This is a genomic window from Shewanella colwelliana ATCC 39565 (genome assembly GCF_000518705.1).
GTDB lineage: Bacteria > Pseudomonadota > Gammaproteobacteria > Enterobacterales > Shewanellaceae > Shewanella > Shewanella colwelliana.
Window position 1 is genome coordinate 1 of sequence record NZ_JAEC01000022.1, and the last position, 57,671, is coordinate 57,671.

44 protein-coding genes and 1 tRNA gene (1 of these 45 running past the window's edge) are annotated in these 57,671 nt (G+C 45.9%); 28 read left to right on the plus strand and 17 right to left on the minus strand.

The window, feature by feature from the left end; translation table 11 throughout:
* Nucleotides 1–607: 607 nt before the first annotated feature.
* Nucleotides 608–1,009 (minus strand): VOC family protein, encoded by a 402-nt coding sequence (locus L876_RS0110585; protein ID WP_028763791.1) that lies wholly within the window; start codon nt 1,007–1,009, stop codon nt 608–610.
* Nucleotides 1,010–1,199: 190 nt separating this feature from the next.
* Here L876_RS0110585 and L876_RS0110590 point away from each other — a divergent pair, with 190 nt between their 5' ends.
* Entirely contained in the window at nt 1,200–1,460 is a 261-nt protein-coding gene (locus L876_RS0110590) for a DUF5062 family protein (protein WP_028763792.1), read from the plus strand.
* Nucleotides 1,461–1,641: 181 nt separating this feature from the next.
* Entirely contained in the window at nt 1,642–4,224 is a 2,583-nt protein-coding gene (locus L876_RS0110595; protein ID WP_028763793.1) for a cation-translocating P-type ATPase, read from the plus strand.
* On the opposite strand, the gene L876_RS0110600 is transcribed toward L876_RS0110595, so the two are convergent.
* Nucleotides 4,190–5,062 (minus strand): universal stress protein, encoded by an 873-nt coding sequence (locus tag L876_RS0110600; RefSeq protein WP_028763794.1) that lies wholly within the window; start codon nt 5,060–5,062, stop codon nt 4,190–4,192. The genes L876_RS0110595 and L876_RS0110600 overlap by 35 nt on opposite strands.
* 122 nt (nt 5,063–5,184) lie before the next feature.
* Here L876_RS0110600 and L876_RS0110605 point away from each other — a divergent pair, with 122 nt between their 5' ends.
* Nucleotides 5,185–6,396, plus strand: coding sequence for a cation:proton antiporter (locus L876_RS0110605; RefSeq protein WP_028763795.1), 1,212 nt, complete (start codon nt 5,185–5,187; stop codon nt 6,394–6,396).
* A 6-nt stretch (nt 6,397–6,402) separates the two neighbouring features.
* Here L876_RS0110605 and L876_RS0110610 read toward each other — a convergent pair whose 3' ends face one another.
* From L876_RS0110610 to L876_RS0110625, 4 genes are all read right to left on the minus strand, one after another.
* Nucleotides 6,403–8,019: a sensor domain-containing diguanylate cyclase gene (locus tag L876_RS0110610; protein ID WP_028763796.1), complete on the minus strand. Its 1,617-nt coding sequence runs from the start codon at nt 8,017–8,019 to the stop codon at nt 6,403–6,405.
* A complete protein-coding gene (locus L876_RS0110615; RefSeq protein WP_248674573.1) occupies nt 8,006–8,362 on the minus strand; it encodes a type 2 periplasmic-binding domain-containing protein in 357 nt (118 codons plus the stop codon). Before L876_RS0110615 ends, L876_RS0110610 begins: the two co-directional genes overlap by 14 nt.
* Nucleotides 8,363–8,439: 77 nt before the next feature.
* Entirely contained in the window at nt 8,440–9,666 is a 1,227-nt protein-coding gene (locus tag L876_RS21555; RefSeq protein ID WP_051413079.1) for a porin, read from the minus strand.
* A 248-nt stretch (nt 9,667–9,914) separates the two neighbouring features.
* Nucleotides 9,915–14,465, minus strand: coding sequence for an ATP-binding protein (locus tag L876_RS0110625; RefSeq protein WP_028763798.1), 4,551 nt, complete (start codon nt 14,463–14,465; stop codon nt 9,915–9,917).
* 121 nt (nt 14,466–14,586) lie between these two features.
* Here L876_RS0110625 and L876_RS0110630 point away from each other — a divergent pair, with 121 nt between their 5' ends.
* Complete coding sequence (locus L876_RS0110630) at nt 14,587–15,498, plus strand: LysR family transcriptional regulator (RefSeq protein ID WP_028763799.1); 912 nt, start codon at nt 14,587–14,589, stop codon at nt 15,496–15,498.
* 186 nt (nt 15,499–15,684) lie between these two features.
* Here L876_RS0110630 and blaOXA read toward each other — a convergent pair whose 3' ends face one another.
* A complete protein-coding gene (blaOXA, locus tag L876_RS0110640; protein WP_028763800.1) occupies nt 15,685–16,470 on the minus strand; it encodes a class D beta-lactamase in 786 nt (261 codons plus the stop codon).
* A 250-nt stretch (nt 16,471–16,720) separates the two neighbouring features.
* Between blaOXA and L876_RS0110645 the strand changes: the two genes are divergently transcribed.
* From L876_RS0110645 to L876_RS0110690, 10 genes are all read left to right on the plus strand, one after another.
* Complete coding sequence (locus L876_RS0110645) at nt 16,721–17,872, plus strand: hypothetical protein (RefSeq protein WP_028763801.1); 1,152 nt, start codon at nt 16,721–16,723, stop codon at nt 17,870–17,872.
* Nucleotides 17,873–17,927: 55 nt separating this feature from the next.
* Nucleotides 17,928–18,491, plus strand: coding sequence for a SprT family zinc-dependent metalloprotease (locus tag L876_RS0110650; RefSeq protein ID WP_028763802.1), 564 nt, complete (start codon nt 17,928–17,930; stop codon nt 18,489–18,491).
* A 263-nt stretch (nt 18,492–18,754) separates the two neighbouring features.
* Entirely contained in the window at nt 18,755–19,459 is a 705-nt protein-coding gene (locus L876_RS21560) for an endonuclease (RefSeq protein WP_051413083.1), read from the plus strand.
* A 3-nt stretch (nt 19,460–19,462) separates the two neighbouring features.
* Nucleotides 19,463–20,194 carry a 16S rRNA (uracil(1498)-N(3))-methyltransferase gene (gene rsmE, locus L876_RS0110660; protein WP_028763803.1) on the plus strand — a complete coding sequence of 244 codons (732 nt, stop codon included), beginning with the start codon at nt 19,463–19,465 and terminating at the stop codon, nt 20,192–20,194.
* A 41-nt stretch (nt 20,195–20,235) separates the two neighbouring features.
* Entirely contained in the window at nt 20,236–21,183 is a 948-nt protein-coding gene (gshB, locus tag L876_RS0110665) for a glutathione synthase (protein WP_028763804.1), read from the plus strand.
* Between the two features lie 12 nt (nt 21,184–21,195).
* Complete coding sequence (locus L876_RS21565) at nt 21,196–22,578, plus strand: alkaline phosphatase (protein WP_037428448.1); 1,383 nt, start codon at nt 21,196–21,198, stop codon at nt 22,576–22,578.
* 140 nt (nt 22,579–22,718) lie between these two features.
* Entirely contained in the window at nt 22,719–23,741 is a 1,023-nt protein-coding gene (locus L876_RS0110675) for a methyltransferase (RefSeq protein ID WP_028763805.1), read from the plus strand.
* Between the two features lie 192 nt (nt 23,742–23,933).
* Nucleotides 23,934–25,604 carry a flagellar assembly protein A gene (locus L876_RS0110680; RefSeq protein ID WP_028763806.1) on the plus strand — a complete coding sequence of 557 codons (1,671 nt, stop codon included), beginning with the start codon at nt 23,934–23,936 and terminating at the stop codon, nt 25,602–25,604.
* 121 nt (nt 25,605–25,725) lie between these two features.
* The gene (locus L876_RS0110685; protein ID WP_028763807.1) at nt 25,726–26,844 is read left to right on the plus strand and encodes a site-2 protease family protein; all 1,119 of its coding nucleotides are present in this window, start codon (nt 25,726–25,728) and stop codon (nt 26,842–26,844) included.
* Nucleotides 26,845–26,972: 128 nt separating this feature from the next.
* A complete protein-coding gene (locus L876_RS0110690) occupies nt 26,973–27,935 on the plus strand; it encodes a LysR family transcriptional regulator (RefSeq protein ID WP_028763808.1) in 963 nt (320 codons plus the stop codon).
* Between the two features lie 262 nt (nt 27,936–28,197).
* Here L876_RS0110690 and L876_RS0110695 read toward each other — a convergent pair whose 3' ends face one another.
* From L876_RS0110695 to nrfD, 3 genes are read right to left on the minus strand one after another with little or no spacing between them, the layout of a single operon-like run.
* The gene (locus L876_RS0110695) at nt 28,198–31,278 is read right to left on the minus strand and encodes a molybdopterin-dependent oxidoreductase (protein ID WP_028763809.1); all 3,081 of its coding nucleotides are present in this window, start codon (nt 31,276–31,278) and stop codon (nt 28,198–28,200) included.
* Nucleotides 31,279–31,282: 4 nt separating this feature from the next.
* The gene (dsrO, locus tag L876_RS0110700) at nt 31,283–31,999 is read right to left on the minus strand and encodes a sulfate reduction electron transfer complex DsrMKJOP subunit DsrO (RefSeq protein ID WP_028763810.1); all 717 of its coding nucleotides are present in this window, start codon (nt 31,997–31,999) and stop codon (nt 31,283–31,285) included.
* Between the two features lie 9 nt (nt 32,000–32,008).
* Nucleotides 32,009–32,905, minus strand: coding sequence for an NrfD/PsrC family molybdoenzyme membrane anchor subunit (nrfD, locus tag L876_RS0110705; RefSeq protein WP_028763811.1), 897 nt, complete (start codon nt 32,903–32,905; stop codon nt 32,009–32,011).
* A 559-nt stretch (nt 32,906–33,464) separates the two neighbouring features.
* Between nrfD and L876_RS0110710 the strand changes: the two genes are divergently transcribed.
* A complete protein-coding gene (locus L876_RS0110710) occupies nt 33,465–34,142 on the plus strand; it encodes a TorF family putative porin (protein ID WP_028763812.1) in 678 nt (225 codons plus the stop codon).
* A gap of 231 nt (nt 34,143–34,373) precedes the next feature.
* Here L876_RS0110710 and L876_RS0110715 read toward each other — a convergent pair.
* A tRNA-Leu gene (locus L876_RS0110715) sits at nt 34,374–34,458 on the minus strand.
* Nucleotides 34,459–34,773: 315 nt separating this feature from the next.
* Between L876_RS0110715 and L876_RS22480 the strand changes: the two genes are divergently transcribed.
* Nucleotides 34,774–34,902: a DUF3149 domain-containing protein gene (locus tag L876_RS22480; RefSeq protein ID WP_081730679.1), complete on the plus strand. Its 129-nt coding sequence runs from the start codon at nt 34,774–34,776 to the stop codon at nt 34,900–34,902.
* A gap of 86 nt (nt 34,903–34,988) precedes the next feature.
* Here the strand turns inward: L876_RS22480 and L876_RS0110730 are convergent, their stop codons facing one another.
* Nucleotides 34,989–35,600, minus strand: coding sequence for a superinfection exclusion B family protein (locus L876_RS0110730; protein WP_028763813.1), 612 nt, complete (start codon nt 35,598–35,600; stop codon nt 34,989–34,991).
* A gap of 222 nt (nt 35,601–35,822) precedes the next feature.
* Between L876_RS0110730 and L876_RS21570 the strand changes: the two genes are divergently transcribed.
* The gene (locus tag L876_RS21570; RefSeq protein WP_051413080.1) at nt 35,823–37,466 is read left to right on the plus strand and encodes a sensor histidine kinase; all 1,644 of its coding nucleotides are present in this window, start codon (nt 35,823–35,825) and stop codon (nt 37,464–37,466) included.
* A gap of 105 nt (nt 37,467–37,571) precedes the next feature.
* On the opposite strand, the gene pepT is transcribed toward L876_RS21570, so the two are convergent.
* Both pepT and tcdA read right to left on the minus strand, forming a co-directional pair.
* Nucleotides 37,572–38,807: a peptidase T gene (gene pepT / locus L876_RS0110740; protein ID WP_028763814.1), complete on the minus strand. Its 1,236-nt coding sequence runs from the start codon at nt 38,805–38,807 to the stop codon at nt 37,572–37,574.
* A 129-nt stretch (nt 38,808–38,936) separates the two neighbouring features.
* Nucleotides 38,937–39,749 carry a tRNA cyclic N6-threonylcarbamoyladenosine(37) synthase TcdA gene (gene tcdA / locus L876_RS0110745; protein WP_028763815.1) on the minus strand — a complete coding sequence of 271 codons (813 nt, stop codon included), beginning with the start codon at nt 39,747–39,749 and terminating at the stop codon, nt 38,937–38,939.
* 381 nt (nt 39,750–40,130) lie between these two features.
* On the opposite strand from tcdA, the gene L876_RS0110755 reads away from it, so the two are divergent.
* Together L876_RS0110755 and L876_RS0110760 are read left to right on the plus strand one after the other, a co-directional pair.
* Nucleotides 40,131–41,189 carry a porin gene (locus L876_RS0110755; RefSeq protein ID WP_028763817.1) on the plus strand — a complete coding sequence of 353 codons (1,059 nt, stop codon included), beginning with the start codon at nt 40,131–40,133 and terminating at the stop codon, nt 41,187–41,189.
* A gap of 485 nt (nt 41,190–41,674) precedes the next feature.
* Nucleotides 41,675–42,691 carry a porin gene (locus L876_RS0110760; protein ID WP_028763818.1) on the plus strand — a complete coding sequence of 339 codons (1,017 nt, stop codon included), beginning with the start codon at nt 41,675–41,677 and terminating at the stop codon, nt 42,689–42,691.
* Between the two features lie 86 nt (nt 42,692–42,777).
* On the opposite strand, the gene L876_RS0110765 is transcribed toward L876_RS0110760, so the two are convergent.
* Both L876_RS0110765 and L876_RS0110770 read right to left on the minus strand, forming a co-directional pair.
* A complete protein-coding gene (locus L876_RS0110765) occupies nt 42,778–43,437 on the minus strand; it encodes a thiopurine S-methyltransferase (protein WP_028763819.1) in 660 nt (219 codons plus the stop codon).
* A 98-nt stretch (nt 43,438–43,535) separates the two neighbouring features.
* The gene (locus tag L876_RS0110770) at nt 43,536–43,880 is read right to left on the minus strand and encodes a hypothetical protein (RefSeq protein WP_028763820.1); all 345 of its coding nucleotides are present in this window, start codon (nt 43,878–43,880) and stop codon (nt 43,536–43,538) included.
* A 216-nt stretch (nt 43,881–44,096) separates the two neighbouring features.
* Here L876_RS0110770 and L876_RS0110775 point away from each other — a divergent pair, with 216 nt between their 5' ends.
* Entirely contained in the window at nt 44,097–45,917 is a 1,821-nt protein-coding gene (locus L876_RS0110775) for a protein kinase domain-containing protein (RefSeq protein ID WP_028763821.1), read from the plus strand.
* Between the two features lie 4 nt (nt 45,918–45,921).
* On the opposite strand, the gene L876_RS0110780 is transcribed toward L876_RS0110775, so the two are convergent.
* A complete protein-coding gene (locus L876_RS0110780) occupies nt 45,922–46,473 on the minus strand; it encodes an FxsA family protein (RefSeq protein ID WP_028763822.1) in 552 nt (183 codons plus the stop codon).
* Between the two features lie 272 nt (nt 46,474–46,745).
* On the opposite strand from L876_RS0110780, the gene cutA reads away from it, so the two are divergent.
* From cutA to galK, 8 genes are all read left to right on the plus strand, one after another.
* Nucleotides 46,746–47,069: a divalent-cation tolerance protein CutA gene (cutA, locus tag L876_RS0110785; protein WP_028763823.1), complete on the plus strand. Its 324-nt coding sequence runs from the start codon at nt 46,746–46,748 to the stop codon at nt 47,067–47,069.
* Complete coding sequence (locus L876_RS0110790) at nt 47,066–48,871, plus strand: protein-disulfide reductase DsbD (protein ID WP_028763824.1); 1,806 nt, start codon at nt 47,066–47,068, stop codon at nt 48,869–48,871. The genes cutA and L876_RS0110790 overlap by 4 nt, the downstream gene beginning before the upstream one ends.
* 167 nt (nt 48,872–49,038) lie before the next feature.
* Entirely contained in the window at nt 49,039–50,661 is a 1,623-nt protein-coding gene (locus tag L876_RS0110795) for a cation:proton antiporter family protein (protein WP_028763825.1), read from the plus strand.
* 108 nt (nt 50,662–50,769) lie between these two features.
* Nucleotides 50,770–51,759 carry a TolB family protein gene (locus L876_RS0110800; RefSeq protein ID WP_028763826.1) on the plus strand — a complete coding sequence of 330 codons (990 nt, stop codon included), beginning with the start codon at nt 50,770–50,772 and terminating at the stop codon, nt 51,757–51,759.
* Nucleotides 51,760–54,927, plus strand: a complete 3,168-nt coding sequence (locus L876_RS0110805; RefSeq protein WP_037428453.1) for a glycoside hydrolase family 2 TIM barrel-domain containing protein — start codon at nt 51,760–51,762, stop codon at nt 54,925–54,927. It abuts the gene before it with no gap.
* Between the two features lie 79 nt (nt 54,928–55,006).
* Complete coding sequence (locus L876_RS0110810) at nt 55,007–56,434, plus strand: solute:sodium symporter family transporter (RefSeq protein ID WP_028763828.1); 1,428 nt, start codon at nt 55,007–55,009, stop codon at nt 56,432–56,434.
* A 3-nt stretch (nt 56,435–56,437) separates the two neighbouring features.
* Nucleotides 56,438–57,481 (plus strand): UDP-glucose--hexose-1-phosphate uridylyltransferase, encoded by a 1,044-nt coding sequence (locus tag L876_RS0110815; protein ID WP_028763829.1) that lies wholly within the window; start codon nt 56,438–56,440, stop codon nt 57,479–57,481.
* A gap of 135 nt (nt 57,482–57,616) precedes the next feature.
* A protein-coding gene (gene galK / locus L876_RS0110820; RefSeq protein WP_028763830.1) for a galactokinase crosses the window boundary here: on the plus strand, nt 57,617–57,671 show its beginning. The gene runs 1,112 nt beyond the window's last position; the window shows 55 of its 1,167 coding nt (coding positions 1–55); its start codon is at nt 57,617–57,619; the stop codon falls past the right edge of the window.

The following is a 57,671-nucleotide window of genomic DNA, read 5'->3' on the forward strand; positions in this document are numbered from 1 at the left end:
GGATTCACAACGATATCCCTATCTAAAAGCCAGTTCGACAATCCCTGTCTCTCGTTCGCAAGCATATGGCTGTTGCCAAGCTCTCCGTGTAGCAGCAGTATCTGCACATTCCTCGCCGGACAGGCGATTAGTTAAAGTGAGGATACAAATTTCAAAGACACTCTACCAACACTAATTCAGCCAAATGTTAAACCACAAAAAAATGCCAACACCTTCATTCGAAGGCCAGCTTATTTTTGTCCAAAAACGATTTAACTTTTGATTGTCAGATTGATACCCGAAAGTCTAAATCGGAGAGATAGAAAACTCGGTGTAGATGCGGCTGCGGACGTTGATGGCAGGGATGCCATCGTCGAGCCTCCACGGATGGATTCACGGCGTGTAGCAGCAGTATCTACACATAAGCGAGCCGCAGGCTTTTAACTACAATGAAGGTTCGACTTTAAACACAAATCCCAATTCCAACACAGCCAAATGTTAAACCACAAAAAATGCCAACACCTTCATTCGAAGGCCATTGATAAACCATGAAGCTATGGTTCACAAAACACTGACCAATACCCACTAAACCGAAGGCCAAATGCTGAAAGTGGCCCTTTCGATAGCGTTAATTCGAAAACTTGAGTTCGATGACATTCCCTTCGGGATCGTTAATGTAGAGTGAGCGGCCGAAACCTTGGGCGCCATAACGCTTGGCGAATCCCTCAGTGGCAATACCGAACTCAGCGAGGTAATCCAGTAGTGCCTGTTCATCTATAGGGTTAATCAGCAGGCATACATGGTCGACGTTACGTCCATCTTGCACGGGAGCTTTACCACCTAAACGGCCCAGCGCGCTATCGCAAGGCACAATATCAATCAGTGCATTGCCAGCTCGAAGCTGAGTAAGGCCTTCATTCTTTAACTCACGCTCAGTGGGGCATCCGAGCACCTGCTGGTAAAAATGCAGCATGGCATCTAGCTTAGTGGTGCGAAACACCACATGGTCGAGCCCTTGAACCTGAATCATCATTCCTCCACTAATACCGCCATTAATACCGCCATTAATACCGCAAAATCATAGTTTAATGCTGTAATAATAGCCGATTGACAATCAGTTAACGCCTAAATCTAACATCTTGTTCAATATTGGTAATTTGTGATTTTTTATTACCTCTATTTAAGGTAGTTTAATGCAATCAGCTTTGATGGAGTCAGTTATGAAACAAGGCAAGCACGACGCACAACTGTTAAAACTCGCCATGGAAATTGGTGTGGGCTATGCAAAAAAACGTGGGTTTGATGATTTTGATAAAGGGATCTCCCCTAAAGATAAAGTCGAGTGTATCTACCGATTATTAGTACAAGATAAACTTATCCAGCCATTAGCCACTGACAAAGAAGATGGCCCTAATATGAAGCATAAGCTGATACTGTGGATCAGCCGCCAGCTCCCCGACGATCACCCGCTGCTCAATTAATATGACCTAGTTAAGAAATCAGTGCGTAGCGACATTGCAATGGGCACTGATTTCATGGCATATCAGCGCCCGCTAAAGCAAGATGTTGATCTCTATCAAGATACTCATTAATTCCCTGCAGACACCCGCCAAATAAGCTATAGATCAGGTATCACTCACCTACTTGTCATTAGGATCCAACGTGGCACTGCATGGACTAACGAGTCAGCAGGCACACACTCTGTTACAGCAACATGGCGAGAACTGCCTGCCTAAACCGCCAAAATTAAGCTTCTTCCGCCTTTTTGTCAGCCAATTCAAAAGTGCGTTTATCTATGTGCTTTTGGTGGCATTTGTCGCCTGCTTATTACTGAGCCAGTTTATCAATGCCATCTTTATCTTTGCCGTGCTTCTCCTTAATGCGCTTATCGGCACGGTGCAGGAGTATTCGGCGCAACAGGCGGCGGATTCATTGAGCAAAATGGTGCCACAGCTAAGCCGCGTGATACGAGATGGTCATCCTATTACCCTAGATAGCACCCAACTTGTGCCTGGCGATTGGGTCCTATTAAGCAATGGTGATCGCATTGGTGCCGATATTCGCTTAGAAAGTGTTAATCAATTTAAGGTCGATGAATCGGCACTAACCGGCGAATCCCTACCTATCATTAAGACCGACCAGGCCTTTGCTGGTACCTTGGTCACTCATGGCCGCGCCGAGGGCATAGTTATCGCCACCGGTGAGCACACCCAAATTGGTCAAATTGCCGAAATGGTGCATCATGGCAGCGATACTAAACCACCACTGATGCAACGTATTGAGCGATTTACGCTGATCATCGCCCTTGCCACCTTACTGATTATAGCGCTGATTTTTGGGTTAACCTTAATTCGCGGTGCTGACTTATCACAGATATTTCTCCTCGGGGTTGCGCTAGCGGTCTCAGCAATCCCCGAAGGCTTACCCGCTGCCATTACCGTTGCATTAGCGATTGGCATGAAGCGGATGTCAAAGGCCAACGTGATTGTGCGAAAACTGGTGGCCGTTGAGTCCTTAGGCTCGTGTACTTATATCGCCTCAGACAAAACTGGCACACTGACGGTCAATGAGATGACCATAGGCCATATCTGGTTACTGAACGGCGATAAGTATCATGTCGCAGGTACTGGCCTATCACCCGATGGCTTAGTCCATAAGCATGGTCATGGCGTGCCAGTCTCATCGGCTCAAGCCCCGGAGTTATATCAACTTGGTTTAACGGGTATTCTCGCTAATGAAGCCCACCTTGCCTTTGATCAAGATGCTGTTCATGCCGACGGCGATGGCGTTGATTTGGCATTTTTAACCTTAGGTTACAAGCTCAATCTACCAATGGATGCGACAGCCCTGCCCCCCCAAGAGCAACTGTTTGCCTATGAATCAGAAAATCAATTCAGTGCCAGTATCAATCAGATAGACAAGCAACAGGTGGTCTCCGTTAAAGGGGCTGTCGAGAAACTCTTACCTATGTGCGTACTTAACGAGGAGCAAAAGGCACAGATCCATCAAGAAACCCATTGGATGGCGCAGCACGGCTATCGGGTACTGGCATTGGCTAGCGGCTCACTCAATCACCCAGATTGCCCGTTCCAACATCTCACCTTCCTTGGACTTGTGGCGATGAGCGACCCGCTTAGGGAAGATGCTATAGCGGCCGTTAGGCTATGTCAGAAAGCCAAAATTAAGGTAGCGATGATCACTGGTGATCACCCCATCACCGCCTTGGCGTTATCTCAACAACTTAAACTGGTTGGCGAGCATGATAACGTGGTAACAGGTGATCAACTGAGCCAAGCGCAGCAACAAGGTGTAGCTGAGTTTGACAAACTCGTGGCGGCCCACCGCGTTTTTGCTCGGGTACAACCTAAGCAGAAGATGGAGATCACTCAATCGCTTATTCGCCAAGGGGAGTTTGTTGCCATGACTGGTGACGGCGTTAACGATGCCCCGGCACTCAAACACGCCCACGTGGGGATTGCCATGGGCTTAAAGGGGACAGATGTTGCCAGAGAGAGCGCAGAGTTAGTACTCACTGACGATAACTTTAGCTCAATCGTCAAAGGGATCATCGAAGGACGTATTGTGTATAACAATATCCGCAAAGTGATCTATCTATTGATCAGTACCGGCGCTGCCGAGTTGCTGTTGTTTATTCTTAGTGTCTTGTTTGCCCTGCCAATTCCGCTGTTTCCACTGCAAATTTTATGGCTAAACTTGGTCACAAATGGTGTACAAGATGTAGCGTTAGCATTTGAACCGGGCGAAGGCCACGAAATAGAGCAGCCACCACGTAAACCCAGTGAGCCAATTTTCGATCGCTTAATGTTAGAGCGTGTACTCATGAGTGCATTATGGATGGGTATGGTTGCTTTTGGACTGTTCGCACTTGCCCTAAATATGGGTGCAACTGAAGAGGCGGCACGTAACTTAACCTTGATGCTAATGGTACTGTTTGAAAACGTGCACGCCCTCAATAGTCGCTCAGAGCGTAACTCTTTACTCGCTATGCCGTGGCTGAGCAATCCGCTACTGCTTTTAGGTATTGTGATTGCCCAAAGCATTCATATTGGGGCCAGTTACATACCTGGGCTCAACAGTACGTTAGGAATTAGCCCCATTAGCCTAACCCATTGGCTCATGCTGCTCGCCACCGCCTTAACCCTGTTTGTGGTCGACGAGCTGCATAAGCGCCATTGGCGTCAACAGCACGTTACTGAGTCAACAGCTGATCGTCAGCAGGAATAACCAGCACATTGCTGCGAATTCGACTCAGCATGGCTTCGGCGGTATTGCCGATCACATAGCCAAGCATGCCACGACGCTGCATTGCGCCAATCACCACATAGTTGGCTTTGAGGCGACAGGAGAGCTCATAGAGGCAGAGGTCAGGCTCACCGGCAAGGATATGCAGTTGATCTTGAGGCAAACCGATTTCAGCCAACTCCTGCTGATAACGCTGGTACGCATCTTTAATGAGCGTACGAGTGTCGACCAAATCCATGTCCCTGAGTATTTTGGGCACACGGATAATATAAGCCAGGTGCAAGGTACAGTTTGTGGCTTGAGCTAACTGCTTGGCCTGAGAAATAACACATTGATTAAGTTGTTTTTTAAGCGGTCTATCACTGCCTAAATCAACCGCCATCAAAATTGTATTCGCCCGTGCAATAGGGTTGTTACTCAGTAAAAGTAACGGAATTTTCACATGACGAATTAGGTACCAATCCATAGGAAGATAATGATCAGGGTGATGTAATGCCTTTACCATCAAATCAAAGCCGTGACGAATTGAGTGGTGGCAGGCATGTTCAAAAAGATCTTTGCTCCACACATCGTGAACTGGCACATCGTCAAGGTTAAGTTGTTCAAGGTGTTGGTTAATCGCAGTTCGGCGTTGCTGCATCAGCGCCAACTTCGCCACCGCTGCAAGACGAGGATTATAATGCTCTTTACCACTAAAGGATTCGTAGCTGTAGGCAAATACTTCAGGGTGCTTTTCAAGCGCTTTGGCCAGAGTGACGCCAGCCTTTATGGCATCGGCTTGCTGCTCATCTTTTTGCGAAATAATAAAGACCTTATCCATGGTGCTCTCCTGTCGCTAAATGATACTTTGAGCTTAGTCACACTGTGGTTTTTATGCCTTGATCTCGGTCATCAAAATGATCAAGATCACATTTATACGACTCACTACGGTCGGGGGCTATTATGGCCATAGACCATTTTGTGCTTTCTTTATGTTTAATTTTACTCTTTGGGCGACTACTCGGGGAGATATTTAACCGACTTAACCTTCCCTCGGTCGTTGGAGAGATCCTAGCGGGTATCATTATTGGCCCAACACTGTTTAACTGGGTCTCGCCACATGAAACATTAGCCGTCATGGCTGAGTTTGGCGTGATTTTACTGCTATTTTCGATTGGCTGTGAAACCTCAGTTAAGCGACTTTATCAGGCAGGAAAAAGTGCTTTTGGTGTCGCCATTTTAGGCATCGTTTTACCCGCCTTTACGCTTGGTATCTTAGCGGTGGTATTGCTCAAACAACCGCTGTTTACCGCTATCTATTTTGGCAGTGCGTTAACGGCGACCAGTATCGGTATTTCAGTGCGCGTCTTAGCGCAAGCTAATCAATCACAAACCCACGAAGGTAATATTATTCTCGGTGCTGCCGTTATCGACGATATCGCAGGCGTTATTCTATTAAGTATACTGTTTAACTTTTCAGCGTCGGGCGAGTTGGGGCTGGTCGCCACCACCTTGCTGATCATTAAAGTCGTTGGTTTTCTGCTGCTGTCTCCCCCCATCGCACGGGGTCTGCTATATCTGTTTAGAGCCCTTAGACCCAAGGGGAACCAAACTGGTTACGAAGCCATTATTACCATTATTCTCATCAGTCTATTTGCTTGGCTTGCTCACGCCCTTGATGCACCAGCGCTGCTGGGTGGGTTTGCCGTGGGTCTGGCCCTCAGCCGTCAATTTGTTTCACCATTAAGTCGATACCTGAAAAATCCTTTCCCCTTTACCCACCAAATGGAAAAAGCTTCAAAACCTTTAGTCGATGTATTTGCGCCCATCTTCTTTGTTTATGTCGGGATCAGTTTAAATCTCAGTTTGATCGACTTCTCAGGTAACGGTATCTTGATATTATTACTGCTTGCTGTGATTGCGATTGCCACCAAACTGGCAGCGGGATTGGCGGTAACAGGGGCTTGGGGAGCTAAAGCCGTGGTTGGCAGTGCCATGGTACCTAGGGGCGAGGTAGGCCTTGTCTTTGCGGAGATGGGGTTACAAATGGAGGTAATATCTCCGAAGCTATTTAGTGAGCTAGTGTTAATCATTGCCCTTACCACGCTGGCTGGACCTATGCTATTGAAGTGGGCACTATCAATACAAAATCGCGGCACAAAGCCACACTCCTAATGCTGATTACAATAGCTTAATGGGTTGCACTGCGAAGCCATTTTTCCCTTGCTTTTTAGCTTGATACATCGCCTTATCCGCTTCATTTATCACCTCCATGAGATCCTGACCATGATGAGGAAATACCCCAACGCCCACGCTGGCGCCAATGCATGCAATATTACCATCCAGTAGTTCAATCGGCCGATGCAAGGCCTCTACCACTTGGGTCGCGAGCTTCTCTATCGCTATAAACACTTTTTCATCGTAGTAGTCATTGTCGAAATAACACCCCACAACAAACTCATCGCCGCCCCAACGCACACAGATGTCGCCATGACGAAATGTGGCTATAATCCGTCGCCCCACTTCAACCAACACCAGATCGCCTGCATCATGCCCAAACTTATCATTCACGGGTTTGAAGTCATCCAAGTCGATAACCATCACCACCACTATTTTTCGCCGTACTCTCGCTTTATCGAGTTGCTGATTTAATAAGCGCTGTCCCGCTCGGCGATTTTTAAGGTGAGTTAATACGTCATGATCCGCCTCAAACCGGGTGTCACGCTCGCGCTGGGTGCGCTCTGTTACGTCATACATCAACACTTCAATAATCAAACCCTTATTGTTGTCATTTTCGATAACTTTAGAAAACAAGCAGTGCAACCACACATCTACGGGCTTTACCTCGCGGCTTAATTTGAGGTCCAACGCGATCGTCGTCAATGCGGTATCCGAGCGCATATCCTCAAGGAATGAGGCTAAGCCTTGATCATCTTGAAACCAGAGGGTCAATGCCTTGCCAATACAGGCATCGGCCTCCATCACTTGGCTCAACATTCTTTGACAGGCTGGATTAGCCGTAAGCAGCTCATTATTTTCATTAATTAGGCAGATGCCAGCACTCGCCTTTTCAAAGATCATTCGAAAGCGTTTCTCTAGTTGCTCTGTTTTCTTTCTCATGGATCGCTCAGCTTCAATCGAGCTATGTAATGAGGAGATAAGCGAGTTGATCCCCTTCACTAAACTGCCTATTTCATCGGTTTCGTGGTTGGTCAGCATGGCTAGTTTTGAGTCTTGACCAAGCTTTATCTCTTCAAATCTTTGGGTCAATATTTTTAACGGCGAGGTTAATCCTTTATGTACAATCAACGACACCAGTAACGCTATGGTAATGGTAAGAAATAACATTATCTTGGCTTGTCGGTAGGCGACGCTCTCGGCGTGCAGATTAATGAAGTCAATGTCAGGTAAGATAAGTAACTCGCCAATTAACTCCTGCTTATTGAACGGGTGGTTAAGTACCAATCGAAAAACCTGTTCTTTTGCATCTATCGCCTCAGATCCAGTAAAAACAGTGAAACCTGGTTCACTGTTCAGCTGGGCCTGTGCAACCACGCCATTTTTTACAACCCCCTCAATAATCTCCAGCGCCAATTGCGCATCTTGCACATACACGGCCACTGTTGCCGTGCTCTCAATGGTGGCAGAAAGTTGCTTAATGTCCTGCAATGAAAACTCATGTTGCCGGTCCCGCTCCATAAAATAGAAAAATAGCGAGCTCAGCACAGCCACCAATGCTGTCCCCGTTACAATGGCCAAGGTTATTTTGAGATAGAGCTTATCGTTAAAGCGCCTCAAAGCGATACACCACCTTTAATTTGTCTGTCATGTAATGGCTGGGGATATAAGCGATCCCTTGCGGTGATTGCGCTAAGGCTTCGACCAGTCGCTCAGGGGAGTCTACCGTTACAGGCGGTGATGAACGGCCAGAAAAGAGTAACCTCGCCCAGTAGGCATTTATCTGTGCTTCGCTACGATTAACGAGCTGCTTATAAAACTGTGCTTTGTCATTAGATTTTGGGGCAAGATCATAAGCCTTGGCCTTTTGACCGTTAGGAAAGGTGATATAGCGCCCCATAAAGATATCCACCACTTGGGCTTTAGTCAGTTGCTCTATGCCATTGTCTTTATGTACAACCACCAGCAGCTCCTCCCCATGCACCCATTGCCCGATAATGCATAGGCCAAAGAGCAAGATGAGGCAGCGCAGCAGCGATTTCATAAGCTAAATATAAAACTATAGTTAATGGAAAATAGGTTCACCTGTGTATCTATCTCTTGGGTAAAGCTGTGGCTCCATAACGCGGTCCCTCCCTCTTCAATATTAATATTGTCCCATTGAAACTTAAGGGTATTATTTGGGTAAAAATCCCACCTTACACCAAGTGAAAAGCTGCTCTGATGCACCCGATTGAGATTTATAGCCAATTGCGATTCGGCATACAATTCGCCAATGGCACTGCTTAGCTCAGGCGGCACTTCTGGGGATAAATTAGGAGCTTGGTAATAGAGGGGCGGGTTTTGATTCTCAATATGTGCCACCACGCCATAAAGTGTCGCGTCGCCAAATCGATAGCCAATACTGGCATAGCCACTGTAAAAAGATTGCAAAAATGACCAGTCAGAATGCATGTAGCCTATTTCAGATTGGAACACCCAACTATCAGAATCGTAGGTGGCTCCTAGTGCAAAATAGTTAAGAATTTGTCCTTCAGGTGTTAGGTCACTCGCCATAGTACTGGCTTGAGGCCACAAATTGCTCGGCACTTGATTGAGTCCGTCCACTAATCCAATGGCTTTAAAAGTAAAGCTGTCGACTTCAGCCTGTGCTGCAGCTAAACGCAGACTCCACGCCTCAAAGGTTAACTGCGAGGTAAATACCCAAACATCCTCTAAGTCGATTTCAAACTGAGTGTTGAGTCCTTCAAATACAGCGTTACTTTTACCGTAACCCAGCTTGACGTCTAACAAGCCACCAGCGACCCTGCGAGAAAAACCGACATCGACCCCATCAACTTGTGAAATCGACGAAGAAAACGCATAAAACTCTGGAATAGGTCGTGCCCAAAGATAGCCATAACCTACATTTCGGTATTCTGACAACATATACAGCTCGGCATGGGTTCGCCCCAGCCTCACATACCAATCTCGTGTTGGGCGATAACGCATAAACAACAATTCAATATTGTCATTAAAGCGATCGCTAACGCGATCTTTTAAAACCAGCTGCCCAACCGCATCGAACTTTTCGTCTAAACTGGCATTTAACTGTACGCCAATAAGTGAATCGCTCTTCCAAGACCAAGCCGTATCAGTCGCTTTTAGGGTAAAGGCTCGATGAAAATTTAAGGTGTCATTATCATTATATATTCCACCTAAGGTACCAAAACCGCTCACCTTAAGATCGGCCTCAGCCATCGCAGCGGAGGTAAATGTTGATAACATGCATAGCAGATAGAGATGGCGGTTCAAGCAGATTAGCCTTACCGGTCAACAATCAAGCGTTTAACTGAGTCGATTAACGCTAAACAGTGTTGTGCCAGATTTATTATTTATCCATTAAAAGTAGGCTAATAAGAACAAATTGGGCAAACTTCCCCCCATAAATAAGCCAAAAAAATACCCGCCATTTTAGGCGGGTATTTATTAGCAGTGAACGATTGGCTAGTACATCAAGCCAACAAGCAATGTCATTACACTGGCGAGACTACAAACAGTAGCTCGCCCTGAGAAACCTGCTGGCCATTCGTATTAAGAATACGCTCAATACGATACTGCTTATCTTCTGGGTACAGCACTGCATCTTGACGATTAAAGCCAGCCAATGTCACCTGTGAGAACATCTTCATCGCTTCAGTTAGCGCAAGCGTCTGATCGACAGTCACGATGTCGCCCTCTTTAACAAAGTCAGCCTCACCTGGTGCTGGAGACGTATAGAAGATACCTGCGCCTTGCGCCAATACTTTCAGCTCATTACTCTCACCAACACGCAATGACTCAGTATCAACACCCACAGTTTCAGCCGCAGCTTCCATTTCAGCAATCAATGCAGGGATATCAAGCTCCGCCATGAAGCGTGGTAGATAATTAGTGTCATAGACGCCTTCATTAAAGGTGCCATCTTTAAGGATGCGCGTTAACAATGGAATGTTGGTCGCAATACCTTTAATGACCACTTGATTAGCAAGGTAGTCATGCAGCTTGTTAATCACATCTTCACGGCTCTCACCGCGGCAGATGATCTGTGCAATCAAGCTGTCGTAGTAAGGAGAAACCTCTTTGCCTTCGCCTGCAATAGAGATGATTTCAACATCATCACGCTCTGGCATCACATACTCTGTGATTAAACCTGGGTGTGGCAACAACTGCAAAATACCATTGCTATCAAGTGCGGCTTTCTCTGCCGTCACACGGACTTCAATTGCATAACCAATATCTTGTGGCTCAAGGTGTTCAATTGAACGACCGGCTGCAATATCAAAACCTGCACTGACGATGTCGATACCTGAGGTTGCTTCTGTAACAGGATGTTCTACCTGTAGACGCGTGTTCATCTCCATAAAGTAGACTTCGTTAGCGTCTAAGTTATAGATAAACTCGACGGTACCTGCACCCATGTAATCGGTCGCATTACCCAAGGCTCGGGTGTACTCAAGTACTTTCTCTTTAAGTTCAACTGGTAACATTGTCGAACCAGATTCTTCAACCACTTTTTGGTTGTTACGCTGTACTGAACAGTCACGAATGCCCAGCACTTTGGTATTACCAAACTGATCACGTAGTAACTGGACTTCAATATGACGCAATGAAGTAACATACTTCTCTAGATACAAGTCACCATTACCAAAGGCCGCAGCGGCTTCAGTAGAGGTCTTCTGGAACAAGCCAATCATGTCGCTTGGACGCTCAACAACCTGAATACCCTTACCGCCACCACCTTGTACGGCTTTAAGCAGCACTGGGTAACCAATTTCATTGGCCACATTCACAGCTTGCTCAGCATTGCTCAAAATACCATGGCTACCTGGTACAACTGGTACACCGTTGGCTTGCGACGTCTTGATAGCGTTCGACTTATTACCCATAGTGGTCATGCTGTGAACACTTGGTCCAACAAAGTTAACCCCATTGTTGACACAAAGTGCCGCAAACTGTGGGCTTTCAGATAGGAATCCGATACCTGGATGCAGGGCATCAACGTTTTCATACTCAGCAACTTTGAGCACTGAATAAGCGTTTAGATAACTTTCATCAGAGGTGTTACCACCGATACACACCAACTTGTCGTTTTCATTGAGCATATCAGCAGGTACAGATGTCATATCCGGATCCGATGCCACTAAGACGACTTTGATGTTGTTGTCATGTGCTTTGCGGATCAATTTAACCGCAGTACAACCACGAGCATGCACCAATACTTTGTCGATAGGCTTCATCAACTGTCGAGGATCGTCTTGGACTAACTCCTCTTCGGTGATCATCATCTCTGGTACTAGGGTCGATAGCGCGTTGCCAATCACATCGACAATCTTAGCCGTTGGCTTTGGCATCAATGGATCAATGCTGCCTAGCTGATCATCAATGGTGTCGCTGAATGGATTGGCCACCAAGGCGTCCATCGCACCAGGCACTTTCGATAAATAGTTCGACAGTGTTGAGGTTGATGGCAAATATGCAGGTACTACCATTTGGCCCGCAAACGGCATGTTAGTCCCTGATAGGTAGTAGGTTTGCACTAACGGGTGGGTCACGAAACTCGCCTGTGCACCACCGGTACAGTCACCATAACCAAACATCAATACTGGCAGTTCATTGTCACGAATAAAGCGGGTAATACGGTCATTGACAACAGCCATTGAGAACAGCGCCGCAGCACCTTCTTTAGTCTGCATACCACCTGAGCTGATAAAGCAGATAACAGGCAGTTTACGCTTAGCACACTCAATCAGTAGCGCACTGAATTTCTCAGCACTGGCCATATCGAATGCACCCGCTTGGAAAGCGGTATTAGACACGGCAACACCGACACGCATGGTTTGGCCATTGTGCTCAAAGTCAGCCGTACCCGTTATCAAACCACAAGGACGGATACCCTTATCTAACGCATCTTCAATAGAGAGACGGAACCCAGGGAAGTTAAGCAAATTGGCCGACATTTTGTCGCCATTTAGCTCGTCAAATTCACTGAAGAACTTAGCGATCACATTTTCCCACGTCATCTTACCGGTGCGCTTCTCATCGCGAAGCACTTTCTGGATAAGTAGATCTTGGTAACCCATGGTTAAACGGTTCCAGAAGTCTTTACGACGACCGATACGCACAGGGTTAATTGCACCTGTGTATTCACCTTTATCCTCTTCGCTATCGAAGTACTCAGGTAACAAGCGCTCGAAGAAATAGGTCAAGATCACGAACAGACTGTCATTCAACTGTGGGAAGCCCACACTCTTCCACTGCTCAGTTTTGGTCAGCAGATCAGCACGGTTTGACTGAGACATAAAGTACTTCAGCCATTTATAGAACTTGCTCTTATCATTGGCGGTGTCTTGTGTAGAAATCGCGCGGTCAATAGAGTCGTGCAGTAGATTATCTACCGATGCACGTGACAGGCTCTTAGACATCATGGCTTCTTTAGCGATTGACGCTAAGTTACCCACGACATTGTCATAAAGTGCGTTAAAGATCAGAATGTTGTAACACTGCCAAATAAAGTCTTCACGCAACTCATCGTGCACAATGACATCAAGTACAGTTAGCTGGTTTAGCTCAGGCCAATCGGCTTGTGTCACTTCATCAGGCAAGCTTTCTAGATAATGAATCAGGCCTTTAAAGTTATTCTCGGCGTTACCTTTCCAGCGGTGGTACAGTGACCAACCAATGTTGAATAACAAGGCTTTACGTGCTTTTTTGTAGTTCTCTTTTGGCTCACCTAAAATAAGGCGAGTTAACATGTTACGCTCAGTCGCGACGTCATCACGCTTAGATGAGAAGTTGCTCCAAAGCTTGTTTAACTCTTCATCGTAAACCAGCTTATCAGGGCTAGATAGCCAAGATTGGAACACCTTATCTTGCTCTTGCTGAATACGTGCTAACAGATCACCTTCAGGCACACTCACCTTAGATAGACGGCCATACTGATCTTGAGAGATAGAATGAATGCGGCTACGTAGGGTCAAATAACGCAGATAACGGTACGAGCTACCGAACAGGTTAAGGTGCATAGTTGGGTTGTTAGCAACCGCTAACTCCGCATGATGTTCAAGTGCGGCAAGGTTTTTAGATGGCTCAAGGAAACGCGTCAAACTGCGGTCATAATGCTCACGCAGATCTTTCGATTCACGCACAAACTGTACCGCAGCATTTTCAACCGCTTCAATACTGCTGATGATTGCGCGGCGAAGATTGTGCTGACGCTCATCTTTATCTGATGGTGAGAAATCGATAATGCCATCGATACAACCTGACGTGTAAAGCTCTTCTGGCGATACCCCAACAGACTTAGCACACTCTTGCCAAGAAAGGTTGTACTTACGCGCAATGCTCTGCAAACCTTGAGGTTGAATGGTGTTGAAAATACCATCACGCAGTGACAACAAGATGTTTGCCGCAGCCAATGGAATCGCGCCACCAGAATAACCCGCGCCAATAACGATACCGACAGTCGGTACGTCGACATTAGCACTTTCAGCGATGGCTTTAGAGATGGTATGGGCTTGGTTTTGGCTGTTAGCCACTTCACCCGCATCGGCACCAGGGGTATCAATCAAGTAAACAATTGGCATAGACAATTCTGCGAAATGACGAATTGCACTACAAGCGGCTAGGTGATGCTCTGGCATCCATGCACCATTATTAGTGGTACGTTCTTGAGCGATGAAACCGATACGGCGAGTACGAGATCCAAAATTCAGTTCAATCTCTGCACTATAAAATGCGCCTAAATGCTTCTCAGTGATCACACGACCCTTTAGGTCGGCGATGACACGCTTTGCGCCTGGACGGTTCTTATCTAAAGTAGGCTGAATCACTTTAGTGACATAACCATCAACGTCTAATGAATCTAACTCTTTCAAATTAGACTGAATGGCATCTTCACTTAACAGACCGTTAATCTGCTCTGATAAGCTCTGTTTACTGTGCTTTGGAAACAGAGAAAAATCTTGTGCCAAATGCTCCGCTTGAAGGAAAAGCGGATCGGCAGTTTGAACCTGAGTCATGTTTGTGGGCTGATTGGTGCTGGTCATCAATAGATCCTCTGCTTTAGCCTCTAAAATTTTTAGCCCATAAATATAGCTTTGTTATAGGGTCAAATGCTATTAAACTGGCCTAGACGCTTTGTTCCATATTTGAGACAGTGATAAAACAATGCCAGATTTGAACGGTATGATGCTGTTTGCAGCGGTAGTTAGAGCCAAAGGTTTCTCGCAAGCTGCCCGCAATACCGGCATGCCAAAATCAACCATTAGTCGTAAGGTTGCTCAACTCGAAGAGCAGCTCGGCGTACGCCTTTTACAGCGCGATACCCGCAACTTAAGCCTCACTCAAGTGGGTGCACTGTTTTATCAGCATTGCAGTAGTATTAGCGATGAAATAGAAGCGGCCAAGGCAACCATAGAAAATACCCATAATGATGTATCTGGCTCACTGCGCATTGCCATTCCTGTTTCGTTCAGCCAAGAGTTAATTGCTAACCTTTGTAGCAGCTTTATGCGCCTCTATCCCAATGTAGATCTTGATGTCCAATTTACCGATAACGATGTGGGTTTAGTTGGTGAAGGTTACGATATCGCCATCAAGTACGGTCCACTGCAATCTTCAGATTTAGTCGCAAGGCTACTATTGGAGCGTCAACCCATTTTAGTCGCCAGCCCCAATTACCTAAAAACTAAAGGGACGCCAGCAACCCCGCAGGAGCTGAGCGAGCACAGCGGCATATTACTCGGTACCTCACGATCGGCCCCTATTTGGCCTTTAGGTAAGGGTGAGCGTAAAACTATGGTTAACTTTAAACGTAAAGTCAGGGTTAACAGCGCCGTGATGGTAAAGCAGTTGGTATTGGATGACTTTGGCATTGCCATGCTGTCTAATTCTGTCTGTAAAAATGAGTTGGCTGGCGGCAGCTTAGTACCAATATTGCAGGAGTGGCCGATAGAACCCTTTAAAGTTTACGGGGTCTATTCAAGCCGGCGTCAGTTGGCCACCAACATCAGTGTATTCTTAGACTTTTTTACCAAGCGCTTTAGTAGCCACGAATCACTGCAGTCCTTAATGATGTAATAGTTTAAGGCTTGAGGGCTTGAGGGCTTGAGGGCTTGAGGGCTTGAGGGCTTGGCAAATAGTAGCACCTAGCAGCTCCACAACTTCAGTACTCATTGTATTCCCCCAACTTACTACCCTATCGTCTCAGTCGCCTCCAGCCTTGGTAACGTCCAACCTTCAAGCCCATGGACCAACAGAAATAGGCTAGATCACACCGAGATGAGTGAGTGCTTGCTTCACAATCGCTTTTCGATAGGGCAGTTGTTTGACGTTGTCTATGTCCATATTCATGGCAAAGAAATAGGTAGTGTCTTCTTTTTCAATCCAACCCACCCACCAGCCGATTTTTTTATTCTGCCTAACCCCATAGCCTGTTTTGGCTCTGAGTACCCAATCACTATTGGCTTCATTTAACATCATCGTTTTCACGATACGTTGACTACGCTCCGATACTGGAAGCTGGTTATGGTAGAGTCGCTGAAGAAATTGCACCTGCTCATTAGCAGAAATAGCTAACTCACCGTCAAGCCAGAAACGGTCTAAACCGCCATCGATATTGTTGTTGCCATAGTTAAGCAAGCTAACCCCTTGGCTCATTCTACGCTCTCCAAGCGCTACGGCTAACTTTTGATAAATGGGGACAACAGAGTACTTCATCGCAGAGGCAAAGCTATGGTCTCGATTCCAACTGTTGTAGTCTCGCTTAATGCCATCCCAAACAAATTGAGTTTGCTCATCCTTCACTAATCCCGCCTCGATCAATAGCAAACTGTGCGGGATCTTAAAGGTTGAAGCCGGAATATATCCTTGTTGACTGCGGGCCAAATTGTTTGTGACCCGCTCTCCGCTATTGTCATCAAGTAACACTAGGACACCTTCGACATCAAAATCACTAAAGGCTTGCTGTACCGAGTCAGCATCAGTTTTTGCTTGCGCAGCAAGGGGAATAACACTCGCTAGCAAAATAGTAGACAACATCAATAAACGCATAAATAGCACTCCAAATCGCCGATGCACTAAGCATAACTGAACAAGGCTTTATGTCATCGGGCAAAGTCATGATGATTTATGTCAAAAAAAGGGCATTTTATCAATAAACCTCAATGCTTTATTTGCCGCCTGATGTCGTGCATACTCAGTTGTTGACTATACTAGCAATTGATAAAGACCTTAGCTCACTACAGCAAAACTCAATCAATTTAACGGGTGCATGACGTGAGCAGACCAAGGAACTACAGCCATGAGTAAAACCGCCTTAACACTGGCACTAACTGCCATACTAAGTAGCCACAGCGCTTTCGCCGCATTAGATGTTGAGGAGCAGCGTCTAGACGCTGCCAGGCAAGCGATACCAACCGTGGTGTCACGTTATCAAGCCATGGTCGATAATTTGGACAGCAAATATCGCCAACAGTCTGATGAACTGATCATGACCCAGATGGTGGCTCGTCAAGGTGAACGCTTATGGCAACAAGCGGTACGCGATGTCCAATCTGGCGGGCAAGATGATCGTCCGCTTTACTGGAGTCGCTTGGCCATGAAAACGCAATTGAAGCAGCATAAACCTGCATTTAACATTGCCGATTGGCAGCGCACGATTTTACTCAATGCTGTCGAAAAAGCGTCCCGTGGGTTCAGTAATATTCAGTTTGCCGACGACGTTCAAATCCGTATCCTGCTCACAGGTTTTGATCCCTTCTTTTTGGATCGCAATATAGACCAAAGTAATCCGTCTGGTTTAACGGCATTAGCGCTCGACGGCTACAAGTTCATGGTTAATGGTAAGCAAGCCCAAGTTGAAACCGTGATGATCCCGGTGCGCTTTGCTGACTTTGACCAAGGTATTATTGAATCACTACTCACTCCTATCTATCGTGACAAGAGTGTTAATGCCATTTTCACTGTCAGCATGGGCCGCGATGATTTTGATCTCGAGCGCTTCCCTGGACGTCAGCGCAGCGCAGCCGCACCCGACAACCTAAATGTGCTAACGGGTGCCAGCAAATCGTCGCCTAAACCACCAATGTTTGATGGGAAAACGCTAAACGGTCCTGAGTTTGTTGAGTTTTCTCTGCCTGTTAAGGCAATGCAAAGCGTTAAGGGACAGTGGCAAGTCAATGACAACCACAAGGTGACCACGCTGGCCAAAGGTGAATTTGAAGCCTCATCGCTACTTGAATTACAAAGCGCAACGTCGGTCGAAGGCTCTGGCGGGGGTTATCTCTCTAACGAGATCTCCTATCGCGCCGTACTGCTTCAACAGCAGTTTAATAGCCCTATCCCTGTCGGCCACATCCACACTCCTCGCGTGGGCAGCTATGATGCCATAACAGAACAAGCTATCGTCGACCAAGTAAAAGCCATGGTCGAGGCGGCTGCAACTCAGTTATAATCGCTCTCTCTTGCTTCGCGCCCTAGCCGTTAGGGCGCGCTAATTTTTGGTTGCCATGTATCATCGTTTAAAAACATTGTTTAGCCCCTCCGCAGCTACGGCGCCTAATCAGGCTTGTGTAACACCTCAAACAGCGAATCAGCAGCGGCTACTTGAACAGGTAGAGCGCTGTTATCAAATTGCCGAACAGTCACTCAATCAACGCTTTCCTCGACCAGAGATCAATTTCAAGCTTAGAGGGAAAAGTGCAGGAACCGCGCACTTACAACTTAACAAACTCAGGTTTAACCCGGTGCTGCTTGAAGAGAACAGCGATGAGTTTTTACGCCAAGTCGCTCCCCATGAGATCTGCCATTTACTCGCTCACCAGCTCTACGGCAGAGTGAAGCCCCATGGCAGAGAGTGGCAAGCATTAATGGTGAAACTGTTTTCTCTCACGCCCCATACCACTCACAGCTTGAATGTTGAGTCTGTAGCAGGGAAAACCTTTACCTATCGATGTAACTGCGGACCGATTCCGTTAACGATTAGAAGGCACAATAAGGTACAACGTGAGCAAACCCAATATCGCTGCCGAAAATGCAGACAAACACTCAGTTTTATCGGTGACACTGATTAACCGATCGCCGTGGGTAACTGATGGTTAATCTTGCTTCAAATACTCCCCTTCCCGTAGAATCAGCCTCTAAATAGTCGCAGTACTATTCAAGACCTTGGTCTATGCCTGCTAACCGTTATTTTAGCCAGTCAGCCTACGCATCGCGTTAATGCGCAGGAGGATGCATCGGCATGAGGGATAAACCAAGCAATACGTTTTAGGGAACCATTTTGCCAAACACCATATTAGCTCCTTATTGGAGCCGCTTTTGTGCTGCCTTAGCACTGCTACTTGTTGTCGTATCCGACCATGTGTCGGCGTCTCACCCAACCAGCTTTAATCAAGCCAAGAAAATCGCTCGTACTATGTACGCTCAAGAACTCCCAACAACCAGCTTTTATTGCGGCTGTGATATCACCATTAATCAAAAACAGTGGCAGCCTGATTTCGCCCGTTGCGGTTACCAAGTAAGAAAGCAACAAAAACGCGCCAGCCGCATCGAATGGGCGCATGTGGTACCGGCGTGGGAGTTCGGGCATCAGCGTCAATGCTGGCAGCAGGGAGGGCGTAAAAATTGCGGCCGCTCCGATAAGCTGTTCAAAAAAATGGAAAGCGATCTGCACAACCTTGTCCCAGCTATTGGTGAAGTCAATGGTGATCGCAGTAACTATCGTTTCAGTCAGTGGAACGCCAATCCACAGCAGTATGGGCAATGCGCCATGGTCATCGACTTTAAATCTCGAAAAGTAGAGCCACCCAGCTATACTCGTGGCCGCATCGCTCGTACCTATCTTTATATGCAGCAGGCTTACGGCTTAAACATTGCAAAAAGTCAGTTAAAACTCTTTAAGGCATGGGATAAAACTTATCCAGTTGATACTATTGAATGTCAGCGAGATGTGGCGATAGCGAATCGCCAAGGCAATCACAACCCATTTGTACAGGCTCAATGTCAAAAATTGGCCGAATTTAAACAAACTGCGGAGTAGCAGATGAGAGTTCCAAGAATCTATCAGGTGGGTGAATTAACCCCTTCTCAGGTTATGATGTTAGACAGTGAAGCCGCAGGTCATGTTGGCCGTGTTTTGCGTATGGGCCCTGGCGAACAACTCGAACTCTTTAATGGCGATGGCCACAATTATTTGGCAGAAATACTTAGTGCCAGTAAGAAAAATGTCGAAGTTAAGGTCTTAACTCAAACAACCAATGACAGCGAGTCGCCGTTGAACTTGCACCTTGGGCAGGTGATCTCTCGAGGTGACAGAATGGACTTTACCATTCAGAAGTCAGTAGAACTTGGGGTGAACAGCATTACGCCGTTATTTTCTGAGCGCTGTGGCGTTAAGCTCAGCGGTGAACGCCTGGACAAAAAGATTCAACAATGGCAAAAAATCGTGATCAGTGCGTGTGAACAATCTGGCCGCAGCCAAGTACCAGAGATCCGCCAAGCTATGACACTCGAAGCCTGGTGCGCCGAGCAAAGTGATGCACTCAAGCTTAACCTGCATCCACGCGCCTCGCATGGTATCGGCGGCCTGGAGTTAGACACCACTCGGGTACGCTTACTTATCGGCCCTGAGGGTGGATTGTCTGACACTGAAATCAACATGACAGAGCAGTATCATTTTACCGATGTACTGCTTGGCCCTCGAGTGCTGCGCACCGAAACGGCTGCGCTGACAGCGATCAGCGCATTACAACTTAGATTTGGCGATTTAGGCTAGTCGGCCTAAACCACCCAACAGTCACAATAAGGACACAGCAGATGATTAAGCTTGGCATCGTGATGGACCCCATCAGCGACATCAATATCAAGAAAGATTCTAGTTTCGCAATGCTACTTGCCGCTCAGTCTCGTGGTTACCAACTTTATTATATGGAAATGAAAGATCTTGCCATGGTTAACGGTGTCGCAATGGCAACCATGAGCCCATTAAGCGTGCAGCAAGATGAGCAAAGCTGGTACCAACTAGGTGATGCCACCGATACGCCACTGGCAGAGTTAGATGTGATCCTAATGCGCAAGGACCCACCATTTGATACAGAGTTTATCTACGCCACCTACATGCTTGAGCGCGCAGAAGAACAAGGCGTACTGATCGTTAACAAACCTCAAAGCCTACGTGACGCCAATGAAAAACTATTTACCGCTTGGTTTAGTGAGTTCACGCCTGAAACCATAGTGACCCGTGACGCTGCCCGCATCCGTGCGTTTTATCAGCTAAAAGGCGACATTATTCTAAAGCCACTGGATGGCATGGGCGGAAGCTCTATTTTCCGCGTGAAAGCCAATGATCCTAACCTTGGGGTGATCATTGAAACCTTAACCAATCATGGTCAGCAATATGCCATGGCTCAAGCCTTTATCCCTGACATTACCTCAGGCGATAAGCGTATTTTAGTGGTTGATGGCCAACCTGTACCCTATAGTTTGGCGCGCATTCCACAAAATGGCGAAACCCGTGGCAACCTTGCCGCTGGCGGACGCGGTGTTGCCCAGCCATTGTCTGAAAGCGATTGGGCAATTGCCAATGCCATTGGCCCTGAGCTCAAAAAACGTGGATTAATCTTTGTCGGACTTGACGTGATTGGTGACAAACTCACCGAAATCAACGTAACCAGTCCAACCTGTATTAAAGAGATTGAAGCGGCCTTTGATGTCGATGTCACGGGTATGTTGATGGATGCCATCGAAGCACGCATTAGCGCGTAAAACGGAGCCTAGATGAAGTTAAGTAATTTTGTTTCAGCAACGCTTGTGTCACTTTCGCTACTCAGTAGTGCGAGCTACGCCAATATAGGCTCGCCCACTGATGCGCCAAGCAGACCTAAGAATATCGTCATCATGGTCGGTGATGGAATGGGCCCATCGTACACTGCGGCTTATCGTTACTACCAAGATAACCCGAGTACCCAAGAGGTTGAACAGACAGTATTTGATAGGCTTCTTGTCGGCAGCGCGAGTACTTACCCTGCGGCAGTCAGTGGTTATGTCACTGACTCAGCAGCGGCAGCAACGGCGTTAGCGACTGGGGTAAAAAGCTATAATGGCGCCATCTCTGTCGATGTGGACAAACGCACAATTCCAACCCTGATGGAGCTGGCTAAAAAACGCGGCATGAGCACCGGCGTTGCCGTGACAGCACAAATTAACCATGCCACACCCGCCGCTTTTCTCAGCCATAATGAAAGCCGCCGTCATTATGATGCGTTAGCACAGAGCTACCTTGATACCGATGCTGACGTTTTACTCGGTGGAGGGCAGAAATATTTCCCAGAGACCTTGTTAGCAAAGTTCACAGATAAAGGTTATCAGTACCTATCTGACTTTTCCCAGTTGGCAGCAGTCGAGCAGCCTAAGGTGATTGGACTGTTTGCCCAGGTGCAATTGCCTTGGGCCATCGATGAACCAGATGCCCAACGACTCAGCACCATGACGCAGAAAGCATTGACCCTGTTATCGCAAAATGAGCAAGGGTTTGTGTTATTGGTTGAGGGCAGCCTTATCGATTGGGCTGGGCACAACAATGATATCGCCACTGCCATGGCAGAGATGCATGAGTTTGCCAATGCCATTGAAGTGGTTGAGCAATACATACGCCAAAACAATGACACCTTGTTGGTCGTCACTGCCGACCATGATACTGGCGGATTGTCGATTGGCGCCAATGGCGACTACCGCTGGGATGGCCAGCTATTGAAAGCGGTGCAAGCGAGTCCAGACGCCATTGCAACCTCAGCCATCGCAGTGGATGATTGGCAAAGCCACGTGGCACAACAACTTGGCTTTACCCCCACAGAGGATGAAGCTCAACAACTCTCTAATGCGCGAATGCAGGGACAAAAAGTCCTAGATGGTGCCATAAAAACCTTGATCGATTCGCGCACCAATACTGGCTGGACTTCGAGTGGCCATACCGGAGTCGATGTGCAGGTGTTTGCTAGCGGACCGGCTGCAAGCTTGTTTCATGGTCATCAGGACAACACAGATATCGCCAATAAGCTGATCAGCTTACTCCCCAAAAAAGCGCCAACAGCAAGCAACAACAGTGCCCCATCAAAGTCAGCAGCTCCGGCCAAGGTCGAAACCGAAGCGCTACTGCCATAGTAGACTCACTTTGTCCGGCCTCACGTAATCTCGATTTCGTGAGGCCGAATTTGAATCACTACAACAGACAAACAAAAGATTTCAGTCAATCAAGTTCCATGCGCTATAATCCGAGCAAATTCCCATGCCAGTGATTGTTTGTGCTTTCTAATCCATCTCAAGTTGTTTTAAGAAATAGTGGTTTTCTCGAGTCGAAAGATATCTTGCTCCTCAATCATGAAGCAGATCTGCTCGCCAAGGATCTACTCGACACGGCCAATCATGTCACGGCGCTCGCATTAGACTACAATCACTTTTTGCACCTGCAGCCTTATGCTTCAGAAAAACTCGTCACACATTTTGGACACCAGTTACCCAACGACAATCAATTTGACTGTGTGGTGCTGTTTTATCCCAAATCGAAAAGTCTGGCGCCTTACTTAATTAACCTCGCGGGTTTGCATCTTAAATTAGGTGGCCAGCTGATCATTGTCGGCGAAAATAAAGGCGGCGTGCGCTCCATAACCAAGCAAACGCCCGCTTATTTTGATGCAGCCAGTAAGCGAGACAACGCGCGTCACTGCTTACTTTACACCACAGAGCTCATTGCTGACGCCCCAGAGATAAAGTTAGAGGATTGGGTCAATAGCTACCGTTTAGCGACTCCGCAGGGCGAAATCACCATCTGTAATCTGGTAGGCGTATTTAGTGAAAAACGCCTCGATGAAGGGACAAAACTGTTATTAGAGCATCTGCCTAGCTTATCTGGCCGCGTGCTCGATTTTGGTTGCGGCGCAGGAATCATTACTGTCGCACTGCTCAAGGCACATCCCCATCTTAACGTCGACTGTGTCGATATCAACGCCATGGCGCTCGCCTCTTGCGAGATGACTCTGGTCGCTAATAATATGACTGCTAACGTCTACCCATCAGACGGCCTACGTCAAACGTCAGGCCAGTTCGATGGTATCATCTCTAACCCGCCTTTCCACGACGGACTGCACAGCGCAACCCATATTGCCACCGACTTTGTTAAAGACAGCGCCGAAAAGCTGAATCATCATGGTCAATGGCATATCGTCGCCAATCGCCACCTTCCCTATAGTGATGCAATCGCCAAATACTTCAAAAAAGTGAATATCACTGCAGAAAACAACAAATACAAAGTTTACTCAAACACTTAACCCTTACCGACAAAGTAATCTATCATTTATGGTGCCAGAGGCAAGTAATTCTCTCTGGCGACAGTGACTAATTTGACTCGGTAATAGATATAGCTTAATTGCCTCATTAATAAAGACTTCATAGGTCAAACTTTATGCTGTTATACTCGGAGAACTTTATCTAATAATAACAATATTACTTCGGAAACAACTATGCTGGATCCCGGACTCATAGAGCTAAGCAGTGATGGTAACTTAGCTGAATTTAAGGTAATTCCTAATACTCATGGGCCACTCACTGTGGACGCAATTACCGAACTTCTGTCACTTCCCGAATTATGCCAACTTTTCCCGCGGCAAAATGTTATCGACAAAGCGGTGATACAGGTCAATCAATTGATTGACCAAGATGATGGTCAATATGAGCAATTTTTTGAAATTGCCGAGCGTAGAGACGGTGAAGTAACCCTGACCATTGCTGAAGATAGCATGAGCGCAGAGATGACTTTGTCAGCGCCTTGGGGCGGAAAAGCAGTCACCTTACCTGATATACTAAAAGCCCTAAAAGCCGATGGTATCGCCATGGGCCTAAGCAAAATAAAGATTCAGTCACAGCTCAAGCAACTCGAGACTCTCGAGCCCGGCCAAACATCTAGTGACACTATTGCCCATGGAAAGCCCGCGATTAATGGTACAAATGCCATTATTGATCGAAAAGTGCCCCTCGCTAGGGAACGTCTATTGCAGCCTCAGGAACGAGCTGATGGCACAGTTGACATGCGTAATCTGGGTGAAATCATTATGGTTAAACCCAATGATACTTTGATGGTAAAAATCCCAGCCACAGAAGGTGTGCAAGGCTATGACGTCAAAGGTAGCGTCCTACTTCCCGTGCCAGGCAAAGATATCAAGATGACCGCAGGCACTGGCACCGCGTTACTAGACAGTGACGCTAATACGCTTATCGCAACCGTATCAGGCCAACCCGTTGAAACTAAAACCGGTATGCAGGTTGATGATGTATTACAGATTAAAGATGTCGATGTAGGCTATGGCAATGTCGACTTTAAAGGCAGTATCTTAATTACTGGCGATGTCCACGAAGGCATGGTCGTTAAAACCACGGGTGATATTACTGTGATGGGCTTCGTCGACTCTGCCCACTTAATTGCCGATGGTGATATCACAGTCAGCAAAGGGGTTATTGGACGACAACTCAAAGACGACCAGCTTTCTACGACGCTGGAAGCAAAAGGTCAAATTTCAGCACAGTTTGTGCAATATTCAAACTTAAAGGCTGAAGGCGATATTTTGGTGACCAAGCAGTTACTACATAGCCATTCAGACACCAACACCACACTTACCGTCAGTGATGCTAATGGCCGCAGAGGCGACTTAGTGGGGGGTATCGCAAAAGCCGCTAAAGGCATTAAAGCGGTCATTATTGGTGCTACCGCTGGCACTAAAACCGATATTTACTGTGCCATGCACCACGGTGAGCTTAAAGAAACCATGAAACAGCTCGATCAAAGCGTCAAACTAATGGTCGTCGCTAAACTCAATATCGAAGCCAGTCTTAATAAATTGCCACCGAAATCTGAATGGCAAGATGATGAACTCATGGTTGAGCAAGTCAAAGGCATGCTAGAAGAAAAACGCCGAATTAATACTGAGCGCAGCAGAGAAGAGCTTGAGTTTAATACCATTAAACAAGAGGTCGACGACTACTATCAACATTATCGTATTGAAGCCTGCAAACATATTTTTGCCAATGTTGAAATTCATATCGGCCCCGCTTTTAATCGTACTCAAAGAGAACATGGCCCCTGTATGGTATTTAATGAAGGGCAAGAAATAAGCTTTGATTACAGCAATCGTAAATAGCCGACACACCTGTGTTTTCATAAAAAACGAGGCGTAACATTCAGTTACGCCTCTTTTATTTTCAGGTCATTTACAGGCATAATTCAGCCTCATATGACCCCACATACTCAAGAGATATTACGTGGAACTACTCCGGATAGACTGTTTAGGTAAAGAGCTGCGCCTTGAAGGCTCAATGGCAGGCTGGCAACAACTCTATTGGGACAACCAACTTGTCTCGGTAAAGCAAGCATCAGCAAATAATGAAGGCTTAAAAAACCATGAATTTGAGCTAAAAGCACAAGCATCAAAAACTGAAAACCCGCAGCGAGTTGATGCTGTCTCGACAATAAAAATCACCCTAGAGGTCGATCTACGCTGGCAACCTTTTCACATCGATTATCGGTTACTTAACGGCGATGAACTACTCGAAGAAGGTCGTCGGGAGACAAAAGATATTGAGCGCCAAATACCAGTCCAGCCCGTCGAGGCACCACGTAAGTTCAGTCTTATAGGGCTCGCTTCATTAGGCTTTAAACTGTTAAAAAGCGCGAAAATAATCAAAGTGGTTTTAGCTGGTGCAAGCGTTGCCGCTTACTCCTGGTTGTTTTCGTTTCAGTTTGCTCTAGCTCTGATTGCCTGTTTGGTGTTCCACGAATATGGGCACATCAGAGCAATGAAGTACTTTGGTATGAAAACCAAAGGGATCTATCTCATCCCATTTATGGGAGGACTCGCCCTCAGTGATGAAAAAATTAACACTCGCTGGCAGGATGTGGTGATCTCAATTATGGGCCCCACATTTGGACTGTTCATGTCTATCGCCGCGCTCGTTGCTTACTGGATCACTGGCAATGTGTTCTTTGCCGGATTGGCGGCGTTCAACGCCCTACTCAACCTATTTAATTTACTGCCTATCCTTCCTTTAGATGGTGGCCACATTCTAAAAAGCATCAGTTTCTCAATGAACAGCGTACTGGGGTTGATCGCCTGTGTTGCTGGCGCGGCTATCGGCGTGTTTATTAGCTACACCTTAGGGCTAGCACTACTGGGATTTTTACTGCTCATTGGTAGTTTGGAGATCGTATTTGAGTGGAAAACACGTCACCAAAGTCACCTGCTGCCGTTAGACAGATATGGCCAACTGTTTTCTGCCATTTGGTACCTTGTTACTGTTGCTGCACTCGTGGCTATCATCTGGTACTTTGCGGGCAGCGGCGATGATATGCTCGGTTTACCCCTGAAGATTCTACAGAGCTAAATAGAAATTTAATGGCGTGACTCATCACGCCATTAAATTCCATGCCACCGCTCAAATTTGACAGACCATATTTGCCGCCACTCAGATCATATGATATTAAATAACAAAGGAATTACTTTGTAGTAACCATGAATATTGAACGGCTAGATTACCACTCTTTAATTGTATTCGAATCAGTAAGTCGCCACCTAAACGCTGGCTTAGTCGCTAACGAATTAGGCATGAGTATTTCATCGGTGAGCCGGCATCTCGGCATATTAAGAGACATCTTTAATGACGTACTCTTTATTCGTCGCGCTCATGGCTTTGTATTAACCGATAAGGCGATACAGGTTTTACCCTGCGTAAAACAGCTTTTACATGGCTATCAAGTTCTCAAGCACAACCACACTCAATTTAACCCTCTGACCGCAAAAGGGCATTTTAAGATCTATGCCTACAACGAATTTACCTACATCATTAACAAAGTCGTCAATGAATTTGTTTTACCACAAGCTCCCAATTTAACGTTTGAGATAAGAACCCTATCCAGTGACTGCAGTAGGGCCATTGAACATGGTGAAATTGATTTTGCAGTGGTATATGAAAATTTCAAAGAACATAAAATCATCAGCGAAATGCTCTCACCAACGGAAGAGATATTTCTAATCGCCAAGTCTGAACATCCAGTTTTCGAAGATGAACTCACTGTAGAGAACCTATGTAAATATGGTTATTTTGCGTTGGATAATTTTAATGACCTCTGCTGCCCACTACTGGAACAGATCGCTAAAAAAGAGGGGAAAAGTCTTGATATCAAAGGGGCTACAGATAACATCGCCGCTTTGAGCCGTCATATTATTGATACCAATTCAATTTCCATGAGCTGTAATGTATTTACCCAAGAGTATTTAGACTTAATACCAGATATTCAAACTTGTACCCTACCTAGTGAGCTTACCGAACAACTACTTGATATGATAAATGTAGGTCGTCGGGTAGGAAATTATCTGATTTACTCAGAAATCAATCAGTCATCAACTCACCACCGGCTCAAGCAGCAGCTGTTTAACACAATTAGAGATGAATGGTATCTGGCGCTAAAATCTTAAAGTAGTAAATAGTGCCTCATACATAAAAGAGCCTCGATTTATTGAATAATCAGATAAATAGAGGCTGTAGGATAAAAGACATTGTAGAGCCGACGAAATGGAGGGGGAACAATGTCTCCGCCAGCTGAGCGCACAATAACTCACTCCTCAATATAGAAAATGATCAATATCCAATCATAAGGTTAAGTAAAGCAAATTCCATTCAGGCCAACCTCATTACCACTATCAATAACGAGGAGGCCAACCTTTTAACCACTCACATTTATACTTTCTTTATCCCTACAGGAACACCATGCCTCGCCGTTGAACCGAAAGTTCTATCACGATACAAACTCGCACCTTTACGGGTGGGGTCGACGACGTTGAACGCATTGGGACAGATACCTGTGCCGCGCTCTTTGATCCCAGGACGCACCTTACCATCCACTTCTACGGCACTGGCACCGAATGCGGTATGCCCATAACCCATACCTACAACTATGGTCCCTCTAGCAACGGTTTTATCTGCCTGAACGATCCCTTCTAAATATTTGCCCTTAGGTGAAAGCACTTGTGCCTTATCACCGGATTTCAGGTTATATCTAGCTGCATCATCCTGATGTAACTGGATATAGTTTGTGTCTCCTAGCGCTGTTATCCTAGGTAGAGAAACAGAATAAGGGCTGCGCAAATGTAACTTAAAGGTAGAGAAATTAAACGGATACTCTTTCTCGCTCCAATGATCTCGAACCGCGCTGCCATCCCAGAAACGGTCGACATCATACACAGGTAAGCCATCATTATATTCCCCCGTATAGGAGTCTTTTACTCTGGCTAACGATTCGTTATAGATCTGAAACTGAGTATCCATGCGCATTGCCGCATTAAAAAACTCGCCTTCATAACGCTTATCAACACGCTCGTAACGTCCACCACGAGTCAACATAAATGCGGTAGGCCCAACTTCTTGAGGCTTCAGGCGCGCCTCGAACATAGGTAACGCACGCTCGACACTGGTGAACTTAATGTCCTCCTCCGTCGGCGAAGGTAATACGGTGCCGGTATGAGCGATGTTAGCAAACAGAGGCACATAGAAATCTGCCGGTGTGTTGAGGGAATAGGATTTACCCTGTAGATCTTTAAATGCATTATCGCCAAATCCCTTTAAGCCGATCGATTTACTGATGTCAATGATGAACTGCTCCATATTGACGTGATCACCATTTGCGGTTTTAGCGGTCCGCGATTCGACAACCGGCACACAAGCGACATCTCCTATATATTCGCTGCCCCACATACGGGAATTTGCCCACTGCTCATATTGAAGTGTATCCGGAACAATATAATCGGCGAACACATTGGTTTCATTGATATAAGGGTCAAGCGCGATGATTAAACCCAGCTGCTTGGGATCTTTGATAGAGTCTTCAACCTGATCCTGCAAGCCAGAGCAGCCGTAAATAGGATTGGTAGACCAAGTGATCCACGCCTTGAAGTTAAACGGATTTTTATTGGCATGGGCAACCAGCAACTCACCACTGTTATCTTGCACAAAGGTGTTATTCCAGGCCTCGTTTGCCGGATATGGATTCAGCCCTTGAACCACTTTTTGCTGGTACTCATGACTCTGTTCATAATCACCGGAACGCTCGGCATTAAATCCGACCACCTCAGTGTGTTCAAAATCCATCAAATTATACAGTGGGCCATCATAGATATCATACATAGTGGCATAGCCCACGCCGCCCATGTGCATCATACCGCCTTTGGCATTATGCGCGCCGACCATAGTCGCCAGCATGATCATCGCAAAGGCAAACTGACCACCATCGGTGGCATTACAGCCGGTATTGGTTTCAATAGAAACACTGCGACCATGGGAGGTAAACTCTTTGGCCAACTCCTCTATCTTGGCGATCGGGATTTCACAGCGCTCCGACAGATCTTGCATTGAGTGACTGTTGACGCGCTGCTTTAGCAGTGAGAAAGCCGTTTCAACCCGTACCTGTGAACCATCACCCAACGTTACGCTGTCTTTATAGAATAGTGTTGCCGCCTGCTCACTATCACCCGTGACCAACTGGCCGGTTTGTTTATCTATCACCATCTTCACTTCCGCAGCGCCTAATCCACAGGCCTCAGCTGTCAAAAACTGGTTATAAAGAGGGTGTTTCTTATCTTTTACCACTAGGTAGGTGGCATTGGTGTAATTCATCTCACCAACGGCATCGGCGCTTGCCTGACTAGGGGCTTCCAAATATGGTTTGCGGTAGCGCTCATTATTAATGATGTACTGCAACATGGCGAACATTAACGCCGTGTCTCCACCAGACTTGATCGGTAACCACTCACCATTTGCGGTATCTGTTTCTGAGGTTAATGATCGCAGAATGGGATCGATGACCACATATTTAAAGTCAGTTCGATCGCTACGCGCTTTAGATAAACGACGAGAGCCGACATTCAAACCGTTACCGCTGGTGCCAGGATTAGTACCGATGAAAATAGCAAACTTTGACTCCTCATAATCGACTTGGGGCAGCGCCATCTCATCAACGGCGTCGAAGCAACCCAATGCACAGCCGGCAACCTGTTGATGACCACAGTAGGAATCCTTGGTACCTATATTGGGTGTTCCCCATGATTCAGCAACGAAACGGTGCATAAAATCGGCGCGCGCCCCTTGCTCAGATGACGTTGAAACCAATAGCTGATTTTTAACAGGTCCAAAATCAGGGTAAGCCGGGTTGGCTAGCGCCGGATTAGCATGAATCGCCTTCAAGCCATCTACGTACCCCTCGCCGAAGAGATCCCCTCCATCAACAACCTCTTGCAGCATTTGTTCATACGAGATCGTTTGCCACTTGTTGTCTCCACGTTTCCCAACGCGCTTCATACAAGTGGTAATTCGATGCTCATCATCAAAGGCATCAGGAACTGCATTACCACGGCCACAAAGGGTGGCTCGATTGCTTTGGCTTAGGCCACTGGCCGCAGAGAGCTGGAACATAGCATCTTTAGGCGATGTTTCCATTGTCATGGGTTGACCGGCATTATTGGTCAGGGTGTAGGGGTTACCCACCGCCCGTAACACCTTATCGGTCTTATTATCGATACTCAGTCGCGCACCACAGACATTGAAGCAACCGTAACACTTGGAAAACGCGAAGCGCTGCTCCTGGTTTTCAATCATCTTATTGTCCGCATCGAAGCGATACTCTGGCGTTAATGAAGTGGGCGCATATCTGTTAATATCTGCATCACTCGTTTTACTGCCAGCTGAACTCATAACTTGGGTGCTTGCAGTACCCGCTGTCATCACTGCGGCGACCGATCCCGCCTTTAAAAAATTTCTACGATCCATGATGCTACCTCTGCCACAGTTGAGGTGAATGTATACTGAACGCGGTATTGCTCTCTTCTTGCGTCAAGCCAATATAAAAAACATTAGGTGAAGTCTGTTTGCTCGCCTGCAGCACCATAGGGTTACTCTGGCTCAGCAACTTAGATATTTCACTATTAACATCGTTAATATCGCCAAAGACACGTGCACCACCGGTACAGGTCTCGACACATGCAGGTAGCAAGCCTCTGGAAGTTCGTTGAATACAGAAGTTGCACTTATCTACCGTACCCGTTGTCGAGTTAGTAAAACGAACCCCGCCGTATGGACACGCCTGGATACAGTAGTTGCACCCGATACAGAGCGTAGAATCCACGACGACTATGCCGTCTTCTTCGCGCTTGAATGTCGCGCCCGTCGGACAAACTGACACACATGAGGGGGTCTCACAGTTGTTACACATGATTGGCAAATTAAATGCGTACTGTTTATCACCAATTTCCGCACTGGTCTGGATCACCTGGGTGCGATGTTCATTGGGTTTAGTGCCATTTTCCATGCCACAGGAGACGACGCAGGCTTTACAGCCATTGCATCGACTAAGATCGATCACCATGGCCAAACGCTTTTTGCCTTGTTGACGAATGACAGCAATCGCGTTGCCCGCAGGCATAAACATTACCCCAGTCGTGGCAATTGCACCGCCAGCCAATAGTTTGAGTGCTCTTCTTCTATCTAGCATCCTAGACTCCTAATAATACTGACCCGCGAGTAAAACCGAATAGCGCAAGCAAAATGCACCCATTAATATCAACACAGCTAACAGGTACTCTCTGCTATGAGACGCAGCCGTCTTGCCAATGATTGACGTTAGGTTCAGCAATAACGGCATAATTAATCCGATTAAAACGGCACCTATCCACCAAATAGCACCCGCATCACTTGAAAGTGAAAGCAGGTTGTCTACCCCATTAAATATACTGATATTGCGAATCGAGTAGGCGAACACACACACGGTAAGTAACTCAAGGGCCAATAGTGCAGAATCTGATTTAGCGAAGGAGTGGTTGACATCGGTTATCTTGATACGGGTTTTGACTATCAGCACCACTGCGGCGCCACAAGATAGGGCCGATAGTAGAAAGATCACCACCAGAATACTGTTTGACCAAACCAAGTTATGATTGATATCACCAATGAGTAACGCGGTGTATGAAGCGACACAGATAGCCAAGATCACATTAATCATCGCAAAGGGTCGGCTATGGCCAGGCTGATTCGCTTTCGCTCTAAATGAGAGACAAAAGAGGGAGGCAAAGATAATCGCCAAAGTCAGCAGCCAGGTCCCTATGCTCATCATGGAGCTTGGCTCGAACGTCATAAACAGGCGATAGAAACGGAAGAACTTACTCATATCACCATGAGCAATCCCGTATTGGAATGAGGTGAGATCGAATACGATCATTCCCGTACCAATAATTAATAACAGTGTACCCACAATGGCGCTGATTTTTGCCGTATCTAAGTGATGCGGCACTTGAATTTTATTCGATAGCACGAGACAACCACTAATAAAAAGTGCTCCGGCTCCTGCTCCGGCTAAAAACAGATAGGCTGCGACTAACAACCCCCAATGAACTTCGTTCATAAATATCCCTTATTATAATACTTAAACCTTTATTGACACCTGCTCATCCATACCCAACCTACAACCAAATATAAATAAACAATTCAACACCAACTTAAAAATTAAAAGCCAGCCACTAGAAAAATAATACAGCTCACAAACAAAAAAGCAGCACTAAGTCACACATAAAAATAAAGTTTGCGATCAATCTAATTTATTAGACCTTAACCATATTTAACACATTACGAAAAATATATTTCCCGAAATAACAAAAACAAGAGGACAACCAAAAAACACAACAATAACAACAAAGTAAAGCAGCGATCAGCTAATTAAGTTTAAGCAAAAAAATAAATCGAAGTTTAAGACCATATCCCAACAAATAGAAAAAGTGTTTATCAAAAAATGAAAATGAAAACATAAATCACAAATATATATAAAAAACAAAGTATCTGTATATTTTCAAAAGTCATGTTGGTAAAACGAACTTAAAGTTTTCACGACAAATAATAACGACAACTCACTACAATTTAGCTGATAAACTAAAAACTAGACAAACCATTTAAAATAAGGATTAATGATGAAAAAAATACTATTAACATCGTGCATCATGGCAATGGCGATGAATGCAAATCAGACCGTTGCTGCCGAAGATAGTCAATTTACGACATCTGGAGTGATGATGGGGTTGAGCAATTACCTCTGGCGTGGACAGACAATTAGTGATGATAAGCCATCGCTCCAAGCCGATCTTATGATAGAACATGATAGTGGGTTTTATTTAGGCTCCTCATTTGAAACCTATCGCTATGAGGATGAAGACAATGTAAATAACGACTATGAGATCGACTACTACGGTGGTTATTATCAGATGGTTAGCGACGATTTAGGAATCGGTTTCAATGCCATGAAGTACACCTACGGCGCGGGTGGATACAGCGTCGAATACGCCCTATCATTAGATTATCAGGCTCTGAATCTCGCAGTTAACTACGATCAGGATGTAGAAGCTTGGTATACTGAATTAAATTACTCATTCCCGCTATTTAACGACAGCAACCTAATAGCACATGCGGGTCTGTTTACCGATGCCGAAGCCTATGAGTTTGATGACAATGGCAAGGTGGCTGACACAGCCTACGATGTTGCATTGCGTTACAGCTACCCGTTACTTTCACAGCTTGATCTGATGCTGGAAGCCAGTTATCACGAGTTTAATGATGATCATTATATGATTGGATTAGCATATAACTTCTAGCAATCTACATATTGTGGAATTTAGAGAAGCAAGACTATAGCTCGTATTCATGTGCAATAAAATTCAAGAAGACATTTTGCTATGCTCTAGAAGGCGAGAGTTCGGACTTTTAAATAGCTTAGAAATACTAAGCGATACCTTAGAAGTAAAGCCTTGCATCAAAAAATTTAAGACATAAAAAAACCTGCTATATAAGCAGGTTTTTATCTCTCTAAAGAGAGTATTTGATAATGGTACCGAAGGACGGACTTGAACCGTCACTCCCGAAGGAAACGGATTTTGAATCCGTCGTGTCTACCAATTCCACCACTCCGGCATTATCAAATAGACTGTACTAAGCGATTTCCCCTTAGCAAGTGAACGGAATTATACCTTCGCTTTTTCTAATGGCAAGCCTTTTGAGCCTCATACTTTATCGAATGCACAAAATTCCGTCTAACGGCTAGATTAGGTGCTTTAGTGCATACCCAGTGCAGCGCAATTCGATAGATCGCTCACAAATTTAACCCTCAATCACCACAAATTTTTCAATTTGGTAGCAATTTTTGATCGAGATCAGCATCTGTCATATTGAATCGCGCTAATTTAGCCATGACATCTTTATAAACATCTGCGAAAGAGGACTTCTCAAATGGCATTTTGGTTAGATTTAATGTTCGGTAACCCCATTGGTTTAATGTCGATGATCGTCATCTTCACTACCATTGGCATAATGTCGTACCTAATGTGGTTGTTTATCTCGAAGTCAAAACCAGAATAGATAGGGCCTGTAGGCTCAGTGTTAATTCACTTTTCTAATGCAAATGGGGGCCTGATGCCCCCACTTTTTTGCCTATTTTTTGTCAATCAGGCTGCATGTTTACGCGTGGTGACCAATGAGTGGACAAAGTGCGGCCTTGCTTTAATCAGTAACTGCATCTGCTCCTGGTTAGGCTCTCCTGGGGGCAACCTCAATACCTGACGATTAAGATAACTTCTGGCAATCATCGATATTTTATAATCGGCAGTCGGTCCTTGAATAGCATAATGCTTCTTGTTGCCAAGGTACTCCAAAATATTTGTTTCCAACAAACTCTTCACTGCTGACTCGTTCTCAGGCAAGGTCAAAATTGTTTCGCCCTGCAGAAAGAATTCACGTAGTAACGCTCGCTCTGTTGGGTCCAGCAACCTCACCTTGCGCTCAATAATCTCAACTGTTCGCTTACTCTTTAAGTAATGAATCGCTTCATCAAGAAAGTAGTTAGCCACCTGCATAAGTAGATAAGCTGCGCCAATAATCAGCCCTAAACCAATAAAGTGAGCATTCTGGGTCACCACGGGCTCTAAATTCAATCCAATGATGAGTGCCTTTGGCGCAAATAACAGTGCCCCGCTGACAATCGTCAGCCAAAGCATCAAATTGAATATTATTTGCTTAGGCGTCACCTGTTTAAACCAAGCTACATTCAACTTTTCCATTTTATACCCTAGTGTCAAAAAACCTGCAGTACTTAGGCAACCTGCAAGTCTAATGCCAATGCGGAAGGCAAGATAATGACTTAACAAACATCAATTTGGGAGAAATATTTTTAATTAGAGTAAGCAGAAAATCAGATCAGGGCTATGCTTTAAACTATGTCAAATCCCTCTGTAGACAAAATGTTGCTGTCTATAAACCCTTTAGGAAAGCGAAGCCAGTAAATGCAGAAGATCACTAGCCAACTGCTTAAAAGTCCGATTGGTCGCAAACTGACTCTATCAATCATACTTTTCAGTTCATTAATTACTTTGCTAACAACGGGTTTCCAGCTCATCAATGACTACCGTAGTGATGTTAATCGAATCTCGCGCCAATTCGAGAGTATCGAAAAAGTTAACCTAGACGTGTTGGCTGCCAGTATTTGGGTTATTGACGAACGTCTGATCAATACCCAAATTGATGGACTCATTCAGCTTCCTGACATTACCTATATCGCAATTAATGATGACAGCGGCCAAGAGTGGCAAGCTGGGGCGCCACAACCCGTCAATACTATCGAGAAGTCTTTTCAATTAACCTATCAATCAGGCAGTGAAGATATCAATGTCGGTACATTAGTGGTACAAGCCGATCTTAAAGTGGTCTACGAAAAACTGCTCGACCGTGCAATTGTGATCTTACTTTCCAATGCTATCAAAACCTTTATTGTTGCAGGTTTTATTCTCTTCTTAGTCTGGTTCCTGGTTACTCGACACCTACACAAACTAAGCTCCTACAGCCAAAACATCAATTTGGACGGCGAATTTGAACCCTTAGTTTTTGTCAAAAACAGCCATAAGAATGATGAGTTTTGGTTAGTGGCGGATGCCATTAACCAGATGCAGCAGCAACTGCGAAGCTCTTTCGACGACATCAAGCGTTCTAAACAAGAGCTACAAGAAGCCCTTGCTGATAGAGAACGCTTATTGGAACTCGAACGTAGTTATAAAGATGAATTAGCAAGACAGGTCAAAGAACGTACCCAAGAGTTAGAACAGTCACTCTTGGTATTAAAACGCGCCCAAGAAGTGCTCGTGGAGCAAGAAAAAATGGCCGCCTTGGGTGGGTTGGTCTCTGGCGTGGCACACGAAATTAATACCCCAATTGGTATCTGCCTCACCGCGGCAAGTAGCCAGCTCATTCATATTCAAGAGCTAATCACCCTCATCCATAGTGAAAATGCCACCCTCGAAGAGATAAACAGCATATTAGAAGAGTATCAGGAGAGCTGTGAACTGATCATTAGCAATATTACCCGCGCCAGTAGTTTGATTCAAAAGTTCAAAACCATCGCTGCCGAGCAGAGTTTAGAGGAAAAACGCAGTGTTAATTTAAAGCAGGGCTTAGTCGAGCACCATGAATCAATGAAGTTCCTCTATGGTGAACGATTGGTCGATGTGGATTATCACCTCGATCCCACCTTAACCATTCGGACGAATTTAAGTTTATTCAAACAGATAATTACTAATTTATTATCGAACGCTTATGCTCATGCGTTTAACGATCGGGAAAACGGTAAGCTGCGGATAGATGCTCAAGTGGACAATGACACAGTGACCATTAAAATCCAAGATAATGGCGAAGGGATCAGCGATGAAGCCTCACCCCATATCTTCGAGCCCTTCTACACCACAACTCGCTCTCAAGGCGGAACTGGCCTTGGTTTATCTGCCGCCTTCAATGCTGCAACCCTACTCCAAGGTAAAATACGCTATGAAAAAGAGTGTGAATTGGGCGGCGCCTGCTTTGTTATCTCTTTCCCCGCAGAGGTGCTAGCACCAACACAAGCAGACTTAGGTTTCATGACCAAGTCATCATTCAGTTAACCTCTACTTAGGGTATTACTCAATAATGACCAAACCGCGTTACTCTTATCCAATTCTGCATGGCAAATAATGAGTAATGCAGAGCTAAGCATCCCCCAAACCGTATTAGTCAGACTCTTGGTAGCGCTTCGCTGTTAGCAGCGCAATTTCAATAATTACTTCAGTGGCCTTTATCATGGACTCTAAACAGATAAATTCGTGCTTACCATGAAAGTTATGCCCACCAGTAAACAGGTTTGGACAAGGTAAGCCCATGTAAGACAGACGACTGCCATCAGTTGCACCGCGAATCGGCTCAATAACTGGCTGTACATTGCGGTTTTGCATCGCCTGTTTAGCAATATCGATAATATGTTGATGACCATGAAACTGATCACGCATATTAAAATAGCTATCGGTTATCTCTACCGACAATTCACCACCTAGCAGATCGGCATTACAGCGCTCTACTCGTTCAGTTAACCAACGTTTTCGCTGCTCAAACAGATCGATATCGAAATCACGGATCAGATAGGTCAGCTGCGCTTGTTCTGTCACGCCATGCATATCAATGAGATGGAAGAAACCGTCGTAGCCCTGGCTATTCTCTGGTGTATCTCCCAGTGGCATCTTTGCGTGAAAACGTGCAGCCATACTCTGTGCGTTGATCATCACACCAAAAGCGGTGCCAGGATGACAGTTATTACCTTTCGCTGTGACTACCGCCGTTGCGCCATTGAAGTTTTCAAACTCTAAGCTACCAATACCGCCACCATCAACCGTATAAGCCCACTCAGCCCCAAAATCCGCAACATCAAAACCGTCCGCACCTCGGCCAATCTCCTCATCAGGGGTAAAACAGAGACGAATCTCGCCATGCTGCGACGCGGGGTCCTCAAGTAAGCTTGCCAATGCGGTCACAATCTCAGCAATGCCAGCCTTATCATCACCGCCTAACAAACTGGTGCCGTCTGTGGTGATAAGCGTCTGACCAACGTAGTTATTTAACACAGGAAACTCAGTGACACTCAGATTTTCGCTGGCATTCAGGCGGATATCGGTACCTGCATAATTTTCAATAATCTGAGGGTTAACATGCGCGCCATTAAAATCAGGAGCAGTATCGAGATGAGCAATAAAACCAATAACAGGCACACCAGCAACCGTAGCGGGGACAGTTGCAGTCAGGTATCCGTTTTCAGTTAAGTTGACCTCACTGAAACCCAACTTGATCAACTCTTGCTTCAACTGATCGGCCAGTGCCATTTGCCCAAATGTGCTAGGACATTGTTGTTGCTTGGGATCTGATTGAGTATCGAACTGAATGTAACGTAAAAATCGATTTAAGATGGCCTGTTTCATATCATAATATCCGCAGAAAAAGTCGACCGAGGATAACAAGCTCATCCACATCGACTTTAGACCTACATCAATTTTTTACAATATAAGCGTGATAAATCCCGTCACATTTTATGGCAGAAATAATGCCTACTAGGCTTTAGCCGCCAATTTAGTTAATACTCGACTGGCGGCCACAAAACCAAACGTGCCGGTAACCACGGTCACCGCACCAAAACCAGACGCACAATCCATACGCATACTGCCATCGGCACTCGCCTTGGTACTACACACTGAACCGTCACCTTGCGGATACACTAACTGCTCAGTCGAAAAGACTGCTTCAATACTAAAGCGACGCTGTACATTTTTAGAAAAGTTGTACTCTCGGCGAAGGATATTCCTCACTTTAGCAAGTAAAGGATCTTGATAGGTTTTAGCGAGATCGGTGACCTGGATCTGTGTCGGATCGGTTTGCCCGCCTGCACCGCCAACCGTAACAATAGGCAGTTTCTGACGCTTGCACCATGCAATCAAAGCTGCCTTGGGTTTTACCGCATCGATACAATCAACAACGTAGTCTAAATCACCACCGGCTTTTTTACCGTTAAAGTACTCGCTGAGGTTATCTAGGGTAATGAAGTCTTCCACTTCATTGACTTGGCAATCAGGATTAATTTGACGAATACGTTCAGCCATCACTTCGACTTTCGACTCACCAATCGTCTCTTTAAGTGCATGAATTTGCCTATTAGTATTGGTTACGCAAATATCATCAAGATCGATAAGCGTTATTTTGCCAATTCCGCTACGCGCCAATGCTTCAGCAGCCCAAGTCCCTACACCACCAATACCCACCACGACAACGTGCGACTGAGCAAAACAGTGCAACGCCTTGGTTCCATATAATCGACCAATTCCGGAAAAACGATTTAAATAGGCATCAGATAATGTTGCTTGGCTCAAGGTGTGCTCCCACAGGAATAAACAAACGCGCTGATTTTATCCTAATCCATGACAAAGCGACAATGAAAAACCCTGCGACGAATGTTAATGGATACTGGGAGTTAATTAATAGGCACAACAATAATGTTAAGCCCGTTAATTTTAAGTTTAAGCTAATGTTTTCACTTGTAAAAATATATGACTAATATCACACCGGATAAACTATTTGTGATAGTGATCACAAATGGCGCAACTGAAAAACTGCAAACTTGCGGTCGGAAAATACAGATATAGATCACCCACATTTGCCTCCATTTATGTGGGTCATTTAACAACCTGAACATCATTAGCTAAAAACTAAGGCTTTGACATAAAAGCCGTAATCGCTACAGGAAGATGAAAATGAAAAAAACTGTTCTATCTGCAACTATTATTTCTGCACTGGCTGCGACCTCTTTTACTGCGCTGGCAGACGGTCCCAATTTCTACGGTCGCGCCGATCTTGCCTTCACAAATTCAGACAACGGTATTGCCACTCAAAACCAGAAAGACGGCACAGTGATTGAGAACAACTTCTCATGGTTAGGTGTTAAAGGCACTGAAAAAATCAATGATGGCTTAGAAGTGATCTATCAGATGGAGTTTGGTGTCAGCAACTTTGACAACTCAAACAATACCTTTGCCGCACGTAATACATTCCTTGGTTTAAAGACGGCAGCGGGTACTGCGCTTGTTGGTCGTAATGACACAGTATTTAAAGCCTCTGAAGGCGGTTTTGATCTATTTGGCAACACCAATTCAGATATCGACCTGTTAGCCGCAGGCCAATCTCGTAGCGCTGATGGTATTAGTTACTACTCACCAAAGATTGCCGATCTTATTACCCTGAATGCCACCTATTTAGTTGAAGATAACTACGTGAAATATGATGGCACTGAGCGAGTTGACGCTGGCAATATGTATGCCTTAAGCGCGACAATTGGTGACAAAGCCCTTAAAGCACAAAACTACTATGTTTCTGCTGCATACAACGATAGCATCGACGACGTTAAAGCTTACCGTGGTGTCGCACAAGTCAAGCTAGGCAACGTGATTGTCGGTGGTTTCTATCAAAACAGTGAACACGTTGATAGCAAGTACGCTAACCTAGAAGGCGATACCTACTTCGTTAATGCTGCTTATGTAATGGGTGACCTTAAACTTAAAGCCATGTACGGTAACGACAACTCTGGCTTAGGAAAGTATGTGAGCCGTTATGTTGGCAACGCTGATGGTGCCGGCATGGAAACTGTGTCGAATGTTGACCTACAGCAGTTCAGCGTTGGTGCTGACTACCGTATTAGCAAAAGTACCCTGTTCTATGGCCACTATACTAAGTACGATGGCGACCTTATGTTAGGTGGTTCAAAGCAAGATCTAGGCGATGATATCTTCACCGTGGGCATGCGTTTCGATTTCTAACGCCCACCTCTTTGCCAGAAAAAGCGATCTCTATGGTCGCTTTTTTTCGTTTTGTATTCGAAACAGCCACTAACGCCAATTTTGCACTTCCATCTCCCCTTCATCACTCGACAATGCGATCAATGGCACAATTTGACTATATTTCACGGCATTTACTAGCAAGTTGACTACAATTTCAGCATCTACTTATTAAGCTACAAATTAATTACAGTTTAATTTCGGTCACCAGGTTCTAAGTAGATGAAAAGCTCCAACTTTACAACAATTGACCATTTTTCACACAAAGCATGCAGATTGTTCACAATTTCAGCCTTAAGCGAATGTGGATGGGCAAAAATTTGATCTATACCACAATCTTACTGCCATAAAACTGTAAACTTCTGGCCACCTTTGTTACAAGAATGGAAGCTTGGAGCAAACTATTAAAACTATGTTAATAACCATTAAAAAATGGAAAAAGAACTAAGTTCTTGGGAGCACAACACATGAAAAAATCTCTAATCTCTGCATCAGTAGCATCTATCATTGCACTAACATCATTCGGCGCGCTAGCCGATGGTCCAAACTTCTATGGTCGTTTAGACTTAACGGTAACTAACTCTGACACAGGCCTCACTACTCGCGAAGGTAAAGAAGGTACAGTACTAGAGAACAACTTTTCTCACTTAGGTGTTAAAGGCTCAGAAAAGATTTCTGACGGAATCGATATTATCTACCAGATGGAATTCCAAGTTGAAAACACTTCAACAAACAGTGATGTTTTCAAGGCGCGTAACACTTACCTAGGTCTTAAGAGCGCAGCTGGTACAATTCTAGTTGGTCGTAACGACACAGTATTCAAGCAAGCTGAAGGTGGTATCGATCTATTCGGTAACTCAAACGCCGATATCGACCGTCTAGTGGGTGCACAAACTCGTAGCGCTGATGGTATCTGGTACTACTCGCCAAAAATTGCTGACCTACTGACCATCAATGCAACTTACCTAATGGAAGATAACCAAGCTTCTGATGACAGCCAATATGCTGTTAGCGCAACGATTGGTGACAAGAAGCTAAAAGCACAAAACTACTATGTAGCTGGTGCTTACAACAAAGCTATCGCTGATATGGATGCTTACCGTGGTGTGGCTCAAGTTAAGCTAGGTGGATTTAAGATTGGCGGCCTGTTCCAAAACTCAGAAAGTATTAGCAAGCCAAACCTTGAAGGTAACTCATACTTCGTTAACGTAGCTTACAACCTAAATGGTGTTAACTTAAAAGCTGAATACGGTAAAGATGAAGCAGGTCTAGGTGTCTATGCTAAGCGCTCAGGCATTCAAACTGCAGATACTACAGATGTAAACATCACTTCTATCGTTGTCGGTGCGGATTACAAGGTGGCTAAATCAACTATGGTTTATGGTCACTACGCAATGTATGACGGCGATTACAAAGCTGCTGGTATCAAAACTGATTTAGAAGATGACAACGTATTCACTGTTGGTGTTCGTTACAACTTCTAATCATCTTGCCTAACGCATAGATGATAAAAAAGGCGACCTCTGGTCGCCTTTTTTGTTTATGCTTTGATTCGTCTATTTGCTAATCGTTAGCCCTTTCTTTTTAAACGGTATACAGACTCGGTCAGCCAAGGCACCTGTTTTTTCAGAAAACGGGGATTGTCTGCCAACACATCTTCGCAACTCAACCGCTCAACCTCAAAGTACTCACTCATGTGCGCCATGATCCAATCATCTGACACAGCAAATGGCGGGCCATTAAGCGTCTCTTGTGGGTAGTCTAAGGTCACTAGCACGCCTAAGCTACTGGGTGGAATAAGTTTAGCAAGTTGCTGAACGTAACTTAAGCGCATCGCCTCTGGCCAGGCAATGAGCGCAGCTCTATCATAAAAGCCACTGATATCTGATAAGTAATCGCTTGGAAGGGTAAAAAAATCGCCTTGATAAAGTGTGACCTGCTCGGTCTGATAACAGGCGTGCTCGCCTTGAAAGGATTTAGTGACGGCAAGTTGATTGTCACTAAAGAACTGCTCTACAGCATCGGCGCTTAACTCGCAGCCAATCACTTCATGCCCTTGTTCGGCTAAGTAACACAGATCTAAGCTTTTACCGCACAGCGGCACAAAAACCTTAGCGCCTGGGTTAAGCTTTAATTGAGGCCAATTCGCAATTAATAATGCATTGACCTCATCAAGATGAAAACCTATTTGCTGTGATGCCCATTTATCATGCCAAAAGCTAGGTTGCATAGTCCACTCCGAAAATTCACTATGCACAGCACTTTAATCGCATCATCAACGAGATGCAAAGCGAACCCCTAAAATACGCTATTTAACCCGAGTTCAGATTATTTTATGTCTATAGCCTTCTGAACGCGCCTTAACCAGACACAATTTTCGCACTCACAATTTCGTCGGGACAGGTGATGAGGCGTCAGGCTAGAATCAATAAAATCAACGGCAATTAACAATTGCTGTTTTAATTCTTCCACTGACTTTTGTTCCACCGCCACCAACTCATCGTTGTGATTCATCCAGACACACTCCATCCCTTGATGGCACTGAATACAATCCATATCGGTACTGTTGAAAAAACCAGCATGAGGACAGAACTTCAACTCCATAGATTGCACAATGCGCTTTCTCGGATATTCCAACAACTCGATCAATAGGGCTTTGTCTGATTCAGTCATAATGCCCTCCTCGCTTTTATTAGTATTTTCTCTTAAATAAGAGGCTTATGTTTATATTAGCTTCAGGTTACCGTTATGTGTATGTAACAGAATTGATGTAGGTCAATATCTACTCCGAAAATATCAGTTAGGAATCACACTGTTGAAAAATCTAGCAATTGGACTCTACTGCCTGTTCTTGCTATAAAAACGTATCTCATAGACAAGATGCCAATCATGCCCAATACCATTGCTCCAAGCCCTTCACTGCAACACTTCTATATCTCTGAAGAGCAGTCTATTTATCTGTTAAAAGCCGACGATGCGCGTAAACATCGCGCCTGGATCCGCCTGTGTAAACAGCAATTGAACAAATTGGGCTACAGCGATATCGAACTGGTCGGCAAAGGCGCTTACGGTTTTGTGTTTGCCGGAGTAGATAAACAACACAATGCCCATGTGTTTAAGTTCTCAAGACTCACCTTGCCCCAACACATACAGGACAGACTGGAAGAGGAAGCTTTTATGCTCTCTCAGGTGATTCACCCCAATGTGCCACCTGTAATTAAGTTTGAACATGTCGGCAAACAGGGCATATTAGTGATGGCACGAGCGCCAGGTGAAGACTTAGATAAACTATGCTTACGACATGGCGCGCTGCCAGTCTCAATGATCATGAGTATCGCTCGCCAACTCGCCCATATCGTGCAGTATCTACATCACGGCCGCCCATTGGTACACGGTGATATTAAGCCCTCCAATTTAGTCTACGACATCCATAGCAATCACCTATCTCTGATCGATTGGGGCTCTGCAGTCTTTGCCCAGCGAGACGGTCAGGGCAAGCCTGTTAACGGTAATGTGATGGATCTAATGTCGAGCGACCAACAACACACTAATGCACGCATGGGGGATGTCTACTTTATTGGTGACGACCAGCTCAATGGCGCCCTCTCTAGCCCCCGTTTTGATGAACAAGGCGTGGCGGCAACCCTCTACGCATTAGCTTCAGGTCAAGCCAGCCGATTTGGCAGTAGAGTGATCCCAGCCACCAGCATAGGCTTGCCAATTGAGCTAGCCAGAACCTTAGATGGTATGCTCAGCGATGACCCCGATACTCGCAATCGTGCTGGCGATTATTTTCTAAAAAGTATGTCCCACAGCCATAGACTGCACCTTCCTGACATAGCCAAGCCATCGATTCAGCCAGAGATACCAGTATGGGAGTTAACCCGTGGTAAAGATGTCGAAACGGTCACCTACAGCTCACGTAAGTCATTTCTCAAGGAACATAATGGCGACGACCCCATTGAAAAAATGGACGATCTTCAACTAGAGAAATATTACCGTAACTTTATGGCAGGCATGGGCGATACCGAAAAAGGGTTTATCGCCGCCGTGGGGCGCGTGGGTCAATATTCAATAGTTGGTGGGCTTGCCATCCATTGGCAGGAGTCGGGCGTGTATATCGACTCTAACCTTGCGACCTATAACAGCGAGGAAAAAGCCGCACTCATTTTGGCCGTGAACAATATGGTGACGTTAGCGCGAGGCATCAAACGCATCGGTGTCTTTAAAGCCTGTTTCTTTAACGCTCGTGACACCTTACATCTCGAGCGTAACGATACCACCGAGCCATTTACCCCTAGCGCCGATCAGCAGTTGCCTTTTGAAGTGGGCGATGTGCCATCACTCGAAGATAAATCACGGCTACATTCCTATTTCGAAGATGGTCGAGATCCCGATGAAAACTTAGAGCTGCCCAAGGAGATCATGACGGAACTAGGTTGGATCAACCAAATCCACCATACTGGCTGCATTATCTTTGAGGTATTACCTAATCACATGAAAATTCATAGCTACTTAAGGCTACTCAACCCGAGGAAACAAGCGGCATTTCGTGCCAGTCTCGACCGAATTTTAAGTCATGTGGGAAAAATACAAGGAAAGGGCGTCTCAGGGTTTATGAAACTCCCTTATAAGAATACGCGTCGCTTTAATCACTTAGATAGACTTGAAGACAACTTCTACCCTAAAAACCCCAAAGCGATGAGTTAAATGACTATGCCTTGGGATCTTGCTTATCATCTAACTGATGTGACTCATCGCGCTTATCGGACGGGTCGGCCTTGTGTTCATAGTCGCCGTCGAAGGTATTACCTTGGTCACGATCAAAAGGTGAACGGCCACCAGCATTACCATTTGGCCCAAAGGGACCAGGACCGAAGCCCGCCTGAAAACCGCCTTGGCTGCTAACCTTAAGCTGCATCCTTTTATACAGGTAACCCGCAACCGGAATCCGTGTAAAAGGTGTCAACAACAATAGGCCAATAAAGTCGGTAACAAAACCAGGTATGAGCAACATTAACCCTGCCACCGCTAGCATCATTCCCTCAACAATCTCTTGTCCAGGCGCTTCACCGCGAGCCAATTTTTGCTGCACTTGCATCAAGGTACTGATCCCTTGACTACGGACCAATGACACCCCGACAACGGCGGTAAATATCACTAAACCTACGGTGGTCCAACTGCCTAATGACTCACCAACACGGATCAGTACATTCAACTCAATTACTGGCACCAGTACAAAGACGATTAACAGAATGAAAAACACACTGACCTCACATAATGACGTTATTTCTTAATTTATTGAAAACTAAATGGGGGCTATCGGGTCTACTTTCAAGTCCAGCATCGAAAACCCAGCGACTTTATGCCGCGCTCAATCTTGGATAAGCTCACTATTTTAGCAAGTGCTTAATGCAAATCGCCATCAAAAGACGTAAAGTATGGCCAATAAAGTTAACCCGATAGATCATTAATCTTAGTCTATGCGTATTGACTTAAAATAGTTTAAAAACACTTAATTGAGACCCAAGCATACCAATGTTAGATACCTACCTACTGGTGATGACCAGCTGCCCCGATGACGCGACGGCTCGCACCATTGCCCATGACGTGATCGACGCAAAACTGGCTGCCTGTGCACAAATATCAGCGCCAATGACATCCGTCTATCGCTGGCAGGGTAAAGTCTGTCAAGAGAGTGAAGTCTCTCTTTCATTTAAGTGTCATAAAAGCCTCTACTCGCAATTAGCAGATAAGATCATCGCCCTGCATCCTTATGATGTACCCGAATTGATTGCCACTGAAATTGTGCAAGGTTCGCCCGCTTATTTAGATTGGATAAAAGAAACCACACAACTATGAAAAAATTCCTGTTCCTTATTCTCTCTTCTGTACTCCTGTTAGCGCCAACGGTGCAAGCAGAGGGTATTTTCAGCAGCAATAAATTTGACTTCCTAAAGAATGAACCTAAGTTAATGCCGGTAGACGAAGCGTTCGTCTTCGACTTTAAGCAAGAGGGCGAGCGAGTCAAAGTCAGCTGGGTAATAGCCGAAGGCTATTACATGTATCGCGACAAACTAAAGTTTGAAGCCGATGGCGCCATATTAGGTGAAATTCAATTGCCACGCGGCAAAGCGCATACCGATGACTATTTTGGAGAGCAAGAGGTCTACTACTCCTACGTTGAAATTCCGGTTGCCATCAAAGAAGCCTCGGCAGAGGGCACACTTAATGTGACGTTTATGGGCTGCGCCGAAGGTAAGCTATGCTTCCCACCAACCAAACGCAGTGCCATTCTCAGTGAAGTCGCGCCCAACGACGGCTTGCTACCAGCAGCGACCAGCAGTGACATAGCAACAACGGCGCAAAGCAGCGCCCCGATCACTCAGCAAGATAGCCTAAGCGCCATGCTATCGGGTGACAGCCTGCTATGGACCTTAGTGATCTTTTTCGGCTTAGGCATTGGTTTAGCACTAACGCCCTGCGTGTTCCCTATGTATCCTATTTTGTCAGGCATTATTGTTGGCCAAGGAGAAAAGCTCTCAACCGCTAAAGCCTTTAGTCTATCTATGGTGTATGTCCAAGGTATGGCTATCACCTACTCACTACTGGGTTTAGTGGTGGCGTCAGCTGGGATGAAATACCAAGCGGCTTTGCAACACCCTGCTGTACTCATCGTATTAGCTATCTTATTCTTCGTTCTCAGCCTATCTATGTTTGGTTTATATGATCTCAAACTGCCCTCTAGCTGGCAGGAGAAAATGAACCGCTTCTCAAACAATCAAAAAGGCGGCAATGTAGCAGGCGTATTTTTAATGGGCGTGATTTCAGGGCTTGTGGCTTCACCATGCACCACGGCGCCATTATCTGGTGCCTTAGTCTACGTGGCACAAACTGGAGATTTAGTACAAGGTTTCCTTGCACTCTACGTACTAAGTATGGGCATGGGCTTGCCACTACTTGTCATTGGTTCCTCGGGCGGTAAGCTACTTCCAGGAGCTGGTGCATGGATGGATGTGATAAAGACCTTCTTCGGCTTCTTGCTCATCGCCGTTTCGATTGTGATGATTGGCCGCATCTGGCCGGGTTTAGTGTCTGATCTTATGTGGGCACTGTGGGGCGTCACCCTCGCTGGTTACCTGATGCACCAAAACAAACAGACTGAGTTTAACTGGAAACAAACCGTTCGCTCAGTCAGTTTGCTATTACTGCTGCTGGCAAGTTTCTCTTATGGTTTCCAAGCCATGATGAGTAGCTTAGGCTTTCAATCCCATGGTGCCATGAATACAGAGCAAGGGGTCACGCATAAAAAGATTAAATCGTTAGCAGACCTAGAAAATGAAATCGCCGCGGCCACAGCCCAGGGCAAACCCGTGATGTTAGATCTGTATGCCGACTGGTGTGTAGCCTGTAAAGAGTTTGAAAGCATCACCTTTAAAGATAGCGCTGTGCAGCAACGATTGTCTCAGATGGTATTCTTGCAAGCTGACGTCACCAAAAATGATGCGGTTGATGTCGCGTTACTTGAGCACTATGACGTACTCGGCCTACCCACACTGTTGATGTTTGACAGTCAGGGACAATCGCGTGACGAATTACGTGTTACTGGCTTTATGAAACCAGAGGCATTTGCTAACCATTTAGATCTCTTACTAGCAAAGTAACCTAGCGTTATTCATAACAAGCCTCCGCAAGGGGGCTTTTTTTATGGCGATGCCTCACCTACACACTGATAATTTATCTCCATGATCGATACAAATTTCATTTATAGTTAACAGAAATCTTATACAATAAGAGGTATTTAGTTCTTCCTGCCATAAAAAGGATTGTCATGGAACCCGCTATACTCATTATCACCTTAGCTTGTGGCATGCTAGTCAGTCGTGTTGGATTGCCACCCTTAATTGGCTATCTGGTAGCTGGGTTTGTCCTGTTCTTATTTGGTATCGATGAATCAAGCTTACCTCTGCTTGAGCAGCTGGCCAATCTCGGTGTAACGCTGTTGTTATTTGCTATTGGTTTAAAGCTCGATATTCGTAGCTTATTTAAGGCCGAAGTCTTAGCAGGGTCCAGCCTACACTTGATGGCATCGATGCTATTTTTTATTCCTCTGCTTAAAATCTTAGGTTTACTGGGCCTAGAGCAACTCACGGGACTAGGATTACACCAACTGGGTTTATTAGCCTTTGCCTTGAGCTTTTCCAGTACTATCTTTGCCGTAAAAATCCTTGAAGATAAGGGTGACATGCAGTCATTGTATGGTCGTGTGGCCATCGGTATTTTGATTATGCAGGATATCTTCGCCGTCGCCTTCCTGACCATATCAAAAGGAGATATCCCATCGATTTGGGCCTTAGGACTGTTATTACTGCCTTTTGCTAAACCTATTATTTATAAAGCCTTTGACCGAGTCGGCCACGGCGAACTCTTGGTACTCTTTGGCCTGGTGATGGCGTTAGTATTAGGTGCTGGACTGTTTGAGCTTGTGGGGCTAAAACCTGACCTAGGCGCCCTGATCATCGGTATCTTACTGGCTGGCCACGCCAAATCCTCTGAGCTAGCTAAGTCGCTGTTCTATTTTAAAGAACTATTCCTCGTCGCCTTCTTTTTAACCATTGGCCTTAATGGTTTACCAAGCTTTTCAGACATCGGGCTTGCATCCTTGTTAGTGATTATTGTGCCGATCAAAGTGGTGCTATTTCTCTACCTACTCACCTACTTTAAACTGCGCTCACGCACCTCGCTATTGAGTTCTATTACCTTAGGTAATTACAGCGAGTTTGGCCTAATTGTGGCAGCAGTAGCAACAAGCAAAGGCTGGCTGCCACCACAATGGATGATCATTCTAGCCGTGGCCTTAAGTTTAAGCTTCCTCGTTGCGGCACCGTTTAACACCGCATCGAATCGGTTATACCAAAAGTTTCAGTCTCGGCTGCAAAAGCTTGAACGTCATCCACTGCACCCTGAAGATAGACCTATTCGCGTTGGTAACCCTCGCTTCTTAATATTAGGCATGGGACGGATCGGTAGCGGTGCTTATGACGAACTCGCCAATAAGTTTGATGGTGAAATTCTCGGTATTGAGCACAAACAAGAATTGGTCGATTTCCATAAAGATGCAGGCCGTAACGTGGTTAAAGGGGATGCCTCTGACACTGACTTTTGGGAGAAGCTCGACAAGGCTCCTAACCTAGAATTGGTGCTATTAGCGATGCCACACCATATCGGTAATCAGTTCGCCGTAGAACAGTTAAAGCGGCTCGATTATAAAGGAAAGCTCAGCGCTATAGTGCAATACAGCGAAGATGCCCTCTCGTTAAAAGATTCGGGGGTCCACAGTGTATTTAACCTCTATGAGGCTGCGGGGGCGGGTTTTGTTGATCATGTAATTCAAGAGCTTGAATCAGGTCAGCAGCATGAGGCTGATATTGCTGTCGAGACACAGAACACGTAATTAACTCGACTTTATGTAGTTATCCAACAAAAACTTAAATTGTATACATTATCCTAACAATCTTGTATTGTACTTGCCATCCTGCGTTTAGATGGGAAGTACAATACAATGCAAACAACACATCTACCCACAAAAGTCACTCGTTTATCGTCCCTTAAGGGGTTGATTAATGCCCTTACAGAGCGAAGCTACCTTGCGTTTTGCGCCATATTGGCCAGCGTTTATCCGCCTGTTTCTGCCTTAGCCAATGGCTATGACATCTGGCTCTACCCGTTAGAAGTTAACTCTAATGCCACCCAGCCTTGGGCATTAGGCCAAAAGGTAGCCATCACTAACCGTACCGGTTATGACAATCAACCCAGTTTCAGTGCCGATAGTCAGTCGTTACTATTTACCTCTGATCGCGGCAGCCAACATAATGATATCTATCGCTATCATATTGGAAACGCCAACCTAGAGCAGCTCACCCACACGCCTACAGAAAGCGAGTACTCACCACAAGCCAGTCGCAATGGAATTCGCTATGTTGTGGAACAAGGTGTTCCCCATCAAAGTGTGTGGCAACAAACCGAGCACCCTGATGGATGGTCACCGCGTGAGCGTGGCATTCAGTCGATGATCCCTTCTGGCTACTATGCCACGCACGAGCAACTAGGCACCCTCATCTGGGCACGTTATGTCTACAGTCTCTACTTTGAGCCACTAGGTGCTAGCGCCGATGAACGCCATTTTGTCGTCGCTGGTGCAGGGCGTAGCATCCACGTGATGCCGCAACAAAACGCGTTTAGCTATCTACATAAACAGCCTGATGGCGATCGGGTAATTAAACGTTTCGAGCCAATTAGCAACACTCACCAAGCACTTATCTCTGTGAAACAGGGCAGCGAAGATTATGGCTGGAGCAGTGACGGTTGGATTTTTAACATTGAGCAACAAACACTAAGGGCGTGGAAGTACCAATCACAGCCCAACAATAATCGATGGCAGATGGTGACAGAGCTTGTGGCCCCTACGCCATACCATCACTCGCCTTCACGTGTCGCTATCAGTCCCGATAGCCGTTATATCGCCATCGTCTGGCAACGCAAGGAGCACTAAATGACGACCTTTCTTCGTGCAGCCACTTGGCTTACCTTAATCACCCTATCTTTACCTTGCGCATTATTGGCTGCAGCAGAGCGCTGGCAAGACCATCAGGTTTTTGAGGTGAATAAATTAGCCCCCCATGCCAGCTTCTTTGGTTATGAAAGCCAAGCGTTAGCAGTCATCGATGAGCCAACAGCCAGTGATAATTACCTAGACCTCAATGGTCGCTGGGATTTTTACTTTGCTGATAACCCCTCCTCCCCACCAAAAGATTTTGCCCTTGCAACCATAGATGCAACCCAATGGCAGTCGATTCAGGTGCCTGGCAACTGGGAAACCCAAGGTTTCGGTAATGCCATCTATCTTGATGAGCGCTACCCATTTGAAATTAAGTGGCCAAATGCCCCCACAGAACATAACCCTACCGGGTTCTATCGAAAGCTCATCGAGTTACCCGCCAGCTGGCAGGACAAGCAGGTTTTCTTTCATATTGGGGCGGCACGCTCCTCACTCACCCTGTATATCAATGGACAAGAGGTTGGTTACAGCCAAGGGGCGAAAACTCCTGCTGAATTTGATATTAGCGCCTACCTCAAGCCAGGAAAGAACCTGCTGGCCATGCAGATCATTCGTTGGAGTGATGCCAGTTATCTAGAAAGCCAAGATATGCTGCGCATGAGTGGTATTGAACGCGATGTATATCTTTATGCCACCCCCAAGCAGCGCATCGAAGATATTGCATTCACCCAACAACTTAACGCATCGCTCGATAGCGCCAGTTTCGACATCAGTTTGAATACCGTCAATCATGAGGCTAACACCACTTACCCTGCACAGCTGCATTATCAATTGACCGCGCCAAATGGCACCCTAGTCGCCAAAGATCAGCAAGCGGTGTCGTTGTCGGATAGGCAACAGCTACAATTTGTTGGACGCCTTGATGCGCTAAAGCTTTGGAGCGCCGAGACGCCGCATCTATATCAACTGTTGGTCACGCTTACAGATCAATCAGGCAACCCCTTGCAAGTGACGAGTCAGCAGATAGGGTTTCGCCATGTAGAAATAGAAGCGGGTCAGCTCAAAGTCAATGGTCGCGCTATTACCATTCGCGGTGTCGATCGCCACGAAACTGATCCAGATACCGGCCACGTGGTGAGTCGGAAGCGGATGCTACAAGATATTCGTTTGATGAAACAAAACAATATCAACGCCGTGCGCTCGAGCCACTACCCGAATGATCCCTATTGGCTCAAACTCACTGATCGATATGGCTTATATGTGGTCGACGAAGCCAATATTGAGTCGCATCCACTGGCCATTGATGAAAAAACCCAACTGGGTAATACCATGAGCTGGTTGCCAGCACATCAGGCACGTATTAGCCGCATGGTTGAGCGCGATAAGAACCATGCTTCAGTGATTATCTGGTCACTGGGTAACGAAGCTGGAGAGGGGAAACTTTTTGCAACACTTTACGACTGGATAAAGCAGCGTGACCCAAGTCGCCCAGTGCAGTATGAACCTGCGGGTCAACACGCCTATACCGATATCGTTGCGCCCATGTACCCATCCATTGAGCGTATCGAAACCTACGCCAAGGCCCATAGCGACCGCCCGCTGATCATGATTGAATATGCTCATGCCATGGGCAACTCAGTAGGAAATCTTCAAGATTACTGGGATGTCATTGAACGCTACCCACAGCTTCAAGGCGGCTTTATCTGGGATTGGGTCGATCAATCGCTGGCATTTACTAACGCCAATGGCGAGCGTTATTGGGCCTATGGTAAGGATTATGATCCTGACATGCCAACTGACGGTAATTTTTTAAATAATGGCTTAGTCGATCCCGACCGTAATCCTCACCCACACTTGAGTGAAGTGAAAAAAGTCTATCAACCGCTGCGCTTCAAAGAGGTGGTGATCAATAGTGATTGGATTAACTTTACCCTTGAAAACCGCTATGACTTTATCGATACCCAAGGTCTAGTGTTAAAATGGACTGTCGAGCAAGATGGTAGTCAATTTAGCAGTGGTATCATGCAGATGCCAACGATAAAAGCAGGTCTATCTAAACCGCTAAAACTGCCATTAAATCGCACTAAATTTAACCGTCACTATGAATACCAATTGCGACTAGAGGTATTAGTCGATAAACCTCAACCTTTACTGCCTAGCTTTCATCGCATCGCATTTGGCCAGTACCCGTTACAGCAAGCCAGCAATCAACCCCATGCCTTAGCAGAGGCGATAATCCAGCAAGACAAATTCTGGCAGTTAGGCAATGAGCAAACCCAGTATCTCATCTCTAAAAGCAGTGGCTGGCTTACCGATATCACCCAAGATGGCCAGTCGCAACTCAGCGCGCCTTTGATGGTTAATTTTTGGCGAGCACCAACGGACAACGATTTAGGCAACCAAATGCCCCAATGGGCTGGCGCATGGCAAGATGCCGCAAAAGAGCTAAAGCTACAGTCAATTAAACGCCTAGATCGTTACACCATTGAAGTGCTGCAACAACATCCTTCACTGGAATTTACCCTCAGTACTCGCTACCAAGTCAGTACAGACGGACAGTTGCTGGTACAAAGTCAATTTAGCCCAGGGAGCATTGAACTTGCCGACCTGCCCCGCTTTGGTTTTCAAACACAACTCCCCTTTAGCCAGCGTTATATGCACTACTTCGGCCGAGGACCAGAGGAAACTTATGCCGATAGAAAATCAGGTAACCCTGTGAGTTGGTTTGTATTACCCATCGAAAAAGCCTTTCATCGCTACTCTCGCCCCCAAGAAACAGGTCAACGTACCGATGTCCGCTATGTCGCCATCACCGACGCAAACGGCAAAGGCTTGCTGGCCAAAGCAGCCAATACAAAAACGCTACAAACCAGCCTGTGGCCGTTCGCTCAAGCCGATATTGACTTTAGACAAGGCGACGCTTCCGGCTCAGCCTCAGGTCTTGTGCCCGTTACAGCCAATCATGGCGCTGAAATACCGACTCGAGAATTTGTCACGTGGAATATCGACCATAAGCAGATGGGTGTTGGCGGCGATACATCATGGGGTCGGCAGGTTCATCAACCTTACCGCATTAAAACCGAACCTATGCAGTTCAACTTCAGTATTGAGCCCTTAGCACCGAGCAGTGATATTCAACAGCAAGCAAGAACAAAAGCTTAGGAACTGGCAAGTCACCGCGCCTAAAGTCAGTTATTGATAAAGCGCTAGGTGAAGAGACGAATAACAACAAAGGATAGACATGGAACAGCTAATTCAGATTGCGATATTTTTTGGGCTAACGGCACTCGTCGGCATAGTCACCTATATTAAGTGCCGCAAGGTTACACGAGATAACAGTGACAGCCGTGACTACTTTCTCGCAGGTGGTGGGCTGAGCTGGATTGTGGTGGCAGGCTCATTGATGATGACGAACATCAGTGCCGAACAGATAGTGGGAATGAACGGCGCGCAAACCTTGCTGATTGCATGGTGGGAAATTGCCGCAGCAATCGGACTCATCATCCTAGCGAAGTGGCTGATCCCTATCTATTACCAATATAACTGCACTACAACCACTGAGCTGCTGGAGCGAAAATACAATGACAAAGGGATCCGTGCGATGGTCTCTGTACTGTTTATGCTCGGCTATGCCTTCATTCTTCTACCCGTTGTACTTTATACCGGCTCACTATTTATGAAGTCGATGTTTAACCTCAGTATTTCAGTGACCATGCTGTCTTTAATCTTCGCGATTGTTGGCGCAATATATGCGATTTTTGGCGGTTTACGCGCCATTGCGATCTCTGACAGCCTTAACGGTATTGGCTTGATCTTAATGGGGATTGTAGTCTCCTACCTCGCAATGCATGCTATCGACTTTGATCTCTCTGGCATTCCACTCGAACGCTTAACCTTAGTGGGCGACAATGATTCAGATATCCCTTGGCATACCCTACTTACAGGCATGATCTTTATCCAAATTTTTTATTGGGGGACTAACATGGTGATCACCCAGCGAGCGCTGGCGGCAAAATCAGTTAAAGAGGCCCAAAAAGGCTTATACGCGGCCGTAGTGATGAAGCTGATAATTCCACTCATTGTGGTACTTCCAGGCATTGTAGCCTTTAAACTGTATGGCGATGTGGGCGATGTCGCTTACGGTAAATTAGTCGGCGATATTCTTCCTAGCTGGATGTCAGGAGCGTTTGCGGCGGTCCTCGCTGGCGCGGTGCTGAGCTCGTTCAACTCTTGCCTCAATTCAGCCGCAGCACTTTATACTTGCGATATCCATCAAAACTACATCAATGCCAATGCCGATGTACGAAAAATCGGTACGCGAGTGGCGCTCATTTTCACATTAATTTCAGTCGCTTTGGTACCCGTTTTTGCACAATCAGAGAGTATTATTGCCTTATTGCAACAGCTGAATGGGCTTTACTCTATGCCGGTGCTGGCAGCCTTTATTTGTGCCTTGGTCTTCAAAAATGTCAATGCAAAAGCGATAAAATGCGGGCTAGTGTTTGGCGTGCTCCTTTATGCCATATTCACTTTTGTTTGGAGCCCACTGCACTTTATTCATTTAATGGCACTAACCTTGGCCGCTACCATCATAGTCACATTGGGATTAAGCCAGTTTGTCTTTGGTCAGCAATCCAGTCACCATCAACCGATCCCGGCGGCAGAGTAATTGATGAGCGAATTTGATCCGACAGAGCACCCGCAACGACGCTTTAATCCACTCAATGGTCAATGGGTATTGGTGTCGCCTCATCGGGCGAAACGCCCATGGCAGGGGCAGCTTGAAACCCCAAAGTTGCCCGCAAACGTTAGCCATGATCCTGAATGCTATCTTTGTCCTGGCAATCTGCGTATCAACGGCGAACGTAATCCGGACTACACACAGCCCTTTGTGTTTACCAACGACTTTGCGGCATTGGCCGACAACACCCCAGAGTACAAGAATGATGATCCACTCTTTGGTATGCATTCGGTATCTGGCACTAGCCGAGTGATCTGTTTCTCTGCCGATCACAGTAAAACCTTGCCTATGCTCAGTGAAGCGGAATTAACCCAAGTGATAAAGGTGCAAGCTGAACAAGTTCAGCAGCTAAGCAAGCAGTACCCTTGGGTTCAAGTCTTTGAAAACAAAGGTCAAGCCATGGGCTGCTCAAACCCTCATCCCCATGGTCAAATCTGGGCCGTCAGTGAACTCCCCAACGAAGCCCAAGCAGAGAGCCTCAACCAACTGGATTACCTCAACAAGTATCGGCGCTCCTTGCTACTTGATTATGTGGAGCGTGAACTTAACGCGGGTCAGCGGTTGGTTATAAGTAACGATGACTGGGCGGTGGTTGTCCCTTGGTGGGCGACCTGGCCATTTGAAACCCTTATTTTACCAAGGTTTGGTGTCGGCCATCTGCACCAACTCACTGCATCACAACAGCTCAGTTTAGCCGTGATAATCAAATCTCTGATGACCCGTTACGACAACCTGTTTCAGACCAGCTTCCCTTATTCAATGGGATGGCACGGCACCCCCTTTGATGGTCAAGACCACCCTGAATGGCAACTGCATGCACATATCTATCCGCCGTTACTGCGCAGTGCCAGTGTGCGTAAGTTTATGGTGGGCTACGAGATGTTAGCTGAATCGCAGCGCGACTTAACACCAGAACAGGCTGCTGAGCGTCTACGACAGCAGAGTGAGCAGCATTTCCAACACCCTAATAGTTAAAAACTCAGTTACATAGCGCACAGAGTCGTGCTACAAAATTGACAAGGAACGAATCACGGCGTCAAACGCCGTAGAAAATACTGTGGTCACTAGTGAGCACAGAGTGTGATAACTTTTTCTGAGAAGCTAGAAAGCATGTCGAATCCCGCACAGCGCGCCAACAAACTATTTGTGCAGACCTTTGGTACTA

Excerpts from the sequence above, each read along its gene's own strand:
- L876_RS0110645 (WP_028763801.1), top strand. The coding sequence starts at position 16,721 with ATGAGTAAAACCGCCTTAACACTGGCACTAACTGCCATACTAAGTAGC.
- L876_RS0110625 (WP_028763798.1), bottom strand. The coding sequence starts at position 14,465 with ATGACCAGCACCAATCAGCCCACAAACATGACTCAGGTTCAAACTGCC.
- L876_RS0110680 (WP_028763806.1), top strand. The coding sequence starts at position 23,934 with ATGCTGGATCCCGGACTCATAGAGCTAAGCAGTGATGGTAACTTAGCT.
- L876_RS0110775 (WP_028763821.1), top strand. The coding sequence starts at position 44,097 with ATGCCCAATACCATTGCTCCAAGCCCTTCACTGCAACACTTCTATATC.
- cutA (WP_028763823.1), top strand. The coding sequence starts at position 46,746 with ATGTTAGATACCTACCTACTGGTGATGACCAGCTGCCCCGATGACGCG.
- L876_RS22480 (WP_081730679.1), top strand. The coding sequence starts at position 34,774 with ATGGCATTTTGGTTAGATTTAATGTTCGGTAACCCCATTGGTTTAATG.
- L876_RS21565 (WP_037428448.1), top strand. The coding sequence starts at position 21,196 with ATGAAGTTAAGTAATTTTGTTTCAGCAACGCTTGTGTCACTTTCGCTA.
- L876_RS0110690 (WP_028763808.1), top strand. The coding sequence starts at position 26,973 with ATGAATATTGAACGGCTAGATTACCACTCTTTAATTGTATTCGAATCA.
- L876_RS0110585 (WP_028763791.1), bottom strand. The coding sequence starts at position 1,009 with ATGATTCAGGTTCAAGGGCTCGACCATGTGGTGTTTCGCACCACTAAG.
- L876_RS21555 (WP_051413079.1), bottom strand. The coding sequence starts at position 9,666 with ATGTTATCAACATTTACCTCCGCTGCGATGGCTGAGGCCGATCTTAAG.
- gshB (WP_028763804.1), top strand. The coding sequence starts at position 20,236 with ATGATTAAGCTTGGCATCGTGATGGACCCCATCAGCGACATCAATATC.
- L876_RS0110695 (WP_028763809.1), bottom strand. The coding sequence starts at position 31,278 with ATGGATCGTAGAAATTTTTTAAAGGCGGGATCGGTCGCCGCAGTGATG.
- nrfD (WP_028763811.1), bottom strand. The coding sequence starts at position 32,905 with ATGAACGAAGTTCATTGGGGGTTGTTAGTCGCAGCCTATCTGTTTTTA.
- L876_RS0110605 (WP_028763795.1), top strand. The coding sequence starts at position 5,185 with ATGGCCATAGACCATTTTGTGCTTTCTTTATGTTTAATTTTACTCTTT.
- L876_RS0110630 (WP_028763799.1), top strand. The coding sequence starts at position 14,587 with ATGCCAGATTTGAACGGTATGATGCTGTTTGCAGCGGTAGTTAGAGCC.
- L876_RS0110650 (WP_028763802.1), top strand. The coding sequence starts at position 17,928 with ATGTATCATCGTTTAAAAACATTGTTTAGCCCCTCCGCAGCTACGGCG.
- L876_RS0110710 (WP_028763812.1), top strand. The coding sequence starts at position 33,465 with ATGAAAAAAATACTATTAACATCGTGCATCATGGCAATGGCGATGAAT.
- L876_RS0110805 (WP_037428453.1), top strand. The coding sequence starts at position 51,760 with ATGACGACCTTTCTTCGTGCAGCCACTTGGCTTACCTTAATCACCCTA.
- L876_RS0110765 (WP_028763819.1), bottom strand. The coding sequence starts at position 43,437 with ATGCAACCTAGCTTTTGGCATGATAAATGGGCATCACAGCAAATAGGT.
- L876_RS0110730 (WP_028763813.1), bottom strand. The coding sequence starts at position 35,600 with ATGGAAAAGTTGAATGTAGCTTGGTTTAAACAGGTGACGCCTAAGCAA.
- rsmE (WP_028763803.1), top strand. The coding sequence starts at position 19,463 with ATGAGAGTTCCAAGAATCTATCAGGTGGGTGAATTAACCCCTTCTCAG.
- blaOXA (WP_028763800.1), bottom strand. The coding sequence starts at position 16,470 with ATGCGTTTATTGATGTTGTCTACTATTTTGCTAGCGAGTGTTATTCCC.
- L876_RS0110800 (WP_028763826.1), top strand. The coding sequence starts at position 50,770 with ATGCAAACAACACATCTACCCACAAAAGTCACTCGTTTATCGTCCCTT.
- dsrO (WP_028763810.1), bottom strand. The coding sequence starts at position 31,999 with ATGCTAGATAGAAGAAGAGCACTCAAACTATTGGCTGGCGGTGCAATT.
- L876_RS21570 (WP_051413080.1), top strand. The coding sequence starts at position 35,823 with ATGCAGAAGATCACTAGCCAACTGCTTAAAAGTCCGATTGGTCGCAAA.
- L876_RS0110755 (WP_028763817.1), top strand. The coding sequence starts at position 40,131 with ATGAAAAAAACTGTTCTATCTGCAACTATTATTTCTGCACTGGCTGCG.
- L876_RS0110590 (WP_028763792.1), top strand. The coding sequence starts at position 1,200 with ATGAAACAAGGCAAGCACGACGCACAACTGTTAAAACTCGCCATGGAA.
- L876_RS0110810 (WP_028763828.1), top strand. The coding sequence starts at position 55,007 with ATGGAACAGCTAATTCAGATTGCGATATTTTTTGGGCTAACGGCACTC.
- L876_RS0110760 (WP_028763818.1), top strand. The coding sequence starts at position 41,675 with ATGAAAAAATCTCTAATCTCTGCATCAGTAGCATCTATCATTGCACTA.
- L876_RS0110795 (WP_028763825.1), top strand. The coding sequence starts at position 49,039 with ATGGAACCCGCTATACTCATTATCACCTTAGCTTGTGGCATGCTAGTC.
- L876_RS0110790 (WP_028763824.1), top strand. The coding sequence starts at position 47,066 with ATGAAAAAATTCCTGTTCCTTATTCTCTCTTCTGTACTCCTGTTAGCG.
- pepT (WP_028763814.1), bottom strand. The coding sequence starts at position 38,807 with ATGAAACAGGCCATCTTAAATCGATTTTTACGTTACATTCAGTTCGAT.
- L876_RS0110770 (WP_028763820.1), bottom strand. The coding sequence starts at position 43,880 with ATGACTGAATCAGACAAAGCCCTATTGATCGAGTTGTTGGAATATCCG.
- L876_RS0110815 (WP_028763829.1), top strand. The coding sequence starts at position 56,438 with ATGAGCGAATTTGATCCGACAGAGCACCCGCAACGACGCTTTAATCCA.
- L876_RS0110600 (WP_028763794.1), bottom strand. The coding sequence starts at position 5,062 with ATGGATAAGGTCTTTATTATTTCGCAAAAAGATGAGCAGCAAGCCGAT.